The 56,288-nt window shown below is 71.8% G+C and carries 50 protein-coding genes and 1 pseudogene (2 of these 51 running past the window's edge); 29 read left to right on the top strand and 22 right to left on the bottom strand.

Annotated elements, in window-relative coordinates:
- On the top strand, window positions 1–1,551 hold the 3' portion of the coding sequence (locus tag ACFC51_RS15385; RefSeq protein WP_376529027.1) for a bifunctional polysaccharide deacetylase/glycosyltransferase family 2 protein. Its footprint begins 717 nt before the window's first position; only the last 1,551 of its 2,268 coding nucleotides appear in the window; the start codon falls outside the window, past its left edge; its stop codon occupies window positions 1,549–1,551.
- Entirely contained in the window at window positions 1,551–2,624 is a 1,074-nt protein-coding gene (locus ACFC51_RS15380; RefSeq protein WP_376529025.1) for an acyltransferase, read from the top strand. The genes ACFC51_RS15385 and ACFC51_RS15380 overlap by 1 nt, the downstream gene beginning before the upstream one ends.
- 125 nt (window positions 2,625–2,749) lie before the next feature.
- On the opposite strand, the gene ACFC51_RS15375 is transcribed toward ACFC51_RS15380, so the two are convergent.
- Window positions 2,750–5,218 carry an MFS transporter gene (locus tag ACFC51_RS15375; RefSeq protein ID WP_376529024.1) on the bottom strand — a complete coding sequence of 823 codons (2,469 nt, stop codon included), beginning with the start codon at window positions 5,216–5,218 and terminating at the stop codon, window positions 2,750–2,752.
- A gap of 200 nt (window positions 5,219–5,418) precedes the next feature.
- Window positions 5,419–5,862, bottom strand: a complete 444-nt coding sequence (locus tag ACFC51_RS15370) for an SRPBCC family protein (RefSeq protein WP_376529022.1) — start codon at window positions 5,860–5,862, stop codon at window positions 5,419–5,421.
- 147 nt (window positions 5,863–6,009) lie between these two features.
- Here ACFC51_RS15370 and ACFC51_RS15365 point away from each other — a divergent pair, with 147 nt between their 5' ends.
- The 3 genes from ACFC51_RS15365 (at window position 6,010) to ACFC51_RS15355 (ending at window position 9,353) form a co-directional block, all read left to right on the top strand.
- Window positions 6,010–7,041 (top strand): Rv2578c family radical SAM protein, encoded by a 1,032-nt coding sequence (locus tag ACFC51_RS15365; RefSeq protein ID WP_376529019.1) that lies wholly within the window; start codon window positions 6,010–6,012, stop codon window positions 7,039–7,041.
- 127 nt (window positions 7,042–7,168) lie between these two features.
- Window positions 7,169–8,743 carry an alpha/beta hydrolase gene (locus ACFC51_RS15360; protein ID WP_376529017.1) on the top strand — a complete coding sequence of 525 codons (1,575 nt, stop codon included), beginning with the start codon at window positions 7,169–7,171 and terminating at the stop codon, window positions 8,741–8,743.
- Window positions 8,744–8,780: 37 nt separating this feature from the next.
- A complete protein-coding gene (locus ACFC51_RS15355; protein ID WP_376370274.1) occupies window positions 8,781–9,353 on the top strand; it encodes a GNAT family N-acetyltransferase in 573 nt (190 codons plus the stop codon).
- Here ACFC51_RS15355 and ACFC51_RS15350 read toward each other — a convergent pair.
- On the bottom strand, window positions 9,331–9,903 hold the full coding sequence (locus ACFC51_RS15350) for an adenylosuccinate lyase (RefSeq protein WP_376370276.1): 573 nt from the start codon (window positions 9,901–9,903) through the stop codon (window positions 9,331–9,333). The two genes, ACFC51_RS15355 and ACFC51_RS15350, sit on opposite strands and share 23 nt — an antisense overlap.
- A 347-nt stretch (window positions 9,904–10,250) precedes the next feature.
- On the opposite strand from ACFC51_RS15350, the gene ACFC51_RS15345 reads away from it, so the two are divergent.
- Together ACFC51_RS15345 and ACFC51_RS15340 are read left to right on the top strand one after the other, a co-directional pair.
- Window positions 10,251–12,032 carry a 3-hydroxyacyl-CoA dehydrogenase family protein gene (locus ACFC51_RS15345; protein ID WP_376529015.1) on the top strand — a complete coding sequence of 594 codons (1,782 nt, stop codon included), beginning with the start codon at window positions 10,251–10,253 and terminating at the stop codon, window positions 12,030–12,032.
- A 139-nt stretch (window positions 12,033–12,171) separates the two neighbouring features.
- A complete protein-coding gene (locus tag ACFC51_RS15340; protein ID WP_376370280.1) occupies window positions 12,172–12,987 on the top strand; it encodes a TetR family transcriptional regulator in 816 nt (271 codons plus the stop codon).
- Window positions 12,988–13,005: 18 nt separating this feature from the next.
- On the opposite strand, the gene ACFC51_RS15335 is transcribed toward ACFC51_RS15340, so the two are convergent.
- The gene (locus tag ACFC51_RS15335; protein ID WP_376370281.1) at window positions 13,006–13,758 is read right to left on the bottom strand and encodes a restriction endonuclease; all 753 of its coding nucleotides are present in this window, start codon (window positions 13,756–13,758) and stop codon (window positions 13,006–13,008) included.
- A 127-nt stretch (window positions 13,759–13,885) separates the two neighbouring features.
- Here ACFC51_RS15335 and ACFC51_RS15330 point away from each other — a divergent pair, with 127 nt between their 5' ends.
- From ACFC51_RS15330 to ACFC51_RS15290, 9 genes are all read left to right on the top strand, one after another.
- Window positions 13,886–14,671 carry a GNAT family N-acetyltransferase gene (locus ACFC51_RS15330; protein ID WP_376529012.1) on the top strand — a complete coding sequence of 262 codons (786 nt, stop codon included), beginning with the start codon at window positions 13,886–13,888 and terminating at the stop codon, window positions 14,669–14,671.
- Window positions 14,672–15,037: 366 nt separating this feature from the next.
- A complete protein-coding gene (gene ccrA, locus ACFC51_RS15325; protein ID WP_376370285.1) occupies window positions 15,038–16,375 on the top strand; it encodes a crotonyl-CoA carboxylase/reductase in 1,338 nt (445 codons plus the stop codon).
- Between the two features lie 8 nt (window positions 16,376–16,383).
- Window positions 16,384–18,396 carry a protein meaA gene (locus ACFC51_RS15320; RefSeq protein WP_376529010.1) on the top strand — a complete coding sequence of 671 codons (2,013 nt, stop codon included), beginning with the start codon at window positions 16,384–16,386 and terminating at the stop codon, window positions 18,394–18,396.
- Entirely contained in the window at window positions 18,393–19,358 is a 966-nt protein-coding gene (locus ACFC51_RS15315) for a CoA ester lyase (RefSeq protein WP_073748756.1), read from the top strand. Before ACFC51_RS15320 ends, ACFC51_RS15315 begins: the two co-directional genes overlap by 4 nt.
- Before the next feature lies 1 nt (window position 19,359).
- Window positions 19,360–19,887, top strand: coding sequence for a MaoC family dehydratase (locus tag ACFC51_RS15310; protein ID WP_376370289.1), 528 nt, complete (start codon window positions 19,360–19,362; stop codon window positions 19,885–19,887).
- A gap of 2 nt (window positions 19,888–19,889) precedes the next feature.
- Window positions 19,890–21,095: an acyl-CoA dehydrogenase family protein gene (locus tag ACFC51_RS15305; protein WP_376370291.1), complete on the top strand. Its 1,206-nt coding sequence runs from the start codon at window positions 19,890–19,892 to the stop codon at window positions 21,093–21,095.
- A gap of 182 nt (window positions 21,096–21,277) precedes the next feature.
- The gene (locus ACFC51_RS15300) at window positions 21,278–21,925 is read left to right on the top strand and encodes a phosphatidylserine decarboxylase (protein ID WP_376370293.1); all 648 of its coding nucleotides are present in this window, start codon (window positions 21,278–21,280) and stop codon (window positions 21,923–21,925) included.
- Window positions 21,926–21,947: 22 nt separating this feature from the next.
- Complete coding sequence (gene pssA, locus ACFC51_RS15295) at window positions 21,948–22,766, top strand: CDP-diacylglycerol--serine O-phosphatidyltransferase (protein WP_014049394.1); 819 nt, start codon at window positions 21,948–21,950, stop codon at window positions 22,764–22,766.
- 215 nt (window positions 22,767–22,981) lie between these two features.
- The gene (locus ACFC51_RS15290; RefSeq protein WP_376370295.1) at window positions 22,982–25,120 is read left to right on the top strand and encodes a PP2C family protein-serine/threonine phosphatase; all 2,139 of its coding nucleotides are present in this window, start codon (window positions 22,982–22,984) and stop codon (window positions 25,118–25,120) included.
- A 114-nt stretch (window positions 25,121–25,234) separates the two neighbouring features.
- Here ACFC51_RS15290 and ACFC51_RS15285 read toward each other — a convergent pair whose 3' ends face one another.
- Window positions 25,235–26,605 carry a glycoside hydrolase family 5 protein gene (locus ACFC51_RS15285; RefSeq protein WP_376529007.1) on the bottom strand — a complete coding sequence of 457 codons (1,371 nt, stop codon included), beginning with the start codon at window positions 26,603–26,605 and terminating at the stop codon, window positions 25,235–25,237.
- Window positions 26,606–26,888: 283 nt separating this feature from the next.
- Here ACFC51_RS15285 and ACFC51_RS15280 point away from each other — a divergent pair, with 283 nt between their 5' ends.
- A complete protein-coding gene (locus ACFC51_RS15280) occupies window positions 26,889–29,255 on the top strand; it encodes a discoidin domain-containing protein (protein WP_376529005.1) in 2,367 nt (788 codons plus the stop codon).
- A 58-nt stretch (window positions 29,256–29,313) separates the two neighbouring features.
- Here ACFC51_RS15280 and ACFC51_RS15275 read toward each other — a convergent pair whose 3' ends face one another.
- The 5 genes from ACFC51_RS15275 to ACFC51_RS15255 are packed head-to-tail and all read right to left on the bottom strand — an operon-like array spanning window position 29,314 to window position 34,147.
- Window positions 29,314–30,573 carry an ABC transporter substrate-binding protein gene (locus ACFC51_RS15275; RefSeq protein ID WP_376529003.1) on the bottom strand — a complete coding sequence of 420 codons (1,260 nt, stop codon included), beginning with the start codon at window positions 30,571–30,573 and terminating at the stop codon, window positions 29,314–29,316.
- Window positions 30,570–31,697 (bottom strand): branched-chain amino acid ABC transporter permease, encoded by a 1,128-nt coding sequence (locus ACFC51_RS15270; RefSeq protein WP_376370303.1) that lies wholly within the window; start codon window positions 31,695–31,697, stop codon window positions 30,570–30,572. Before ACFC51_RS15270 ends, ACFC51_RS15275 begins: the two co-directional genes overlap by 4 nt.
- Window positions 31,690–32,580 carry a branched-chain amino acid ABC transporter permease gene (locus tag ACFC51_RS15265; RefSeq protein ID WP_376529000.1) on the bottom strand — a complete coding sequence of 297 codons (891 nt, stop codon included), beginning with the start codon at window positions 32,578–32,580 and terminating at the stop codon, window positions 31,690–31,692. Before ACFC51_RS15265 ends, ACFC51_RS15270 begins: the two co-directional genes overlap by 8 nt.
- Complete coding sequence (locus tag ACFC51_RS15260; protein ID WP_376528998.1) at window positions 32,577–33,362, bottom strand: ABC transporter ATP-binding protein; 786 nt, start codon at window positions 33,360–33,362, stop codon at window positions 32,577–32,579. The genes ACFC51_RS15265 and ACFC51_RS15260 overlap by 4 nt, the downstream gene beginning before the upstream one ends.
- Complete coding sequence (locus ACFC51_RS15255; RefSeq protein ID WP_376370308.1) at window positions 33,350–34,147, bottom strand: ABC transporter ATP-binding protein; 798 nt, start codon at window positions 34,145–34,147, stop codon at window positions 33,350–33,352. The genes ACFC51_RS15260 and ACFC51_RS15255 overlap by 13 nt, the downstream gene beginning before the upstream one ends.
- A gap of 183 nt (window positions 34,148–34,330) precedes the next feature.
- On the opposite strand from ACFC51_RS15255, the gene ACFC51_RS15250 reads away from it, so the two are divergent.
- Window positions 34,331–35,086 (top strand): PucR family transcriptional regulator, encoded by a 756-nt coding sequence (locus ACFC51_RS15250; RefSeq protein ID WP_376370310.1) that lies wholly within the window; start codon window positions 34,331–34,333, stop codon window positions 35,084–35,086.
- Window positions 35,087–35,139: 53 nt separating this feature from the next.
- Here the strand turns inward: ACFC51_RS15250 and ACFC51_RS15245 are convergent, their stop codons facing one another.
- A complete protein-coding gene (locus ACFC51_RS15245; protein WP_376528996.1) occupies window positions 35,140–36,255 on the bottom strand; it encodes a glycerate kinase in 1,116 nt (371 codons plus the stop codon).
- A gap of 131 nt (window positions 36,256–36,386) precedes the next feature.
- Between ACFC51_RS15245 and ACFC51_RS15240 the strand changes: the two genes are divergently transcribed.
- Window positions 36,387–36,881, top strand: coding sequence for an NUDIX domain-containing protein (locus tag ACFC51_RS15240; protein WP_376370314.1), 495 nt, complete (start codon window positions 36,387–36,389; stop codon window positions 36,879–36,881).
- A 4-nt stretch (window positions 36,882–36,885) separates the two neighbouring features.
- On the opposite strand, the gene ACFC51_RS15235 is transcribed toward ACFC51_RS15240, so the two are convergent.
- On the bottom strand, window positions 36,886–37,086 hold the full coding sequence (locus tag ACFC51_RS15235) for a type II toxin-antitoxin system VapB family antitoxin (RefSeq protein WP_376370316.1): 201 nt from the start codon (window positions 37,084–37,086) through the stop codon (window positions 36,886–36,888).
- A 70-nt stretch (window positions 37,087–37,156) separates the two neighbouring features.
- On the opposite strand from ACFC51_RS15235, the gene ACFC51_RS15230 reads away from it, so the two are divergent.
- Window positions 37,157–37,885 (top strand): NAD-dependent deacetylase, encoded by a 729-nt coding sequence (locus ACFC51_RS15230; RefSeq protein ID WP_376370318.1) that lies wholly within the window; start codon window positions 37,157–37,159, stop codon window positions 37,883–37,885.
- A 16-nt stretch (window positions 37,886–37,901) separates the two neighbouring features.
- On the opposite strand, the gene ACFC51_RS15225 is transcribed toward ACFC51_RS15230, so the two are convergent.
- The gene (locus ACFC51_RS15225; protein ID WP_376370319.1) at window positions 37,902–38,792 is read right to left on the bottom strand and encodes a family 16 glycosylhydrolase; all 891 of its coding nucleotides are present in this window, start codon (window positions 38,790–38,792) and stop codon (window positions 37,902–37,904) included.
- Window positions 38,789–39,199, bottom strand: coding sequence for a (2Fe-2S) ferredoxin domain-containing protein (locus ACFC51_RS15220; protein ID WP_376528995.1), 411 nt, complete (start codon window positions 39,197–39,199; stop codon window positions 38,789–38,791). Before ACFC51_RS15220 ends, ACFC51_RS15225 begins: the two co-directional genes overlap by 4 nt.
- A gap of 317 nt (window positions 39,200–39,516) precedes the next feature.
- Here ACFC51_RS15220 and ACFC51_RS15215 point away from each other — a divergent pair, with 317 nt between their 5' ends.
- On the top strand, window positions 39,517–40,101 hold the full coding sequence (locus ACFC51_RS15215) for a TMEM165/GDT1 family protein (RefSeq protein ID WP_376370323.1): 585 nt from the start codon (window positions 39,517–39,519) through the stop codon (window positions 40,099–40,101).
- Between the two features lie 53 nt (window positions 40,102–40,154).
- Here the strand turns inward: ACFC51_RS15215 and ACFC51_RS15210 are convergent, their stop codons facing one another.
- Together ACFC51_RS15210 and ACFC51_RS15205 are read right to left on the bottom strand one after the other, a co-directional pair.
- Complete coding sequence (locus ACFC51_RS15210; RefSeq protein WP_376528992.1) at window positions 40,155–40,673, bottom strand: methylated-DNA--[protein]-cysteine S-methyltransferase; 519 nt, start codon at window positions 40,671–40,673, stop codon at window positions 40,155–40,157.
- Window positions 40,674–40,693: 20 nt separating this feature from the next.
- On the bottom strand, window positions 40,694–42,169 hold the full coding sequence (locus ACFC51_RS15205; protein WP_376370327.1) for an AlkA N-terminal domain-containing protein: 1,476 nt from the start codon (window positions 42,167–42,169) through the stop codon (window positions 40,694–40,696).
- Between the two features lie 474 nt (window positions 42,170–42,643).
- On the opposite strand from ACFC51_RS15205, the gene ACFC51_RS15200 reads away from it, so the two are divergent.
- Window positions 42,644–43,876, top strand: a complete 1,233-nt coding sequence (locus ACFC51_RS15200; RefSeq protein ID WP_376528989.1) for a right-handed parallel beta-helix repeat-containing protein — start codon at window positions 42,644–42,646, stop codon at window positions 43,874–43,876.
- Window positions 43,877–44,012: 136 nt separating this feature from the next.
- On the opposite strand, the gene ACFC51_RS15195 is transcribed toward ACFC51_RS15200, so the two are convergent.
- A complete protein-coding gene (locus ACFC51_RS15195) occupies window positions 44,013–44,576 on the bottom strand; it encodes a hypothetical protein (RefSeq protein ID WP_376378434.1) in 564 nt (187 codons plus the stop codon).
- A 438-nt stretch (window positions 44,577–45,014) separates the two neighbouring features.
- Here ACFC51_RS15195 and ACFC51_RS15190 point away from each other — a divergent pair, with 438 nt between their 5' ends.
- Both ACFC51_RS15190 and ACFC51_RS15185 read left to right on the top strand, forming a co-directional pair.
- On the top strand, window positions 45,015–46,337 hold the full coding sequence (locus ACFC51_RS15190; protein WP_376378432.1) for an ammonium transporter: 1,323 nt from the start codon (window positions 45,015–45,017) through the stop codon (window positions 46,335–46,337).
- Window positions 46,334–46,672: a P-II family nitrogen regulator gene (locus tag ACFC51_RS15185; protein WP_360360710.1), complete on the top strand. Its 339-nt coding sequence runs from the start codon at window positions 46,334–46,336 to the stop codon at window positions 46,670–46,672. The genes ACFC51_RS15190 and ACFC51_RS15185 overlap by 4 nt, the downstream gene beginning before the upstream one ends.
- 120 nt (window positions 46,673–46,792) lie before the next feature.
- Here ACFC51_RS15185 and ACFC51_RS15180 read toward each other — a convergent pair whose 3' ends face one another.
- Both ACFC51_RS15180 and ACFC51_RS15175 read right to left on the bottom strand, forming a co-directional pair.
- Window positions 46,793–48,166 carry an FAD-dependent oxidoreductase gene (locus tag ACFC51_RS15180; protein WP_376528987.1) on the bottom strand — a complete coding sequence of 458 codons (1,374 nt, stop codon included), beginning with the start codon at window positions 48,164–48,166 and terminating at the stop codon, window positions 46,793–46,795.
- 146 nt (window positions 48,167–48,312) lie between these two features.
- Entirely contained in the window at window positions 48,313–48,825 is a 513-nt protein-coding gene (locus tag ACFC51_RS15175; protein ID WP_376378427.1) for a cupin domain-containing protein, read from the bottom strand.
- A gap of 152 nt (window positions 48,826–48,977) precedes the next feature.
- Here ACFC51_RS15175 and ACFC51_RS15170 point away from each other — a divergent pair, with 152 nt between their 5' ends.
- The 3 genes and pseudogenes from ACFC51_RS15170 to ACFC51_RS15160 form a co-directional block, all read left to right on the top strand.
- Window positions 48,978–49,412 (top strand): RrF2 family transcriptional regulator, encoded by a 435-nt coding sequence (locus ACFC51_RS15170; RefSeq protein WP_376378424.1) that lies wholly within the window; start codon window positions 48,978–48,980, stop codon window positions 49,410–49,412.
- Entirely contained in the window at window positions 49,409–49,732 is a 324-nt protein-coding gene (locus tag ACFC51_RS15165; protein ID WP_376529242.1) for a hypothetical protein, read from the top strand. The genes ACFC51_RS15170 and ACFC51_RS15165 overlap by 4 nt, the downstream gene beginning before the upstream one ends.
- A pseudogene (locus ACFC51_RS15160) lies at window positions 49,675–50,030 on the top strand (NAD(P)H-dependent oxidoreductase); the annotation flags it as partial. The gene ACFC51_RS15165 and the pseudogene ACFC51_RS15160, both read left to right, overlap by 58 nt.
- A 13-nt stretch (window positions 50,031–50,043) precedes the next feature.
- Here ACFC51_RS15160 and ACFC51_RS15155 read toward each other — a convergent pair.
- Window positions 50,044–51,459 (bottom strand): phytoene desaturase family protein, encoded by a 1,416-nt coding sequence (locus tag ACFC51_RS15155; protein ID WP_376528984.1) that lies wholly within the window; start codon window positions 51,457–51,459, stop codon window positions 50,044–50,046.
- Between the two features lie 86 nt (window positions 51,460–51,545).
- Between ACFC51_RS15155 and ACFC51_RS15150 the strand changes: the two genes are divergently transcribed.
- Together ACFC51_RS15150 and ACFC51_RS15145 are read left to right on the top strand one after the other, a co-directional pair.
- Entirely contained in the window at window positions 51,546–52,403 is an 858-nt protein-coding gene (locus ACFC51_RS15150) for a nucleotidyltransferase domain-containing protein (RefSeq protein ID WP_376528981.1), read from the top strand.
- 114 nt (window positions 52,404–52,517) lie between these two features.
- Window positions 52,518–53,792, top strand: a complete 1,275-nt coding sequence (locus ACFC51_RS15145; protein ID WP_376528978.1) for an LAETG motif-containing sortase-dependent surface protein — start codon at window positions 52,518–52,520, stop codon at window positions 53,790–53,792.
- 69 nt (window positions 53,793–53,861) lie between these two features.
- Here ACFC51_RS15145 and ACFC51_RS15140 read toward each other — a convergent pair whose 3' ends face one another.
- On the bottom strand, window positions 53,862–54,713 hold the full coding sequence (locus ACFC51_RS15140; protein WP_376378412.1) for an inositol monophosphatase family protein: 852 nt from the start codon (window positions 54,711–54,713) through the stop codon (window positions 53,862–53,864).
- A 45-nt stretch (window positions 54,714–54,758) separates the two neighbouring features.
- Window positions 54,759–56,288: the 3' portion of a gamma-glutamyltransferase family protein gene (locus ACFC51_RS15135; protein ID WP_376378409.1), read on the bottom strand. The gene runs 336 nt beyond the window's last position; 1,530 of the gene's 1,866 nt are visible here — the last part of the coding sequence; its start codon lies off the right edge, out of view; it ends in the stop codon at window positions 54,759–54,761.

Raw genomic sequence — 56,288 nt, 5'->3', positions numbered from 1 at the left:
TGGGCGACGCCGAAGGACGGCGACGGTGCCTCGGTGCTCTTCCACGACGCGGGCGGCGACCGCTCCGAGACGCTGGCCGCGCTGCCGCAGTACATCGCGAAGATGAAGGCGAAGGGCTACACCTTCACCACGGTGAGCGGCGCGCAGCAGCAGGCCGGCGCCGGGACGGACGGCTCCCGGGCGGGCGGGACCGCGGCGGACGCCACCGTGCAGCCCGGCCCCGCACAGGCCGGCGCCCCTGAGGGCAACAGCGAGCAGGCGGCCCACCGCCGGGCGGGAACCGCCGACGTCTGGGAGGGCCGCGCCCTGCTCGCGGCGGTGGCCGTCGCGGAGTGGAGCGTGCCGGGTCTGGCCGCCGTACTCGCCGTGGTGGGGGTGGCGGTCCTGGCCCGCTTCGGCATGATGCTCCTGCTCGCCCGGCGCCACCACGGGCAGCGCAACCGGCGCAGATTCACCTGGGGGCCGGAGGTGACCCGTCCGGTCAGCGTGATCGTCCCTGTGTACAACGAGAAGGAGTGCATCGCCGGCACGCTCAACTCCCTGGCCGCGAGCACCCATCCGATCGAGATCCTGGTCGTCGACGACGGCTCGGCGGACGGCACCGCGGAGATCGCCGAGGCGCTGGGGCTGCCCGATGTCCGGGTGATCCGGCAGGAGAACGCCGGCAAGTCGGCGGCCCTCAACAACGGGGTGCGGCAGGCACGTCACGACATCGTCGTGATGATGGACGGCGACACCGTCTTCGAGCCGGACGCGGTCCACCAGCTCGTCCAGCCGTTCGCCGATCCCGGCATCGGCGCCGTCGCGGGGAACGCCAAGGTCGGCAACCGGTCCACGATGATCGGCGCCTGGCAGCACATCGAGTACGTGATGGGCTTCAACCTCGACCGCAGGATGTACGACCTCCTGCGCTGCATGCCCACCATCCCCGGCGCCATCGGGGCCTTCCGCCGCCGGGCGGTCCTGGAAGTCGGCGGGATGAGCGAGGACACCCTGGCCGAGGACACCGACATCACCATCGCGCTCCACCGCGCGGGGTGGCGGGTCGTCTACGCCGAACACGCCCGCGCCTGGACCGAGGCACCGGCCTCGCTCGGGCAGTTGTGGCGTCAGCGCTACCGCTGGAGCTACGGCACGATGCAGGCGCTCTGGAAGCACCGGCGGTCCGTCACCGACCGTGGTCCGTCAGGGCGGTTCGGCCGGGTCGGCATGCCGCTGGTCGTCCTCTTCCAGATCGTCACACCGGTCTTCGCGCCGCTCATCGACGTCTTCACCGTCTACGCGATGGTCTTCGTGGACTTCCGCGCGTCGCTGCTCGCCTGGCTGGCGGTCCTGGCCGTGCAGCTGTTCTGCGCGGCGTACGCCTTCCGGCTCGACCGGGAGAAGTACAGGTATCTGCTGATGCTGCCCCTGCAGCAGCTGGCCTACCGGCAGTTGATGTACCTCGTGCTGATCCACTCCTGCGTCACGGCGGCCACCGGCGGCCGGCTGCGCTGGCAGAAGCTGAAGCGCACCGGCGAGGTGGGCACGCCCCACGTGGGGGCGTCGTAGTGGCGGGCGCGCACCGCAGGACGGCGCCCGCACCGTCGTCCGCGGTGACCGCGGCCACCGGACGCGACCGGTCCTTCGACGTGCTGCGAGCCGTGGCGCTCGTCCGGGTGGTGGCCTACCACACCTTCGAGTGGCCCTGGCTGGGCTACGTCTTCCCGTCCATGGGCGTGATGTTCGCGCTCGCCGGCTCGCTCATGGCCCGCTCGCTGGAGCGGCCGGCCGCCGGGGTGCTCCGCAGCAGGCTGCGGCGGCTCCTCATCCCCGTGTGGCTGTTCGGCCTCGTGCTCGGGGCCGCGATGGTCCTGCACGGCTGGGTGCCCGGGCCGGACGTCCTGCTGTGGGTGCTGCCGGTCGGTGACCCGCCGGGCGACGCGTGGGGGGAGCAGGCATGGGCGGTGCTCTGGTATCTGCGCGCCTACCTGTGGTTCGTCCTGCTCTCGCCCCTGCTGCTGCGAGCCTTTCGGCTCGCTCCCCTCCCCGTACTCGCCGTGTCGCTCGTCCCCGTCGTCGTGCTGGAGACGGTCTCCGGCGTGCCGGACGGCCTGCTGGGGAGCGCCGTCAGCGACGCCTCGGTGTTCCTGTTCTGCTGGCTGCTGGGATTCGCGCACCGCGACGGGGTGCTGGACCGGCTGCGCGGCTCGGGAGCGATGACCGTCGCGGTGCCGCTGATGGCGGCCGGTGCCTGGTGGGCGGCGGGCCACCCGGTGGACGGTTCGTCCGACCTCGACGACATCCCGCTCGCCCAGGCGCTGTGGTCGGCAGGGTTCGTGCTGCTCCTCCTGCGTTTCCGGCCGCGCTTCGACGGACTCGTACGCCATCCGGTGGCGGACCGGGCCGTCACGGTGTTCAACGCCCGTGCGGTCACGGTCTATCTCTGGCACGAAGTGGCCCTGATGGCCGCGGTGCCGCTGATCGACCTGATGTGGGAGGTACCGGCACTGGAGCGCCGTCTGCCGCTGGACAGCCTGTGGTGGCAGTTCGGTGTGGCGTGGGTGCTGATAGCGGTGGCCGTGCTGTCCGTGGGCTGGGTCGAGGACGTGGCGGCGCGACGGAGACCCCGACTGCTGCCGTGAAGCCCGTCGGGGTGTCCGGGAGTTGTCGAACGCCCGAGTCCGGTGAGGCGTACGGGAGCTGCCCTGCACCCGAATCCGGTGGGGCGTACGGGAGCTGCCGTACGCCCCACCGGTCCTGGCGTCCCTCAGTCCTCGTGCCCCAGCTGGAGGTCGCGCTCGGTCCGCCCCCCGCCGGGGAGCTGGAGCACGGTGGCGACCGGCGGGTAGCCGGCGGCGATGACGGTGTACTCGCCGGTCGACAGGTCCACGAACCGGAACGCCCCGTCCGGGCCCGTCGTGAGGGTGCCGACCACGTTGCCCGCCGCGTCCAGGAGCGTCACCCTGGCGTCCTCGACGGCCCGCCCGCCGGGGGCGCGGACGATGCCGCGCAGCACGGCCCCGCCTGCCAGCTCGATGTCCTGCCGGGTCTCGCGGGCCGCCTGCACACTCACCGGGAGCGCCGCGGGACGGAAGGCCTGGGCGCTGGCCGCCAGGGTGTACTCCCCGGCCACCAGCTCGCTGATCACATAGGCGCCTTCGCGCCCTGTGCGGGTGGTCGCGACGACCTCGCCACGCACGTCGGTGAGGGTGACCGCCGCGTCCCGGACGGGGGCGCCGTCCGGTGTGAGGACCGCCCCGGCGAGCCGTCCCGCCCCGCCCAGGACCACGTCGAGCTCCACCGGCCTCTCTCCGACCGTGACGCTGACGGCCTGCGGCTGGTGCCCGCCCGCGGCGGCGATCAGCACATAGGCGCCGGCGGCGGGTGCGCTCAGCGCGTACCGCCCGTCGTCACCGCTCGCACCGCGTCCGACCTGCCGCCCCTGGCCGTCGATGAGCGTGAGGGCGGCCCTTCCCACGGTCGTGCCGTCGGGGTGCTGGACACATCCCCGCACGGGCACACCGGAGAGGGGGCCGGGCTCCGGCGGACCCGGGACGGTACGGGCGGCCGGGATCGTGGACTGCGTCGTGGACGGATCGGCAGCCGTGGGGGAGGTGGGGTGGGACACCAGCGGTTTCTCCTTGAGGAAGAAGGTGAGGAACAGGCCGAGCAGAAGCACCGGCACGAGGTAGAGGAAGATCCGCGGCATCGCGTCGGCGTACGCCTGGATGTAGGCGTCGCGCAGCGCCGGTTCCAGGGTGTGGACCAGCTGGGGCGTGATCGACTCCGCGTCGGGCAGGTCCGCCCCGGAGGGGAGGCGCACACCGAGCGCGTCGGAGAGCCGTCCCGCGAACAGCGTGCCGAAGATCGCGGCACCGACGCTGCCGCCGATCTGCCGGAAGTAGTTGTGGGCGCTGGTGGCCGTGCCGAGGTCGGAGGGGCGTACGGAGTTCTGCACGGCCAGCACCAGGATGGACATGACGAGGCCGATCCCGATGCCCAGGACGGCCTGCCAGAGGCCGTACTCCAGCGCGGAGGTGCCGGTGTCCAGGAGCGAGAGGAGCCACATGCCGACGACGGAGACGGCCGCCCCGAGGATCGGATAGACGCGGTAGCGGCCGGTGCGCGAGACGAGCTGCCCGGAGACGACGGAGGCGATGACGATGCCGCCCATCATGGGCAGCATCAGCAGCCCGGACTCGGTGGCGGACACGCCCTCGACCATCTGGAGATAGGTCGGCAGGTAGCTGGCGGCTCCGAAGAGGGCGACCCCGACGACCGCGCCCACCAGCGAGGTGACGTTGAAGACCGAGTCGCGGAAGAGCCTGAGCGGGATGACCGGTTCGGCTGCCCGGTGCTCGACGACGAGGAAGAGCAGGGCCGTTCCTGCGGCGCCCGTGGCGAGTCCGACGATGGTCCGCGAGCCCCACGCGTACTCCGTCCCGCCCCAGCTGGTGAGCAGCACGAGGCAGGTCGACGCGACGGCCAGCAGCAGCGCGCCCAGGACGTCGAGGCGGGGGCGTACGGCCGGCTTGGGCAGTTTCAGCACGAGCGCGATGACGGCGAGGGTGACGACGCCGAACGGCACGTTGATGTAGAAGCACCAGCGCCAGGAGGCGTGGTCGGTGAAGAAGCCGCCGAGGAGCGGGCCCGCGACGGAGGCGAGGCCGAAGACCGCCCCGATGAGCCCCATGTAGCGGCCACGTTCCCGGGACGGGACGATGTCGGCGATGATCGCCTGCACACCGATCATGAGTCCGCCGCCGCCGATGCCCTGGACGGCCCGGAAGGCGATGAGTTCGTCCATGGTGCGCGACCAGCCGGCGAGGGCGGAACCGATGACGAAGACGACGATCGCGAACTGGAAGACGCCCTTGCGGCCGAAGAGGTCGCCGAGCTTCCCGTAGATCGGCAGACCGATCGTCGAGGCGAGGAGGTAGGCGGTGACCGCCCAGGACATCTTGTCCAGGCCGTGGAGCTCGCCGACGATCTTCGGCAGCGCCGTGGCCACGATCATCTGGTCGAGGGCCGCGAGCAGCAGGGTGAGCATCAGCCCGAGGAAGACCAGCCGGACCCTGCGGGGGCTGATGCCGTCGGGCGGCGGGGGCGCTCCGGCGTCGGACGGCGGAGCCGGTGGTCGGGGCTCGACGGCGGTGCCGGGCTCCGCCCAGGTCCCGGGCGGCCCGTACTCCGCGCCTCCCGGCCCGTCCTCCACCAGAGTGATCCCACCCACCACGTGACGCTCCCCTCGTCGCAGCTGCGCCGCCCATTTCTCGCATCAGGTGGCAAGGCAGGGCAAACGCGACCGGGCGCGCGCACGGCGCACTCAGAGGGCTTATGCGCCGGTGGGAGGCACTTCGGCGCACAACCGGCCGCCCCGGAAAACCACCCGTTCCGGTGAGGCCGGCCGTGACGCCAACAGCGGGAGGAGCAGGGCTACTTCTCGACCTCGGTGGCGAGGTTCTGCAGCAGCTCGTCGTAGATCCGGCCGAGGCCCTTGGGCGCGAAGGTCTTCTCGAAGAACCCGCCGATGCCGCCCGCGCCCTTCCAGACGGTGGTGACGACGGCCTTCGACCGGCCCTCGCCGGCCGGGGTGACGGTCCAGGTGGTGACCATCGTGGAGTTGCGGTCCTTCTCGACCAGCTGCCCGTCGGTGGGCTCCGTGACCTCGAGCAGGCAGTCGCGGACGCGCTTGCTCGTGGCCTGGAGCTTCCAGTGGACGAGGGTCCCTTCGCCGTCCCCGCCCTCGAGCACCTCGTACTCGCTGAAGTGCCCGGTCAGCACCTTGCCCCGGACCTCCTTGTAGTCGGCCAGCGCATCGAACACCGTCTCTGCGTCCGCCGCGATGATCCGCTCTGTCGTGGCCTCGACCTGCGCCATGCCTGCTCCTCCAGCACTCGATGTTCGGGGTGCTGCTGACCCAACCACCTCGGGCACGGCCCCTCAAAATCGGGTCCGGCGTTCCGTCGCGCACGATCAAGGGAACGTATGTTCTATTCTCGGCGCAGTACTACCGAGGAGGCGTCCATGCGCTGGGACAATCTGGCAGAGAACACCGCAAATGCGGGTGACGGAGCGCTCTTCGCCGCGGACGCGGTGACGACGCGCACCTTCGACACACCGGAATTCCGGGGCATCACCTTCCACGAGATCCGGGCCCGCTCGATCGTGAACAGGGTGCCCGGCGCCTCGCGCATGCCGTTCGAATGGACCGTGAACCCGTACCGGGGCTGCACCCATGCCTGCGTGTACTGCTTCGCCCGCAGGACCCACAGCTATCTGGACCTGGACACCGGCCTCGGGTTCGACTCCCAGATCGTCGTCAAGGTCAACGCCGCCGAACTGCTCGGCCGCCACCTGGCCTCCCGCCAGTGGCAGGGCCAGCACATCGCGATGGGCACGAACGTCGACTGCTACCAGCGCGCCGAGGGCCGCTACCGGCTGATGCCCGGCATCATCGCCGCCCTGCGCGACCACGCGAACCCGTTCTCCATCCTCACCAAGGGCACCCTCATCCTCCGCGACCTCGATCTGCTGCGGCAGGCCGCAGAGGTCACCGAGGTCGGTGTCTCCGTCTCCGTCGGCTTCACCGATCCCGAGCTGTGGCGCACGGTCGAACCGGGCACCCCCTCCCCCGAACGCCGCCTCGGCGTCGTCCGGGCCATGGCGGACAACGGGATCGGCTGCGGGGTGCTGATGGCCCCCGTCATCCCCTTCCTCGGCGACCACCCCGACCAGCTGCGCGCCACGGTCCGCGCGATCGCCGACGCCGGAGCGACGTCGGTGACCCCGCTCGTCCTCCATCTGCGGCCGGGCGCCCGTGAGTGGTTCATGCGGTGGCTCGCACACCACCACCCGCACCTGGTGCACCGGTACGAGGAGATGTACGCGGACGGTGCGTACGCGCCGACCTGGTATCAGCGGGGCATCACCCGCCGGGTGCACGAGCTGGCGGCCGAGTTCGGCATCGGCCCGGCCGACCGGGGCGGCGCCCGGCGCACCGTACGCGAGACGCCCGAGGTCCCCGACCCGGGCCCCACCCAGCTGAGCCTGCTCTGACCGCCTCCGTTGCCCGGCCCGAACGGGTCAACTCTCGGCCTCGCGTGTCCTTCCGCTCCCGGATCCGGGAAGCATGCGGCGGGAGCTGTGCCCCCCACAGCCGCGTTGCCCCACCACGGGAGGCCCCATGACGAAACGTGCAGGAATTCTGGTCGCCGTCGGCGCCACGGTCGCGGGTCTGGTGACCGCCGCGCCCTCCACCGCTTCCGCACCCTCCACCACCCCCGCCGCCGCGCCGCTCAAGTGGACCGGCTGCGGGACGAAGTCCTACCCGACGCTGCAGTGCGCAACGGTCACCGCGCCGCTCGACCATGACAACCCGTCGGGCAGGCCGGTCACCCTCGCCCTGTCCCGGGTCCCGCACACGGCGAAGACCTCGCAGGGCCCCCTGCTGGTCAATCCGGGCGGCCCCGGCGGCAGCGGGCTCTCCATGGCGGGTTTCGTGGCGGCCTCGCTGCCGAAGAAGCTCGCCGCCCAGTACGACGTGATCGGGTTCGACCCGCGCGGAGTCGGGAAGAGCAGGCCCGCGCTGAACTGCCTGCCGAAGTACTTCGAGCCGGTGCGCCCCGACACCGTGCCGGACTCCTACGAGGCGGAGAGGACCGCGCGCAACCGGGCCGCCTCCTTCGCCGCCGCGTGCGGCGAGAAGCACGGCGACCTGCTGCCGTACATGGACACCGTCAGCGCCGCGAAGGACCTCGACGTCATCCGCCGGGCCCTCGGCGCGAAGCAGATCAACTACTTCGGATACTCGTACGGGACCTACCTGGGCGCGGTCTACGCCAAGCTGTTCCCGCAGCACGTGCGCCGCCTGGTACTCGATTCCGTCGTCGACCCCGACGGCGTCTGGTACGAGGACAACCTCGCCCAGGACCACGCGTTCGACGCCCGTCACAAGGCCTTCGCCGCGTGGGTCGCGAAGAACGACGCCACGTACGAACTGGGCACCGACCCGGCGCAGGTGGAAGCCGCGTGGTACGGGATGCGCGAGGCGGTGAAGAAGCACCCCGCGGCCGGCAAGGTCGGGCCGGGCGAGCTCGAGGACACCTTCATGCCGGGCGGCTACTACGACGGCTACTGGCCGCGCCTCGCCGAGACCTTCGCGGCGTACGTGAACGACGACGACGAGGACGCGCTCGCCACCGCCTACGAGGACTTCGCCGCCGTGGACAGGAGCGGGGAGAACGGGTACTCCGTCTACACGGCCGTCCAGTGCCGTGACGCCGGCTGGCCCCGCACCTGGAGCACCTGGCGCAACGACACCTGGGAGGCGCACGCGAAGGCGCCGTTCATGACGTGGAACAACACCTGGTACAACGCACCGTGCGCCACGTGGCCGGTGGAACCCCTGGAACCGGTGCGGGTCACCAACGACGCCATCCCGCCCGCTCTCGTCTTCCAGGCCACCGACGACGCGGCCACCCCGTACGAGGGCGGCGTCACCATGAGCCGCGGGCTCAAGGGCTCCGGCCTCGTCGTGGAGGAGGGCGGCGGCAACCACGGCATCACGCTGAGCGGCAACAACTGCCTGGACAAGCACCTGGTGCGCTACCTGACGGACGGCACGCTCCCGGCCGCCGCCGGCAGCGGGGCGGACGCGGTCTGCGCCGCCCTGCCGGAGCCGAAGGCGACCACGGCCACCAAGGAGGGCACGAACACGAAGGGCAAGACGCTGCACGGGCTGCTCGGCTTCCGCGGCTGAGAAACCGCGATGCCTCCCGCCGGGGGCGTACGCCAGGATGGACCGCGTGACGACACGCCCCACCCCTGCGTACGCCCCCGGCCTGCGTATACGCGCCATGACACTCGACGACTGCGCCGCCGTGGCGGACATCCGGGTGCGCGGCTGGCAGGCGGCGTACGCAGGGATGGTCCCCCAGGAGTACCTGGACGCGATGGACGTCGCCGAGGACACCGGACGCCGGCGCGCGTACCTCAGCGCCGGCGGACCTGCCGTGAACCTGGTCGCCGAGACACCGGACACCACGCTGACCGGCTGGGCCTGCTACGGCCCCTGCCGGGACGAGGGCGCGCTCCCCGGGAGCGCGGAGCTGTACGCGCTCTACGCACACCCCGACCGGATCGGCACCGGAGTGGGGCGCTCTCTGCTCACGGAAGTGGTCTCGCGCGCCTCGGCGGAGGGATTCGGCGGGATGGCGCTCCGGGTACTGAGGGAGAACGAACGCGCCCGCCGCTTCTACGAACAGGCGGGCTTCCGGCCGGACGGCACGGCGGAGGCGTTCGAGGCCGCCGGAACCCTGGTGCCCGAGGTCAGATACATCCGCCCCCTCACCCCGCCGGCAGCCGCCTGAGCGCCTCCGCCGCCGCCGTGCCCAGGCGCGGGTGCGGCAGGGCCGCCTCCAGGACGGGACGTGCCCGGCCGTCTCCCAGGGTGCCCAGCCCTTCGACGCAGGCGAGCGCGACGTGCCAGTGCGGCTCGCCGGGGACCAGCAGCCGGTGCAGCGTGCTGACCAGGGCGGGTACGGACTCGGGGGCGCGCAGGGCCGCGAGCAGCCGCACCGGGTGCAGGGCATAGGCCGTCCGCAGGCTGTTCGTGGCGAGCGCGGCCGCGGCCTTGGGCGTCCGGGGGTCGCCGAGGAGCCGCAGGGCGTGGGCGGCCGAGACGCAGCGCTCGGGGTCACGGTGGTTGAGGAGGAGCACCAGCGCCTCGAAGGCCCGGCGGTCCCCCCGGCAGCCGAGCCGGAACGCCGCGATCTCGCGGGCCCACAGGGGGCGTTCGCGTGCGACGAGCACCTCGGCAAGTTCTTCGTCGTCCTCGGTGGCGACGAGCCGGCGGAAGACCTCCGGCTCACCCGCCTCGCTCCCGAGCCGGTCCGTCAGCGAGCGGAACTCCTCATCCATGACGGTGAGTTTATCCGTGCGCACGCACCGTGTTCGCCGAACTGTGTGCCAGCGCACAGACCGTCAGGGCTGGCGCGCTCGTTACTCGCCGGTTAATCTCAAGTGAGCGGGACACACTCCCCGCCGGCTCCGGTGGCCTGGTGACGCAGCCACCCGGAGTGCTTGTCGGTTCGGCAGTTGCGGACGCGGCCCGGGACAGGGCCCGTCACCTTTCTCCCCGGTGTGCCGTGCGCACCCGGGACCGTGCACCACGACACGCAGTTCCCGCGCGCTGAGCGCCGGCCGGGTTCTCGGCCACGCGCGCCGTCGTGCTCCTCTTCAGTCGTCACTCACCCTGGAGTCCCGTGATGGACACCCCGCTCACCACCATTGCCGTCGTCGGTCTCGGCACGATGGGAACCGGCATCGCCGAGGTCCTGGCCCGGGCCGGCCGTGAGGTCATCGGCATCGACGTCAGCGAAGCCGCCGCCCGTCAGGCCGTCGCCTCCCTTGAGGCCGCCACCGCGCGTTCCGTGCGCCGCGAGCGCATCACGGAGCAGGAGCGGCGCGACATCCTCGCCCGGTTCCGCACGTTCACCGATCTCCAGGCCGTCGCGGACGCGGAGCTGGTCATCGAGGTCGTGCCGGAGACCTACGAGATCAAGCAGCAGGTCTTCCGCGAGCTGGACGCGGTCGTCTCCCCCGGCGCGATCCTGGCGACGGGCACGAACGCCCTGTCCGTGACCCGGCTGGCCGCCGAGTCGCAGCACCCCGAGCGGGTCCTCGGTCTGCACTTCTTCAACCCGGCGCCCGCGATGAAGCTCGTCGAGGTGGTCTCCTCCGTGCTGACCGCCCCGCCGGCCGTGGAGAGCGTGACCCGGCTGGCCCGTGAGCTGGGCAAGGAGCCGGTCGCGGTCGGTGACCGTCCGGGGTTCGTCGCGGACGGTCTGCTGTTCGGCTACCTCAACCAGGCCGCCGCGATGTACGAGGCGAACTATGCCTCCCGCGAGGACATCGACGCCGCCATGAAGCTGGGCTGCGGCCTGCCGATGGGCCCCCTGGCCCTGCTCGACCTGATCGGCATCGACACGGCGCGCACGGTCCTGGAGGCCATGTACGCGGCGTCCCACGACCGGCTGCACGCCCCGGCCCCGGTGCTCGGGCAGCTCAGCGAGGCGGGGCTGACCGGCCGCAAGGCGGGCCGCGGCTTCTACACCTACGACGCCCCCGGCGGCCAGGACGTGGTGCCGGACGCCCTGACGCCCGCGGAGAGCGCGGGCGCGGCGACCGGACGCGAGGTCTCCTCGGTCGGTGTGGCCGGTTCCGGGACGATGGCCTCGGGTATCGCGGAGGTCTTCGCGAAGGCCGGTTACGCCGTGGTCCTCGCCGCACGCAGCCAGGAGAAGGCCGACACGGCCAAGGCCCGGATCGCCACGTCCCTGGGCCGTTCGGTCTCCAAGGGGCGCCTCACGGAGGAGGCCCGGGACGAGACGCTCGCCAGGATCACTCCGGCCGGCACGCTGGACTCCTTCGCCGACGTCGACCTGGCGGTCGAGGCGGTCGCCGAGGACCTGGAGATCAAGCGGGAGCTCTTCGCGACGCTGGACAAGGTCTGCAAGCCGGGCGCGGTGCTCGCGACCACCACCTCGTCCCTCCCGGTCGTGGCGGTCGCACGGGTGACCTCGCGCCCCGAGGACGTCGTCGGGATGCACTTCTTCAACCCGGCGCCCGCCATGAAGCTGGTCGAGGTGGTCCGCACGGTGCTGACCGCCGACGACGTGCACGCCACGGTCCGCGAGGTCTGCCTCAAGGTGCGCAAGCACCCGGTGGACTGCGGCGACCGGGCCGGATTCATCGTGAACGCGCTGCTGTTCCCCTACCTCAACAACGCGATCAAGATGGTCGAGGAGCACTACGCGACGCTCGACGACATCGACGCGGCCATGAAGCTCGGCGGCGGTTACCCGATGGGGCCGTTCGAGCTCCTGGACGTTGTCGGCCTGGACGTCTCACTGGCCATCGAGAAGGTCCTCCACAGCGAGTTCCGCGACCCGGGCCTCGCCCCGGCGCCGCTGCTCGAACACCTGGTGGCCGCAGGCTGCCTCGGCCGCAAGACGGGGCGCGGCTTCCGCGAATATGCCCGCCGCTGAGGTGCCCGCGGCAGGCGACGCCACGTCGCCCGCCGCCGGGCCCCCCGGGCGGGGGGCCCGGTGGGGCGGGCTGCTCGGACCCTCGGGTGACCTGCCCCCACAGGCGCACTCCCCTGCACCGATGGGTTACGTTCACCTCATGTCCCAACCCGCCAAGTCCCCTCGTTCCTCCGCCGCGACGGACGCCCCGGAGAGTGCCGCGAGCACCCGGGCCGCCGCCCAACGGCTCAAAATGCGCCGCGAACTGGCCGCGGCGGCGATGGAACTCTTCGCCACGAAGGGGTACGAGGCGACGACGGTCGACGAGATCGCCGGGGCCGCCGGGGTCGCCCGGCGCACGTTCTTCCGCCACTTCCGCTCCAAGGAAGAGGCCATCTTCCCGGACCACGACGACACCCTCGTCAGGGCCGAGGCCGTCCTCAACGCCGCCCCCGCGCACGAGCACCCGCTCGACACCGTGTGCCGCGGCATCAAGGAGGTCATGAAGATGTACGCGGCGAAGCCCGCAGTCTCCGTGGCGCGCTACAAGCTGACCCGTGAGGTGCCCACGCTCCGCGAGGCGGAGATCGCCTCGGTGGCCCGCTACGAGCGGCTTTTCACGCGCTATCTGCTGGGCCACTTCGACGAGCGCGACCACCACGTCGGCAACGACGACCCGCTGCTGGCCGAGGTGGCAGCGTCCGCGGTGGTGACCGCGCACAACCATGTGCTGCGGCGCTGGCTGCGGGCCGACGGCCAGGGCGACGTGGAGACCCAGCTCGACCACGCCTTCGCGATCGTGCGGGAGACCTTCGGCACGGGGATCGGGGCGGGCAGGACCGTGGGCGGCGACGCCGGGAGGGCGCCCGCCGCCACGGCGTCCAAGGAGGGCGAGGTGCTGGTCGCGGTGGCCCGTACGGACGCACCGCTCGACGAGGTCATGCGCACGATCCAGCAGGCCCTCAAGGAGACCTGAGCCCGGACCGGTCCGCTCTCATCCCTCGACGGGCTGCACCTCCGCGCCCGCGTACCAGGGCGGTGGTGCGGAGCCCTCGCTCCACGCCGTGAGTTCGTCGAGACCGACGCAGAGGATGCCGCACCGGTCGGCGTACTCGAGGGCCGGGTCGGTGAACTCCCCGGTGGTGACGACGAGGGCCACCTCGGCCCCGTGGACGGCGTAGCAGGTGCCGCCGAAGCGCTGGAGGTCCTGGGAGCCGACCTTGTTGTCGCTCGTGTACCTCTTGCACTGCACGACCAGGCGGCGCCCGTCCGGGGTCGTGGCCACCACGTCCGCGCCGAGGTCGCCGGCGCCCCCGACGACCTCGGCGTCCGCGCAGCCGTCGCGCCGGCAGAGAGCGGCCACGGCCTCCTCGAATTCGTACGGGTCCATGGCCGCGTAGTCGACGGGCCGCGGCGGCTCGGGGTCAGGGACGGCGGCCGGCTGCGGGAGCTCCTCCAGAGCGGCGTCCACGACCTCGTACGCCGCCTCGACGGCCGCCTCGGCCGCCCGGGCCGCCGCCCTGCGGCTACGGCGCGCACGCAGGAGCACCACGACGGCGGCCACCAGCCCGACGGCCGAGACGGCGGCGACCGCCGGATGCCGTCCGGCGCTCTCCAGTGCCGTGCGGACCATGAGTCCCACGCCGCAGACCAGGACCGCGACGAGCGCGAACCCGAACGCCGTCCGCCGCACGTCGAACGCGGGCCTGCGGCCCTGCCCGGCGCCTCTGCGCGTCTGTATGCCCATCGTGTACCCACCCCTGTCCCTGTGACCAAGTCAAGATCACTTCCGTCTGCCCCGTCCGGCCGGGTCGACGCACCTGCGGCGGGAAACCCGGTGGTCGGGGCGGTGGCGCCCGTGCTCGGATGCGCGCATGGAATCTGACGAGATGCTGGCCCTCTTCGACCACGAGATGCGCGAACACGCCCGCCCCGAAGGTCCCGGCGTACGGGTCGAGCGCGCATCCGGCGTCGTCCGCCAGGTCGGCTCCGCCGACGACTGGAACGGGGTCGTCTGGACGGCTCCGGACCTCGATGCCGTACGGGCCGAAGCGGTGATCGCGGAGCAGGTGGAGCACTACACCGCCCTCGGGCACGAGGAGTTCGAGTGGAAGCTGTACTCCCACGACCGGCCCGCCGACCTGGGCGGGAGGCTCCTGGCGGCGGGTTTCGCGGCGGAACCGCCGGAAACCCTGTTCGTCGCGCCGGCCGCCGGCCTGGCCTCCGCCGCGGAACTCCCGGCCGGCACGGAGCTCCGTACCGTGTCCGACGCGGCGGGAGTGGAGCTGATGGTCCGGGCGCACGAGCTGGCCTTCGGCACCGACGGTTCACGGCTGCGCCACCAGGCCCTGGCCCGCCTGGCCGACGACACCTTCCACGCGGTCGTGGTCCTCGCGGACGGCGAGCCCGTGAGCTCGGCCCGGACGGAACTCCACCCCGGCACCGGCTTCGCGAGCCTCTGGGGCGGCGGCACGGCGCCCGGGTGGCGCGGCAGGGGCATCTACCGGGCGCTGATCGCCCACCGCGCCCGCTTCGCCGCCGAGCGCGGCTACCGCTTCCTCCAGGTCGACGCGACGGATCAGTCCGCCCCGATCCTGCGGCGGCTCGGCTTCACGGCGCTGAGCACGACGACGCCGTACGTGTACCGCACCGCGCCGTAGCCGTCACAAAAGAGGGGCCAACGCGACATACCGCCCATGATGTTGCTCATGCGTGCCTACGAGATGACAACTGAGAGAAATTGTTGGCACTGGGTGCCTTGCCACCTGTCACGGAGTGCCATACGTTGAAGGCGTCCGGGCGGCCGGCGTGCAGAGATCTCTCGTACGCCGGCTGTCCCCGCAGACCACGTGTCAGCGCGCCCGGGCGCCTGCGTCACAGGCACACCTTTCTGCTCCACCGAGCAGGCACACAGCACCGCCCGCCGAACCGACGGCACACCTCCACACCGCACCGCTCCCCTGACCACAGGGGTCCTCCGAGCGTTTCCCCCGACGCCGGAGACCCGATCTGCCGGAGGCATCACCGTGAAGGAAATCCTGGACGCGATCCAGTCGCAGGACAGCACCGCCGCGGACTTCGCGGCCCTGTCCGTCCCCGAGTCGTATCGCGCGGTGACCGTGCACAAGGACGAGGCGGAGATGTTCGCCGGAGTCGCCAGCCGCGACAAGGACCCGCGCAAGTCCCTCCACGTGGAGGACGTGCCGGTGCCCGAGCTCGGACCGGGCGAGGCCCTGGTCGCGGTCATGGCCAGCTCGGTGAACTACAACTCCGTCTGGACCTCGATCTTCGAGCCGGTCTCGACCTTCGGCTTCCTGGAGCGCTACGGGAAGCTCAGCGACCTCAGCAAGCGCCACGACCTGCCGTACCACGTCATCGGATCCGACCTGGCGGGCGTCGTCCTGCGCACCGGGCCGGGCGTCAACGCCTGGAACCCGGGCGACGAGGTCGTCGCGCACTGCCTCTCGGTCGAGCTGGAGTCCTCCGACGGCCACAACGACACGATGCTCGACCCGGAGCAGCGCATCTGGGGCTTCGAGACCAACTTCGGCGGCCTGGCCGAGATCGCGCTCGTCAAGTCCAACCAGCTGATGCCCAAGCCGAAGCACCTCAGCTGGGAGGAGGCCGCATCGCCGGGCCTGGTCAACTCCACCGCGTACCGCCAGCTCGTCTCGCGCAACGGCGCGGGCATGAAGCAGGGCGACAACGTCCTGATCTGGGGCGCGAGCGGCGGACTCGGCTCCTACGCGACGCAGTTCGCGCTGGCCGGCGGCGCCAACCCGATCTGTGTCGTCTCCAGCCCGGAGAAGGCCGAGATCTGCCGGGCGATGGGCGCCGAGGCGGTCATCGACCGCAACGCGGAAGGCTACAAGTTCTGGAAGGACGAGCGCACCCAGGACCCGAAGGAGTGGAAGCGCTTCGGCAAGCGCATCCGCGAGTTCACCGGCGGCGAGGACATCGACATCGTCTTCGAGCACCCGGGCCGCGAGACCTTCGGCGCCTCGGTCTACGTCACCCGCAAGGGCGGCACCATCACGACCTGCGCCTCCACCTCGGGCTACATGCACGAGTACGACAACCGCTACCTGTGGATGTCCCTCAAGCGGATCATCGGCTCCCACTTCGCCAACTACCGCGAGGCGTGGGAGGCCAACCGCCTGATCGCCAAGGGGAAGATCCACCCGACGCTCTCCAAGGTCTACTCCCTGGAGGACACCGGCCAGGCCGCGTACGACGTGCACCGCAACCTCCACCAGGGCAAGGTCGGCGTGCTCGCGCTGGCGCCCCGCGAGGGCCTGGGTGTGCGGGACACGGAGCTCCGCGAGCAGCACATCGACGCCATCAACCGCTTCCGCAACGTCTGAGGTCCACCATGACCGAACGTCAGAAGGACCGTCCGTGGCTCATGCGGACGTACGCCGGCCACTCGACGGCCGAGGCGTCCAACGAGCTGTACCGGCGCAACCTCGCCAAGGGCCAGACGGGTCTGTCGGTCGCCTTCGATCTGCCCACGCAGACCGGGTACGACCCCGACCACGTCCTCGCCCGCGGCGAGGTGGGCCGGGTCGGCGTGCCGGTCTCGCACCTCGGTGACATGCGGCGGCTGTTCCAGGACATCCCCCTGGAGCAGATGAACACCTCGATGACGATCAACGCCACCGCGATGTGGCTGCTGGCGCTCTACCAGGTGGTCGCCGAGGAGCAGGGGGCGGACCCCGACAGGCTCCAGGGCACGACACAGAACGACATCGTGAAGGAGTACCTGTCGCGGGGGACGCACGTCTTCCCGCCTGGCCCCTCGCTGCGGCTGACGACCGACATGATCACGTACACGGTCAACCGCATCCCGAAGTGGAACCCGATCAACATCTGCAGCTACCACCTGCAGGAGGCGGGGGCCACTCCGGTCCAGGAGATCGCGTACGCCATGTCGACGGCCATCGCGGTGCTCGACGCCGTGCGCGACTCGGGGCAGGTGCCCGAGGAGCGGTTCGGGGACGTCGTCGCACGCATCTCCTTCTTCGTGAACGCGGGGGTCCGCTTCATCGAGGAGATGTGCAAGATGCGCGCCTTCGGCCGCATCTGGGACCAGGTCACTCGGGAGCGGTACGGCATCGCGAACCCGAAGCAGCGCCGCTTCCGCTACGGCGTACAGGTCAACTCGCTGGGGCTGACGGAGGCGCAGCCGGAGAACAACGTCCAGCGCATCGTCCTGGAGATGCTGGCCGTCACGCTCTCCAAGGACGCGCGCGCCCGGGCCGTGCAGCTGCCCGCCTGGAACGAGGCGCTTGGCCTGCCGCGTCCCTGGGACCAGCAGTGGTCGCTCCGCATCCAGCAGGTGCTCGCGCACGAGAGCGACCTGCTGGAGTACGAGGACATCTTCGCCGGTTCGCACGTGATCGAGGCCAAGGTCGAGGAGCTGGTCACCGAGTCCCTGGCGGAGATCGACCGCATCCAGCAGATGGGCGGCGCGATGGCCGCCGTCGAGTCGGGATACCTCAAGTCGGAGCTCGTCTCCTCGCACGCCGCGCGGCGGGCGAGGATCGAGGCCGGCGAGGAGAAGATCGTCGGCGTCAACATCTACGGGACGACGGAGCCCAACCCGCTGACCGCCGACCTGGACGCGGCGATCATGACGGTGGACCCCGAGAACGAGGCACGGGTCGTCGCCGCGCTGCACGAGTGGCGCGACAACCGCGACGAGGCCCGCGCCACCGAGGCGCTGACGGCCCTGAAGAAGGCCGCGGCCGGCACCGCGAACATGATGGAGGCGACCGTCGAGTGCGCCCGGGCGGGCGTCACCACCGGTGAGTGGGCCTGGGCCCTGCGCGACGTCTTCGGTGAGTTCCGGGCACCGACGGGCGTCTCCTCCGCCCCGGTGGCGGTCACCGCCGAGCCCGGCACCCCGCTCGCCGTGGTCCGCGAGAAGGTGGCCCGCACCGCCGGGGACCTGGGCGTGGGACGGCTGCGGCTGCTGGTCGGCAAGCCCGGCCTCGACGGGCACTCCAACGGCGCCGAACAGATCGCCGTACGGGCCAGGGACGCCGGCTTCGAGGTGGTCTACCAGGGCATCCGGCTGACGCCCGAGCAGATCACGGACGCCGCGCTCGCCGAGGACGTGCACTGCGTCGGCCTGTCCATCCTGTCCGGCTCGCACGCCGAGCTGGTGCCGGACGTGCTGAACCGGCTGCGTGACGCCGGTGCGCCGGACATCCCGGTGATCGCCGGCGGCATCATCCCGGGGGCCGACGCACGCGCCCTCATCGCGGCCGGCGTCGCCGCCGTCTTCACCCCGAAGGACTTCGGCATCACCGAGATCATCGGCCGTATCGTCGACGAGATCCGGAAAGCGAACAAGCTCGACCCTCTGGAGGTCCCCGCATGACCACGCCCGTGAACCGGCTGCGCCCCCGCCGCTCGTGTCTGGCGGTGCCCGGCTCGAACCCGCGGTTCCTGGAGAAGGCCCAGGGCCTCCCCGCCGACCAGGTGTTCCTGGACCTGGAGGACGCCTGCGCCCCGCTTGCCAAGGAGGGCGCGAGGCACCACATCGTCGACGCGCTCAACAACGGCGACTGGACGGGCAAGACCCGGGTCGTGCGGGTGAACGACTGGACGACGCACTGGACCTACCGCGACGTCATCACGGTCGTCGAGGGCGCCGGCCCGAACCTCGACTGCATCATGCTGCCGAAGGTCCAGGACGCCCAGCAGGTCGTCGCGCTGGACCTGCTGCTGACCCAGATCGAGAAGACGATGGGCTTCGAGGTGGGCCGCATCGGCATCGAGGCGCAGATCGAGAACGCCAAGGGCCTGGTGAACATCGACGACATCGCCGCCGCCTCGCCCCGCCTGGAGACCCTGATCTTCGGCCCGGCCGACTTCATGGCCTCGATCAACATGAAGACCCTGGTCGTCGGCCAGCAGCCGCCCGGTTACCCGGCGGACGCGTACCACTACATCCTGATGCGCATCCTGATGGCGGCCCGCACGCACGACCTCCAGGCGATCGACGGCCCGTTCCTCCAGATCCGCGACGTGGACGCCTACCGCGAGGTCGCCGGGCGGGCCGCGGCGCTGGGCTTCGACGGCAAGTGGGTGCTGCACCCGGGCCAGGTCGACGCGGCGAACGAGGTCTTCTCCCCCTCGCAGGAGGACTACGACCACGCCGAGCTCATCCTCGACGCCTACGACTGGTGCACCTCCGAGGAGGGCGGCAAGAAGGGCTCGGCCATGCTCGGCGACGAGATGATCGACGAGGCCAGCCGCAAGATGGCCCTGGTCATCGCGGGCAAGGGCCGCGCGGCCGGCATGCAGCGCACCTCCAAGTTCGAAGCCCCGGAGGCCTGACATGCAGTTCGGACGCACCTATGAGGAGTTCGAGGTCGGTGCTGTTTACAAGCACTGGCCGGGAAAGACGGTCACGGAGTACGACGACCACCTGTTCTGCCTGCTGACCATGAATCATCACCCGCTGCACATGGACAGCAACTACGCCGAGAAGACGACGGATTTCGGGAAGAACGTCGTCGTGGGCAATTACATCTACTCGCTCCTTCTCGGCATGTCGGTGCCGGACGTCTCCGGAAAGGCGATCGCCAATCTGGAGGTGGAGTCGCTGAAGCACGTGGCGCCGACCTTCCACGGCGACACGATCTACGGCGAGACGACCGTGCTCGACAAGACGCCGTCGAGGTCCAAGAGCGACCGCGGCATCGTCCACGTGGAGACGAAGGGCTACAAGCAGGACGGCACGCTGGTCTGCGTGTTCCGCCGCAAGGTGATGGTGCCCACCGGGACGTACATCAAGGAGCGTGGCGGAGAGCAGCCCGGCCGCCCGGAGATCGTGTCACCGTCGAGCAAGAACGTGGAGAAGTAGCCATGAGCCGACTCGCGCAGACCGCCGGTCTGACGGACGTCCAGCAGGAAATCCTCTCCACGGTCCGTGATTTCGTCGACAAGGAGATCATTCCTGTCGCGACCCAGCTGGAGCACCGGGACGAGTATCCGACGGAGATCGTCGAAGGACTCAAGGAGCTCGGCCTGTTCGGGCTGATGATCCCGGAGGAGTACGGCGGCCTGGGCGAGTCGCTCCTCACGTACGCGCTGTGCGTCGAGGAGATCGCCCGGGGCTGGATGAGCGTGTCGGGCATCATCAACACGCACTTCATCGTGGCCTACATGCTCAAGCAGCACGGCACGCAGGAGCAGAAGGACACGTTCCTGCCCCGGATGGCGCTGGGCGAGGTGCGGGGCGCGTTCTCGATGTCCGAGCCGGCGCTGGGTTCCGACGTCTCGGCGATCACGTCCAAGGGCGTGAAGGAGGGTGACGAGTACGTCCTCGACGGCCAGAAGATGTGGCTGACGAACGGCGGCACGTCGACGCTCGTCGCCGTCCTGTGCAGGAGTGACGAAGGCCACCCCGAGGGGACCGCCCCGCACAAGTCGATGACGACGTTCCTGGTCGAGAAGGAGGCGGGCTTCGGAGAGGTCCGCCCCGGTCTCACGATCCCGGGGAAGATCGACAAGATGGGCTACAAGGGCGTCGACACGACCGAGCTCATCATGGACGGACTACGCATTCCGGCCAATCGTGTGCTGGGTGGCACCACCGGCCGAGGTTTTTACCAAATGATGGACGGTGTCGAGGTGGGGCGGGTGAATGTCGCCGCGCGTGGCTGCGGTGTCGCGCAGCGTGCGTTCGAGCTCGGTGTTTCCTACGCCCAGCAGCGCCAGACCTTCGGAAAGCAGATCGCACAGCACCAGGCGATCCAGTTCAAACTGGCTGAAATGGCCACCAAGGTCGAAGCGGCGCATGCGATGATGGTGAACGCAGCTCGCAAAAAGGACTCCGGGGAGCGGAACGACCTGGAGGCAGGGATGGCGAAGTACCTCGCCTCCGAGTACTGCAAGGAAGTCGTCGAGGACGCCTTCCGTATCCACGGCGGCTACGGCTTCTCCAAGGAGTACGAGATCGAGCGCCTCTACCGTGAGGCACCGATGCTGCTGATCGGTGAAGGTACCGCCGAGATCCAGAAAATGATCATCGGTCGCCGGCTGCTCGAGGAGTACCGGCTCCAGGGCTGAAATGTCCCTTACGGGGTGATTTGGTGGCGAAGAACATCACACCGGGTCACCCCTGTCCGGAGCCTTTCAGCTGTCCGACTCGGCTGCTGGCTTGCCCAGTTGCCGCTCGCACCCGATAGCATCGCCGGAAAGCCGCCGTCCCCCCGTTGCCAGCGCGGCATCATCCGCTACGAAGGTCATCCATGCCCGACAGCCAAATCCCTGCATCGCGCGGAGGGGTCCGCCTCGCCCGCGGAGCATCGCCGTGGCTCCTCCCGACCGTCGCCACCGCGGCACTCAGCCTCGCCCGGGCCCGCAAGTCCGGACGCTGGGCCGCCGTGGCCGTGCCCACCACCGCGCTCGCGGCGGGCATGCTCTGGTTCTTCCGCGACCCCGAGCGCGAGATCACCCAGGGTCGCGTCATCTCGCCGGCCGACGGAGTGGTGCAGAGCATCATGCCGTGGAAGGACGGGCGCACTCGCGTCGCGATCTTCATGAGCCCGCTGAACGTGCACGTGAACCGGGCGCCCCTGTCCGGCACGGTGACCTCGGTCGAGCACATTCCGGGCGGGTTCGTCCCGGCGTTCAACAAGGAGAGCGAGAACAACGAGCGCGTTGTCTGGCACTTCGACACCGAGCTCGGCGACATCGAGATGGTGCAGATCGCGGGAGCGGTCGCCCGTCGCATCGTCCCCTACATCCCGCAGGGCACGAAGGTGGAGCAGGGCGAACGCATCGGTCTGATCCGCTTCGGCTCGCGCGTGGACATCTACCTTCCGGAAGGTGTCGACGTCGCGGTCGAGGTCGGCCAGGCCACGACCGCGGGGGTGACTCGAATTGACCGTGATTGATCCCGATACCCAGGCGAGCTGGGTGCCCGAGGCGGAGGAGCAGGACGACGCCGAGGACATGCCGCTCTCGATGCGGCTGTCGATAGCGGACACGCTCACGCTCGGTAACGCCACGTGCGGTTTCATGGCGGTATACTTCACCACCACGGGGATCCTCATCCCGCACCTCACGGGCAGCGACGAGTCGGGCATGGCCAGGCACTCCGCGGCGACCGCGGTGATCCTGATGCTCATGGCCGCCGTGTTCGACCTCTTCGACGGCCTCGTGGCGCGCAAGCTGCGTTCGTCGCCGATGGGGGCGGAGCTGGACAACCTCTCCGACCTCATCAGCTTCGGCCTCGCCCCGGCGTACTTCGTCCTGGTGTACGGGATGGTCGCGGACGACGCCCACCAGCGGGTGTCGGCGCTCGCGGCCATCGTGGTGCTGCTGGCGGTGGTGCTCAGGCTTGCGCGGTTCTCGTGTGTGACCTTGAAGGACGGCATGTTCCAGGGCATGCCGAGCCCCTTCGGAGCGCTGACGGTCGTTTCGATCGTGCTCCTGGAGCTGCCCTTCGTGCCGACGCTGCTCGCGATCATCGGAGTGGCGTGGCTGATGGTCAGCCGGGTCGAGTACCCGAAGCCGCGGGGAGTCCTCGCGGTGGCGATGCTCAGCTGGATCGTGGCCGCGATGGGGCTCCTCGCCGCGTGGGCGTTCGACGCCCCCGGCGGCCAGCTGCTCCTTCAGACCGGCTGCGCCCTGCAGGTCGTCCTGGGGGCGGTGATCCCGCTCTTCGCCACGGCACGGCGGGTGAACACCTTCCGCGACAACCGGCGCGAGGCACGGGCGGCACAGCTCCCGTAACCAGGCTCGGACAGAGTGCGACGAGGGCCCGGACGCTCCCCAGCGTCCGGGCCCTCGCGCGTGCGCGGACAGCGTGTGCGGGCCGCCCTCGCGCGTGCGGCGACAGGGGCCCCGGTGCGCCTCCGCGGCAAGCACCTGGCCTCCCGGGCCGCCCCTGGCCCGCTCACGGCCTGCAGAGGGTGCGCTGCCGCCCGTCGCGGGGGACGCTGGAGAGCGTGCACGACCATGCGGAGGAGTCCGTCACCGTCACGGGGTCGGGCACGGAGCTGCTGGACAGCGCCGTGGCCCACGTCGTACGGGAGACCGGCGCGTCCGTGGCGATGCTGTACCTCCAGTCGGAACACGACGGCACGCTCCACCTGGCCGTCCTCATCGGGGTCCCGGCCCAGCTGGCCGCCCCCTGGACCCGGGTGCCGCTTTCGGCTCCGATCCCGGTGGCGGACGCCGTACGGCTGCGCTGCCTGATCTGGCTCGGCAGCCAGGAGGAACTGGCCCGCCGGTACCCGCGCCCCGCGCTCGTCCTGCCGTACCAGTTCGCCATGGGCGCCGCCCCCATCCGGACGGGCACCACCGACCGGGGTGGCCTCGTGCTGCTGTGGCCGGGCTCCCACTCCTCACAGCTGTCCGCCGCGGAGCGTGCCGCCATGCTGGGCGGGTGCCACGGCATCGGGATGCTCCTGCAGCAGGCCGAGGGCAGCGGCTATCCGGTCCGGCCCGGGAGCCAGCCGCGCGTGCTGCTCCCGCCGGACCCGCCCCGGCCGGAACCGTCCGAGGCCGCCGCCGCCGCGGAATTCCTCCACCGGCTGCCCGGCGGAAGCTGCGCCCTGGCCCTCGACGGAAGGGTCACCTATCTCAACGAGGCCGCCGCGGATCTCCTGGGGGCCGGCGCCGGGGAGGTGCTGGGCACCCTGCCCTGGGTGTCGCTCCCCTGGCTGAACAACCCGGTCGTCGAGGACTACTACCGGGCCGCCGTCATCGGCCGCCAGCAGACGTCTTTCACCGTGCTGCGGCCACCGGACCGGTGGCTGGCCTTCCACCTGTTCCCGAGCGCCACCGGGATCAGCGTCCGGATCCTGCCCACCCCGCGGCCCGGCCCCGCGAATGCGCCGCCGCCCCGGCTCCCGCCGACCTCGGACGTGCCCAGCCGGGCCACCGCGCTCTACCACCTGATGCATCTGGCGGCGACGCTCACGGAGGCCGTCGGCACCCAGGACGTGATCGGCCTGGCGGGCGACCAGCTGATGCCGGCCTTCCGCATCCAGACGCTCGTCGTCATGACGTCCACGGAGGGGCGGCTGAGGGTCGAGGGCCGCCGGGGCACCCACCCCGCGCTCATGGACCGCTTCGACGGCGCCCCGCTGACGTCGGCGACCCCCGCCGCACACGTGCTGACGACGGGCATCCCGGACTTCTACCCCACCTTCACCGAGCTGGAGCGGGCCTATCCCTCGGCGGGCCTGCGCAAGGCGGTCTCCGCCTGTGCCTTCCTCCCGCTGATCGTCTCCGGGCACCCGGTGGGCTCGCTGGTCCTCGCCTACGACCAGCCGCACCCCTTCGACCCCGAGGAACGCGCCCTGCTGACATCGATCGCGGGGCTGCTCGCCCAGGCCCTGGACCGTGCCCGGCTCTACGACACCAAGGACCGGCTCGCGCGCAGCCTCCAGGCCCATCTGCTGCCCCAGACGCTCCCCCGCGTCGACGGCCTGGACGTCGCGGCCCGCTACCTCCCGTCGACCCGGGGCATGGGCATCGGCGGGGACTTCTACGACCTCATCCGGCTCGACGCGACCACCGCCGCCGCGGCCATCGGAGACGTGCAGGGCCACAACGAGAACGCCGCCGCGCTCATGGGACAGGTCCGCACCGCCGTGCACGCCTCCGCGGGAGCACCGCCGGACGAGGTCCTGGCCCGTACCAACCGGCTGCTCACCGATCTCGACCCCGGGCTCTTCACCAGCTGCCTCTACATCCACCTCGACCTCGCCGGGCACAGCGCGCGCATGGCCACCGCCGGCCATCCCCCGCCGCTGCTGCGGCAGCCGGACGGGCAGACCGAGGTCCTCGATCTGCCGCCCGGTCTCCTCCTCGGCATCGATCCCGCCTCGCGCTACCCGACGACCGATGTGCCGCTCCCTCCCGGTGCTGCGCTCGCGCTGTTCACCGACGGGCTGGTGGAGGCACCGGGGGTGGCGTTCGACGACGCGGCCGCGGAGCTGGCCGCACACTTCGCCCTCGCCCTCGACCAGGACATGGAGTCCGTCGCCGACACGCTCGTGCGGTACGCGAAACGGGCCACGCCGGGCACCGACGACATCGCCCTGCTCCTCATCAACGCCCTGCGGCCGGACTCCTGACGGTGTCCGGCGCCCTTCCGGGTGCGGAGAGGTGGAGAGCCCTGGGGTGCCGAGGCGGTGGGGTTTCATCGGCACCCCAGGGCGTTCGGGGGTGATGCGGCGGGCGTGCCGGGATCAGCCGCCGTAGAGGTCGGCCAGGCTGATGCCGGTGGTGCTCGCGGGGCCGCCGAGCCTCACCTCGTGGTCGAGGCTCACGAACTTCCCGCCCGACTGCCAGAGCGCGGGCTTGAGCATCGCGTACTTGGCCTCGTCCCAGGTCGCCCAGTCGTAGCCCAGCAGGCCTCCGGTGTCACCGGAGTTCGGGTTGAGGCACCAGAAGGTCTGGTGGATGCCGTTCTCCACGATCAGATCCCGCAGGGCCGTCATCCACTTCTGGTTGGGCCCGTTGTCGAGGTGCCCTCCCCACTCACCGATGAGCAGCGGTGCGGTGCCGTTCTTGTGGAGGTAGAGCCAGTTGGGGTCCCAGACGTCGCGCTCCAGCGTGGTGCGGTTCCACTCGCCCTGGAACCAGGGCTGCTGGTAGACCAGCGGTCCGTAGTCGTGCGGCGAGTAGACCAGCTGGTCCTGCTGGGCACCCAGGTCGACCGGGTGGTCCTTCGCCCCGCGCAGGTTCCCGCCCCACCACATGCCGTGGTAGTCGGCGGCCGAGGTGGAGGACCAGTTCGCACCGTTCTTGGGGTAGATCTCGATGCCTTCGCACAGGACGAGGACCTGCGGGTTGATCGCGAGGATCCGCTTGCCCGCGGTCTCGCAGGTGTACTTGAAGTTGTCCTGGTCCGTGGAGCCGTCCCACTTGGCGCGAGGGCTTTCGGACTGCTTGCCGTGCGGCTCGTTCTTGACGTCCATCGCCACGAGCGTGTCGTTGGCCTTGTAGCGCGCGGTCACCCACTCCCAGGCGCTGTAGAACTGCTCGGGGGTGATCGAGCCCTTCCACCAGACCGGGTACACGTGGCCGGAGTTGTCGGCCTCCGCGCTGTGCACGTCCAGCATGACCTTGATGCCGTACTTCTCCGCCACGGCGAGGAAGGCGTCGAAGACCCCCAGGGTCGTCTTGCCCGCCAGTTCGGGGTTGGCCCAGGTGTTGACCGCGCTGGAGGGCGCCGCCTGCCCGTTCTTCCACTCGAGCAGGAGCTGGGTGGAGATCGGCACGCGGACGATGTTGATGCCGCGCTCCGCCATCTGCCGGGTGACCGTGTCCAGGTTGGCGGACCAGAGCCCGTGGAAGACCCGTTCGGAGGCGTTGAAGCCGAACCAGTTGACACCGGTGAGCCAGACGCGGTGGCCCTGCGCGTCGACGATCCGGTTGCCCTCGGTGTGCAGCCAGTCGGTGCCGGCGGCGGCGGTCGTCGCCGCAGCCCGCCCGCCCGCCGCGGCAGCCGGTGCTTCCCGTGCGGCGACCGGGCCGGACAGTGTCATCAGCAGAGCGGTCGCGGTGACTGCGGCGGCGAGCACCCTGCCCAGTCGTCTTCTCGTCCGTGGCTTCATCCGTTGTCGCCTTTCATGGGGGTGAGGCGGGCCATAGGAATGGGAGCGCTCCCACTTCGTTGCTCACATGAAGCCAGGGCCACGGAACGGCTGTCAATGGACATGACAACGTTCACTTCTTGAAAACGTATGCCCCTCCAGGCCGCTCGCTATTCCCGCAGTTGAGTCATTTATTTGAGCGATGAAGACGAAATCTTGCGCAGCACCGTGGACTTCTTTACTGGCGTGCTCCTAGCCTGTGGGGCGTCCGAAGTGCCCCTCGAGCCGCAAGGACGACTCACACGTGACCCCACCACTGTCTCGACCACGCCTTCTCAGACGCTCCCTGTCCGCATCCCTCTCCCTCGCACTCGTCGCGGCGGGCACCGCCGCGACGTTCGTGCTGGCCGGCGCTCCCCCCGCCCAGGCCGCCGCGGTCCCTGCGCCGTCACCCGTCGGCATAGCCGGGCGGGGCGCCACCGTCCCGTTCAAGGAACAGGAGGCCGAGTACGCCGCCACCAACGGCTCGCTGATCGGTCCGAACCGGCTGTACGGCTCCCTGCCCTCCGAGGCGTCGGGCCGCCAGGCGGTCACCCTCGACGCCGCCGGGGAGTACGTCGAGTTCACGCTCACCGCCCCCGCGAACGCGATGACCTTCCGCTACTCGCTGCCGGACAACGCGGCCGGGACGGGCCGGGACGCCTCGCTCGACCTGCGGGTCAACGGCAGCTCGCTCAAGAGCGTGCCGGTGACGTCGAAGTACGGCTGGTACTACGGGGGTTACCCCTTCAACAACAGCCCGGGCGACACCAACCCGCACCACTTCTACGACGAGACCCGGACGATGTTCGGGTCCACCCTGGCCGCGGGGACGAAGATCCGGCTCCAGGTGACCTCCACCGCGGCCTCGCCGTCGTTCACCATCGACCTGGCCGACTTCGAGCAGGTCGGCGCGCCGGTCGGCAAGCCGTCGGGCGCGCTGGACGTGGTGGGCGACTTCGGCGCCGACCCGACAGGGGCTGCGGACTCCACGGCGAAGATCCAGGCCGCGGTGGACGCGGGGCGCACCCAGGGCAAGGAGGTGTACATCCCGCAGGGCACCTTCAAGGTCCAGGACCACATCGTCGTCGACAAGGTCACCCTGCGCGGCGCCGGTCCCTGGTACAGCGTGCTGACCGGGCGTCACCCCACGGACCGCAGCAAGGCGGTCGGGGTCTACGGGAAGTACTCGGCGCAGGGCGGCAGCAGCAACGTCACCCTCAAGGACTTCGCCATCATGGGCGACATCCGCGAGCGGGTGGACAACGACCAGGTCAACGCCATCGGCGGGGCCATGTCCAACTCGGTCGTCGACAACGTCTGGATGCAGCACACCAAGTGCGGCGCCTGGATGGACGGCCCCATGGACAACTTCACCATCAAGAACAGCCGCATCCTGGACCAGACCGCCGACGGCGTGAACTTCCACTACGGCGTCACGAACTCCACGGTGACCAACACCTTCGTCCGCAACACCGGTGACGACGGACTGGCCATGTGGGCGGAGAACGTCCCGAACGTGAAGAACAAGTTCACGTTCAACACGGTGATCCTGCCGATCCTCGCCAACAACATCGTCACGTACGGCGGCAAGGACATCACCATCTCCGACAACGTCATGTCGGACACCATCACCAACGGCGGCGGGCTGCACATCGCCAACCGCTACCCGGGCGTCAACTCGGGCCAGGGGACGGCCGTCTCGGGTACGCACACCGCTGCTCGCAACACCCTGATCCGGACCGGGAACAACGACTTCAACTGGCAGTTCGGCGTCGGCGCGATCTGGTTCAGCGGACTCAACGAGCCGATCAACAACGCCACCGTCAACATCACCGACAGCGAGATCCTGGACAGCTCCTACGCCGCGATCCATCTGATCGAGGGCGCGAGCAACGGGCTGCACTTCGACAACATCAAGATCGACGGCGCGGGCACGTACGCCCTGCAGATCCAGGCCCCGGGCACGGCCTCGTTCAACAAGGTCGTCGCCACCCACATCGCCCAGTCCAACCCGATCCACAACTGTGTCGGGAGCGGCTTCCAGATCACCCAGGGCACCGGGAACTCGGGCTGGTACGCGAATCCGCCCGCCTGCACCGGTGTCTGGCCTGCCCCGGTGTGGACCAACGGCGGGGTCCCGGGAGGCGGTGGCCCCACCGACCCGACCGACCCGACGGACCCGACCGACCCGACCGATCCGCCCGAGGAGACGGGCAACCTCGCCCAGGGGCGTCCGGTGACCGAGACGAGCCACGCCGACGTGTACGGCGCCGGCAACGCGGTCGACGGCAACGCCAACAGCTACTGGGAGAGCCGCAACAACGCCTTCCCGCAGTCCGTCACCGTGGACCTCGGTGCCGCCAAGGCGGTCAAGCGGCTGGTGCTCAAACTGCCGCCTGCCGCGGCCTGGGCGACCCGTACCCAGACGATCGGCGTCACGGGCAGCACCGACAACGCGGCGTACAGCACGCTGAAGTCGTCCGCCGGGTACACCTTCAACCCGTCGAGCGGCAACACGGCGACGGTGACGCTGACGGGGACGCCGGTCCGCTACCTGCGGCTGACGTTCACCGCGAACACCGGCTGGCCGGCGGGCCAGTTGTCCGAGCTGGAGGCCTACACCAGCTGACCGACCACACGACGACGGGCCCGGCCTGCACGGCCGGGCCCGTCCCTGTGCGGGGAGATCAGGGCTGGGGCGAGAAGGACTCCGCGGCCGGGGCCACCTCCGCCTGGCGGACCACCTTGAGGCCGCCGGGGCTCTTGGCGTCCGGCTTCATGATGACGGTCTCCTTGGTGGAGGGCGCCGCCGGGTCGGTGAAGTCGTGCGAGATCCCGAAGTCGCCGCCGAAGTCCTTGATGGTGAGAAGGGCCTTGTCGACGCCCTCACGGGTGAGGTCCTTCGACTCGCAGGCCTTCTTCAGCGCCTCGCCGAAGACGGACGCCGCGTTGTACCCGGCGATGACGCCGTTGTCGAGACCGTCCTTGGGGTACTGGGCCGCGTAGGCCTTGGCGAGCTTCGACGGGCCGGCGGCCGAGTCGCCGATGGGCAGCGTGGAGGACCCGATGTAGTAGTCCTTCTGCAGGGCCGGGCCCGCCTGGGTGGCCAGGAGCTGCGGGGCGTACGCCGAGTTGTTGCCCACCACCGGGACGTCGAACCCGGTGGCCGCGGCCACACCGACCAGCGAGGCGGCCTGGCGCGGTCCGGCGCTGATGACGATCGCCTTCACCCCGGCCTGCTTGAGCGCGGAGACCTGGGCGGTCATGTCGTTGTCGGTCGGCTTGATCTTCTGCTCGACGACGGTCAGGCCCGCCTCCTTCGCCGCGTGCTCCGAGCCGGCCAGGGCGTTCTCGCCGTAGTCGCCCTCGAAGTAGACGTGACCGATCTTGTCGCCCTCGGCGATGCGCTTCTCGTCCAGCAGGAAGTCGATCAGGTTGATCGTCTCGACGTCGTAGGTGGCGCCGATGACGCGGACGTACTTGGACCCGACGAGGTTCGCCGACCATGCCTGCGGCAGGACGATGCCCTTGTCCTGTCCGTCGATGCGCGACTCGACCGCGGCGACGAACGGGGAACCGATGAACTGGGTGAAGCCCAGCACGTTCGGTTCCAGCTCGGTATAGGCGCCGATCGCCTTCTGGGGGTCGTACGCGTGGTCACGGACGGTGAGTTCGATCTGCCGGTCGCAGATGCCGCCGGCCGCGTTGGTCTCCTTCACCCAGAGCTGCTGGGCCTGGGTGACGCTCTTGCCGAGCGAGGCGTACACCCCGGTCATGTCGGTGAGGGCCCCGAGGGTGATCTTCGAGTCGGTGACCCCCTCCCCGGCCTTCACGCCGTTCTTGTCGGCGGCACCGTCGTCCGACGGCTTCGCCTTCCCGCTGCATCCCGCGAGGGTGAGGGTGAGGGTGAGAGCCGCGACGACGGCTCCTGCAACACGTGGCTTCATTTCTTCTTCTCCCCTGGATTCTTCAGACGCGCAATGCCGCCGGGCAGGAACAGGACGACCGCGACGACCGCGGCGCCGTACAGATAGCGGGACGCCTCGCCCGGTGCGATGCCGCCCGTACCAGGGGCGGACACCAGGGGGAGGGAGTCGCTGTAGTGGGTGAGCACCTGAGGGAGCAGCGACACGAACGCGGCGCCGATGACGGCTCCCGCGACGCTGCCCAGCCCGCCGATGACGATCATGGCGAGGTATTCGAGGGACAGGATCATGCCGAAGTACTCCGGCACGGTCCGCTGGAAGACCAGCGCGAGCAGGACGCCCGCGAGGCCCGCGTACATGGAGGACAGGACGAAGACGCCGGCCCGGTACCTGGCGACCGGCACCCCCATCACACCTGCGGCGATCCGGTGGTCCCGGATGGCGTTCAGCGCGCGGCCGGGACGGCCGCGCAGCACCCCGCGGGCGAAGAGCCCGCCGGCCAGGAGGGCGGCGAGCGCCAGGTACCAGAGCTTCTCGGACGACTGGAAGGGCACCGCCGCGACGACCACCTCGGCGTCGTCGAAGGTGAACCCGAACAGCGAGAGCGGCGGGACCGGCCGTCCGTTGAAGCCGCCGGTGAGCGAGCCGGCGTTGAAGAGCACGTGCTGGCCGATGAAGATCAGCGCGAGCGTGGCGATCCCGAGGTAGGCCCCGCTGAGCCGGCCCGCGATGGGGCTGAAGAGCCCGCCGGCGGCCCCTGCCAGGAGCACGGCGAGGATCGCCGCGAGCCAGGTGGGAAGGCCGAGGCCGGTGAGGGTGTGCCCGTTCTCCGTGCTGCTCCCGCCCGCCAGGATGCAGTAGCCGTACGCGCCCACCGCGAGGAAGAAGGCGTGCCCCATGGAGAGCTGCCCGGTGGAGCCGGTGAGCAGGTTGAGCCCGATGGCGCCGATCGCGGCAGCCATCGCGAACAGTCCGGCCTGGAGCCAGAACCGGTCCAGGTAGAACGGGAACAGGAGCAGCAGGACCGAGCCGGCCAGCCAGAGGTAGGGAGCGGGACGGCGCAGCCGGCCGGCGAGGGGCGTTCCGGTGACGGGCGGGGCCCCCGCGGGGGCGGGCGCGGTGACGTCCTTGGTGGCTTCAGACACGGGACAGCTCCTTCGTACCGAAGAGTCCCGCCGGCCGGACGAGCAGGACGACCACCATCACCAGGTACGGCGCGAGGTCACCGATGCCGCGTCCGAGGAAGGACAGGTCGCTCTGGTAGCCGGTGGCGAGCGATTCGGTGACACCGACCAGCAGTCCGCCGACGAGCGCCCCGGTCGTCGAGTCGAGGCCGCCGAGGATCGCGGCGGGGAACGCCTTGAGCGCCGCGAGCGAGGTGGCCCGTTCGAGGCCGGGGGTCGGGAACACCGTGAGGAAGAGCGCGGCGACCGCGGCGAGGGCTCCCGCGACCGCCCAGGCGGAGAGCGAGACCCGCCCGAGCCGGATGCCCATCAGGGCGGCGGTCTGCGGGTTCTCGGCCGCCGCCCGCATCGACACGCCCCACGAGGTGAAGCGGAAGGCGAGCAGGAACACGGTGATCAGCAGCCCCGCGACGAGGAAGGCCGCGATGCGGGTCTCGGCGAGGGTGACGCCGCCGATCGTGACGACCTCGTCGCCCCACGGGTCGCCCAGGGCCATGACGTCCGTCCCCATGCGCCGGGTGAGTTCGGTGGTGAGGAGGATGTCGACCCCGATGGTGACGATGGCCAGGACGCTCTGGTCGCTCCCCCGGTAGCGGCGCATCACGAAGAACTCGACCGCCGAGCCGACGACGGCCGCTCCGGCGATCCCGACGCCGAGCGCCGGCCAGAAGCCGATGTCGTCGTGGAGCACGGCGGTGACGTACCCGCCGGCGAGCAGCAGGGAGGCGTGGGCGAAGTTGACGACCTCGGTCGCCTTGAAGATGACGACGAAGCCGAGGGCGATCAGTGCGTAGACCGAGCCGATGGACAGTCCGCCGAGGAGGAGTTCGATGAAGGTGGTCATTCCTGTGCCCCCAGGTAGGCCTGCACGACGGCCGGGTCGTTCTGCACCTCGGCGGGTGTGCCCCCCGCGATCCTGCGTCCGAAGTCGAGTACGGTCACGGCGTCCGCGAGCCGCATCACCACCCCCATGTCGTGTTCGACCATGACGATCGAGATGCCGAGGCTGTCGCGCACGCCGGCGACGACGGCCGCGGTGCGGCGGCGCTCGTCGGCGGTCATCCCCGCGACGGGTTCGTCCAGGAGCAGGATCTCGGGCTCCATGCACAGGGCGCGGCCGAGCTCGACGAGCTTCTGCTTGCCGTACGGGAGGGCACCTGCGGGGAAGTCGAGTTCCTTCTCCAGGCCGATGAACCCGGCGATCTCCCGCACGCGTTCGAGGTGCAGCCGCGCCTCACGGGTGGCGGAGGGCAACCTGAGCCCGGCGGCCACGAATCCGGCGCGGGTGAGCCGGTGGCGGCCGAGCATCAGGCTCTCGGCGACGGTGGCGTGCGGTGGCAGGGCCAGGTTCTGGAAGGTGCGGGCCACGCCGAGGTCGGCGATCCGGTGCGGGGCGAGGCCGGTGAGTTCGGTGTCGCCGAGGTGCACGCTGCCCGAGGTGGCGCGGTAGACGCCGGAGAGCACGTTGAAGGTGGTGGACTTGCCCGCGCCGTTGGGTCCGATGACCGCGTGCACGCTCCCCGGTTCGACGGTGAAGGACACCGCGTCGAGGGCGGTGAGTCCGGCGAAGCGTACGGTCACGTCGCGCACGGCGAGGGGTGCCGGGGTGGCCGTCACGCCGACCACCTGCTCAGGGTGCGGGTGGTGCCTTCCGCCTGTGCGGCGTCCTCGGCGGCCGTCTCGTCGACGACGCCGAGGTAGCGGCGGCGTACCTCGTCGGAGGCGGCGAGCTCGTCGGCCGGGCCGTCGAGGGCGACCTCGCCGACGTCCAGGACGTACGCCGTGGAGGCGAGCCGCAGCGCGATGGCCGCGTTCTGCTCGACGAGCATGACGGAGGTGCCGCCCGCGTTGATCTCCTGGATCGTCTCGGCGATCTTCGCTGCCATCAGGGGCGCGAGGCCGAGGGACGGCTCGTCGAGCAGCAGCAGGCGGGGCCCGGCCATCAGGGCGCGGCCCATCGCCAGCATCTGCTGTTCGCCCCCGGACAGCAGTCCGGCGCGCTGGTGTGCGCGCTGGGAGAGCACCGGGAACAGTTCGTGTACGCGCCGGAGTGCGTCGGCTGCGGCCTTGCGCCCGCCGCGCGCCCCGAGGGCACCCGCCCGCAGATTGTCCGCCACCGTCATCCGGGCGAACACCTGTCGCCCTTCCGGCACCTGGATCACTCCCGCCGCCACCACCTGGGCGGGGCGGAGCCCGTCCAGGGGGCGGCCGTCGAAGCGGATGGTGCCCGTGCCCGTCCCGCGGTGGAAGCCGAGGGTCCGCGACACGGCCCGCAGCAGCGTGGTCTTACCGGCGCCGTTGCCACCGAGTACAGCGGTGATCGCGCCGGCCGGCACGTCGACGGAGACGTCGCGCAGTGCCCGTACCGGGCCGTAGCCCACGGACAGTTCGCGGATCTCGAGCGTTGCCATGCGTCCTCCTCCTTCCGACTGGTCGTCGTGGTGCCACAGACCAGCAGCGGGCGCGGCGCGCGTCCACGGCCCGGGGCGCACTCGCTGCGGGTGACCAGTCTTCGAGGGCCCCCGTTGTGCGCGCGCACAGAGGGAGGTGATGGCCTGTCGTCCCCGGCGCGGCCGGTGGCATCCTCACCAGCCATGAGCGGCTCGGCTCCGGAACGGAGCGAAGACATGCGGCGGCGCGGCGACGAGCGGGGCCGTGCACTGCTCGACGCCCTGCTGGAGGACCGGTCGGAGCCCGGCCTCGCGGCGCACGCGGCGCGAGGTCTGGGCCTTCCGGAGCAGGGCCGCTACGCGGTGGCGGTGCTGCGGCCGGGCGGGGGCGCGCCGGCGGGCGTGGCCATGGAGGCCGAGGGCCTGCGGTTCCTCCGGCGGAGACGGGCGGACCGGGAGGTCGTCGTCGTCGCCCTGGGTGACCGGGATCCGGCGGTGCTCACCGGGCTGCTGGCGCGGTGGTGCCCGGGCCCCGGAGGGATCGGCCCGGTGGCGGACGGTCTGGCCGGGCTGGGGGCCGCGCGCCGGCTGGCGGAGGTGGCTCTGCTGACGTGTGCGCCGGGCACGACGGAGATCGTGCGGCTGGAGGAGCGGCTGCCCACGGCGCTCGTGGTGAGCCAGCCGGAGCTGTCGGCACGGCTGGTCACGGGAGTCCTCGGCCCGCTGCTGGCCCTGGACCCGGCGGACCGGGCGCTGCTGGTGCGCACGCTGGAGGCGTGGCTGGAGTGCGGGGGCTCGGCGGGGAGGGCCGCGGGGAGGCTGTACTGCCACCGCAACACGGTGCTCAACCGGCTGCGCCGGCTGGAGCGGCTGACCTCGCGGTCGCTGTCACGGCCGCGGGAACTGGTCGAGATGATGCTGGCGCTGGACGCGTGGAGGCTGACGGCACCGCAGCCATGACGGGATGCCGGTCGTGAGGGGGAACCCGCCGGGCTCCCCCTCACGGTGGTGCGTCAGGACAGGAAGTCGCGGGCGATCGCCTCGGCCGCGCGTTCCAGCAGGGGCCCGGCCTGCGCCATGCAGACGGCGGGGTCCGGCTCCAGGTCCGTCAGGGCGTAGGCACGGCGGATGCCGGCCCTGCCCAGCGCCTCCGGCGGCAGGGCGAGGCGTCCGCACACGGCGACGGCCTCCACGCCCGCGGTGCGCGCCGCGGCGGCGACCCCTGCGGGGGCCTTGCCGTGCAGGGTCTGCTCGTCGAGCGAGCCCTCCCCGGTGACGACGAGCGTGGCGCGGGCCAGCGCGGGGGCGAAACCCAGGACGTCGAGCATGACCTCGATCCCGGGCCGGAAGCGGGCGCCCAGCGCGACCAGCGCGCCGTAGCCGATGCCTCCGGCGGCGCCCGCTCCGGGCAGCTCGGCGGTCTCGGGCCCCAGCACGGACGCGTAGTGGGCGAGCGCCGCGTCGAGGACGGCGATGTCGTCCTCGGTGGCCCCCTTCTGCCGCCCGTAGACCTCCGGGGCGCCCTTCGGGCCGGTCAGGGGGTTGTCCACGTCGCTGGCGAGGATCAGGTCGATGTCGGCGAGCCGGGGGTCGAGCCCCGACAGGTCGGCCTCGGCGAGCTCAGCGAGCGCGGCGCCGCCGGGAGCGACGGGCTTGCCGTCGCCGTCCAGGAAGCGCGCTCCGAGCGCGGCCAGCATGCCCGCGCCCCCGTCGGTCGTCGCGCTTCCGCCGACGCCGAACACGATCGTCCGGGCGCCCGCGTCGAGTGCGGCCGCCAGCAGCTCCCCGGAGCCGTACGTGGTCGCCGTCAGCGGGGCGAACTCCCCCGCGGGCAGGTGCTGGAGGCCCGAGGCCTCGGCCATCTCGACCACGGCGGTGGTGTCACGCACCGCGTACGCCGCGTTCACCGGCGTCCCGAGCGGGCCGGTCACCCGCGCCTCGCGGCGCTCGAATCCGGCGGCCACCGCCGCCGCGACCGTGCCGTCGCCGCCGTCCGCGACGGGCAGGGTCTCGACCCTCAGCCCGGGGACGACGCGCCGGAGTCCGGCCGTCACACGCTCGGCGACCTCCACGGCCGTCAGCGAGCCCTTGAACTTGTCCGCCGCCACGAGCACGTGGGGGGTCTCCATCACTGCTCCGTCCGTCACCTTGTATCCCTTTGCTTTCGAACAGGCAGTCGCGCCGCCCCGACCCTATCCGGACCACCCCTGATCTGCCCATGGCTGTCCGAAACCACGTCCGCGCCGCCTACGCTGCCCCCGTGACCACCTCTGACTACGCCACGTACATCGCAGGCCTTCCCCGTGTGCTGGCCGGGGCCGCCACCCTGATCAGGGACGGGCGTGGCCGGGTCCTGCTCGTCGAGCCGAACTACCGGGAGGGCTGGGCGCTTCCCGGCGGCACCGTCGAGTCGGGCGACGGTGAGAGCCCCCGGCAGGGCGCCCGCCGCGAGACGCTGGAGGAGATCGGCCTCGACCTCGCGCCGGGCCGGCTGCTCGCGGTGGACTGGGTGCGCGGCGAGGACCGCCCGCCCCTGGTCGCCTGGCTCTACGACGGGGGTGTGCTGGCCCAGGAGCGGTTCGACGCGATCCGGCTCCAGGAGGAGGAGCTCCTTTCCTGGCGGCTGGTGGACCGCGCCGACCTCGGCGCCCATCTGCCGGATCGCCTCCGGCGGCGTGTCTCGGCGGCGCTGGAGGTGCTGGACTCCGGCGCGGGTGCGGCCGAGCTGGAGGACGGCGTCAGGGTCCCGGCCTGAGGGGTCAGCCCTGGGGGTCCTGCGGCCTGGCCTCGGCCTCCCGCCGCGCGTCGTCCTGCGCGGCGGCCCGTGCCTCGGTGCGGTGGCCGCGCGCGATGTAGTCGCGCACGACGAGTTCGACGGCGTCCTGCGGGTTCCCGACCCCCGCGAGCACCATGACCTCCACGACGAGTTCCGCGTCCAGACTGACGTTCACTGTGGCCATGGCGTGGACCCTAGGGGGTGCCCGCGGAAATGTCATCGCGGCGGGACCGGGCCGTCCGTAGGCTCGGGCCATGACTCTCGTCGCGATCCTCAGCGGCGCCGGCATCTCCACGGACTCCGGCATCCCCGACTACCGCGGGCCCCAGGGCCTCTGGCGGAAGGACCCGGAGGCGGAGAAGCTCGTCACCTACGACTTCTACATGGCCGATCCGGAGATCCGCCGCCGGTCCTGGCTGATGCGCCGCGACGCGGCGGCAAGGGGCGCCGAGCCGAACGCCGCCCATCGCGCGGTGGCCGCGCTCGAACGGTCCGGTGTCCCGGTCCGGGTCCTCACGCAGAACATCGACGGGCTGCACCAGCGGGCGGGGCTCTCCGCCCGCAAGGTGGTGGAGCTGCACGGCACCGCACACGAGGTGGTCTGCACCCGGTGCCACGCCCGGTCGGCGATGGCGGACGCGCTGGCCCGCCTCGACGCGGGCGAGACGGACCCGCCGTGCACGGTCTGCGGCGGGATCCTGAAGCCGGCGACGGTGATGTTCGGCGAGCGCCTGGATCCGCAGGTGCTCGCCGACGCCATGGCCATCACCAAGGCGTGCCAGGTGTTCGTCGCCGTGGGTACGACGCTCCAGGTGCAGCCCGCCGCCTCGCTGGCGGGGATCGCGGTGGAGCACGGCGCACGGCTCGTCGTCGTGAACGCCGAGCCGACGCCCTACGACGAACTGGCCGAGGAGACCGTCCGCGAACCCATCGGGACGGCGCTGCCCGCGCTGCTGGAGCGGCTCGCCACGGACCGGGGATGAAGTGCCTTGCCGCGCGTCACGCGTGGCCGGTGCCGTAGAAACGCACGTGGTCGACGGTCATCGACGCGGGGGACGGCGTCGAGGTGTCGGGAGACCCGGGCCAGTCGCCCCCGACGGCGACGTTGAGCACCAGGTGCATGTCCTGTTCGAAGACCCAGTCACGCGGTGACGGCAGCTCCGCCGGGGTCAGCGTGAAGTAGGGCTCCCCGTCGACGGACCAGGTGATGCGGCGCGGTCGCTTGTCGACCGCGTAGGTGTGGAACCCTTCCGACGCGTCGGCCGCGAGGGGGGCGGAGCCGCCGATCCCGTTCTCGTTGAAGTAGGTCGGCCCGTGCGCGGTTCCGTACACCGTGCGCGGTTCCCCGCCGACCACCTCGCAGATGTCGATCTCCCCCTGTCCGGGCCACTCGACGCCGTTGTCGCCCAGCATCCAGATCGCCGGCAGCAGCCCGGTGCCGGTGGGCAGCTTCGCGCGGACCTCCACGCGTCCGTGCGTGAGCGCGACCTTGCCCTCCGTGGTCAGGCGGGCCGACGTCCAGGGGCAGAACTCCTGCGTGTGGCAGGGCAGATCGGACCCGGCGGGGGCGGGCCTGGCCGAGATCACGAGGTGGCCGGCGCCGTCGAGGGCGGAGTTGGCCGGCTCGTCCGTGTAGTACTGCAGCTCGTTGTTGCCCCAGCCCTCGGCGTCCCGGTTCCCGGTCTCGGTCGTCCACGACCCTTCCGGGGGCCGGGTGCCCGCGGACCCGTCGAACTCGGCCTGCCAGAACGGCTCGTCCCCGGCCGCGGAAGGAGCGGCGGATCCGGGAGCGGACCCGCATCCGCCCAGCAGTGCGCCGAGCGCGAGCACGAGTGCCACGCGGGTCCAGCGGTACGCGGCCGGGCTCGCACCGCGTGCCCGGCCCTTCACGCCCCTTCGCCGTCCAGGCCGGCCCGGATCCGGCGCGAGGGGCTGAAGGCGTACAGGTCCAGGATCTCCGGCGGGTCCGCGAGACCGGGCCCGCCGTCCGCCGCCCACGTGGCGATGTCGGCGACGGCGTGCGGGTCGTTGACCAGGCCGAGCCAGACGGGGCGGCCGCCCGCGCGGCGGCCCTCGGCGGAGGGCTGCACGACGATGACGTTGCCGTGGTCGCAGGCGTCCAGGCACTCCACCGCGCGGACGGCCGCGGCTCCGTCGAGGGACCGCCGCAGCTGAGCGAGCTGCCCGGCGTGGTCGACTCCGGGGATCTTCGGGGTGCCGCAGCAGCAGCCCCGGCAGACGCTGACCGTGGGCCGGGAGGGCCCGGCCGCGGCGGCCTTGCGAGGTCGGCGGCTCATGCGGGTGCACTCCCGGGGACGGCGCGGATGATCACCGTAGGACTGTACCGAGCCGCCGGCCGGCAGGGCGGGTGGGGTAGTGTTGACGGCTGCGAAGGGGAGTAGCCCCGCAAACCGGTCGTCGACACACTGGAGCCTTCGGGTTCCCGGTGGCCGGGCTCGTAGATCCTTACGGGTGGGCGAGACCTTCGGTCAGGTATGACACGCCCGCGTCCTGCGGGCGCTGCCGTCATGCCGGGCCGAGTGGTCCTCCGAAAAAGCCCCTGTGGCACTTCGCGGAAGACCCGGGGCCCGGCTCTCACAGAAAGCCACCCGGAATGCATCTCGACCCCCTGGCGATCCTCACCGCCTTCGGGCTGATCTTCCTCGCGGAGCTCCCCGACAAGACGATGTTCGCCTCACTGGCCATGGGCACGCGCATGCGCCCGCTCTACGTCTGGTTCGGTACGTCGTCCGCGTTCATCGTGCACGTCGCCATCGCGGTCGGGGCGGGCGGGCTGATCGGCCTGCTGCCCGACTGGATCGTCAAGCTGGTCTCCGCCGTCCTCTTCGCGTTCGGCGCGTTCATGCTGCTGCGCAGTGGCGGCGGTGACGACGACGAGGACGAGGAGATCAAGACCGTCACCGGCTTCTGGCCGGTCTACTCGACCGCGTTCATGGCGGTCTTCATCAGTGAGTGGGGCGACCTGACCCAGATCACCACCGCGAACCTCGCCGCGAGCAACGGTGCCTGGTCGACGGCGATCGGTTCGGCCATCGCCCTGATGTCGGTCTCCGCGCTGGCCCTCCTGGCCGGACGGTTCATCGCGAAGCGGGTGCCGCTGAAGACGGTGCAGCGCATCGGCGGTCTCTGCATGCTGGGTCTCGCGATCTGGTCGGTCGTCGAGATCTTCGCGGGCTGAGCCGACGCCGCGACGCGTGACGGGGCCGGCCGCCCGGCCCCGTCCGTCCCCGCTCAGAACAGGGCGGGCACCTCGTCCTGCGCAGCCCCCTCGAAGGCCAGGAGGCGCTGCTTGCGGTCGAGCCCGCCGCCGTACCCGGTCAGGCTCCCCGAGGCTCCGACGACCCGGTGGCAGGGAACGATGATCCCCACCGGGTTCTTCCCGTTGGCCAGGCCCACCGCGCGGGAGGCGCCGGGCTTCCCGAGGCGGTCGGCCAGTTCGCCGTAGGAGCAGGTCTCGCCGTACGGGATCCGTACGAGCTCGGCCCAGACGGACCGCTGGAAGGGGGTGCCCTCCAGGCGCAGCGGCAGGTCGAACTCCGTCAGCGCGCCCCCGAAGTAGGCGTCGAGCTGCCGGGCGGCCTCCCGGAAGGGCCCCGGGTCGGGTACGCCGAAGGTCTCCTCCGGCGGGCGGTGCCGTTGCCCGGTCATGTACAGACCGGACAGCACTCCGTCCGTCGCGACCAGGGTGAGGTCCCCGTACGGGCTGTCGATGACCGTGTACTGCCTGGTCACCGTGGATGCGGTGGTCATGGTTTCTCGTCCTCACGCCCTCAGGCGGGCAGGTGGTTGATGGGGTGGTCGTCGACGGTCCACAGGTACTGCACGGCGTACGCGCGCCAGGGGCGCCAGCGGACGGCTCGTGCGGTGAGGGCCGCGGGGGTCGCCCGGAGGCCGAGCTGCTCGGCCGCCCTGCGGATCCCCAGGTCGGTGGGGAGGAAGGCGTCCGGGTCCCCGAGGGCCCGCATGGCGATGACCTCGACCGTCCAGGGGCCGAAGCCGGGCAGCGCCGCCAGCTCCGCACGGCTCCTCTCCCAGTCGGCCCCCTCCCCCAGGTGCAGGGATCCGTCGGCGAGCGCGCTCACGAGCCCGGTGAGCGTGGCGCGGCGGCTGCGCGGCAGGGCGAGCTTCTCGGGGTCGAGTCCTGCCAGCGCCGCGGAGGTGGGGAAGAGATGGGTCAGTCCGCCCTCGGGGTCCTCGACCGGCACCCCGTGGGCGCGGACGAGGCGGGCCGCGTGGGTGCGGGCGGCAGCCGTGGAGACCTGCTGGCCGAGCACCGCGCGTACGGCGAACTCCGCCGCGTCGACCGTCCGCGGGACCCGCCGTCCCGGCGCCGCGTCGACCAGCGGGGCGAGCAGCGGATCCGCGCGCAGCTCCCCGTCCACGGCCACCGGGTCGGCGTCCAGGTCGAGGAGTCTGCGGCAGCGGCTGATCGCCTGGGTGAGGTCGCGGGGGTCGGTGAGCGAGAGGCGGCAGTCGATGTGGCCGGACCGCGGGGACAGCGCCACGATGCCGTGGCCGTGCGGGAGGTCGAGCGTCCGGCGGTAGGCCCCTTCACGCCATTCCTCGACGCCCGGAACGGCGGTCGCGGCCAGATGGCCGAAGAGGTTGCCGGGGGTGAGCGGGGCACGGTAGGGCAGGCGCAGGGCGATGACCCCGGGGGCGGCGCCCGGCGCCCGGGCACCGTGTGCCGCCCGGGCGCGCAGCTCGCCGGGGGCAAGCGCGAAGACCTCCCGCACGGTGTCGTTGAACGTGCGTACGGACGAGAATCCGGCCGCGAACGCGACCTCGGCCATCGGGAGTCCGGTCGTCTCGATGAGCACCCGGGCGGTCTGCGCCCGCTGGGACCGGGCCAGGGCGAGCGGCCCCGCGCCGAGCTCGGCGAGCAGCTGGCGCTCGATCTGGCGCGCGGAGTACCCGAGCCGGGACGCCAGCCCGGTCACGCCCTCCCGGTCGACGACCCCGTCCTGGATGAGGCGCATGGCCCGGGCGACGGAGTCGGCGCGGGAGTTCCATTCCGGGGAGCCCGGGCTGGTGTCGGGGCGGCACCGCTTGCAGGCGCGGAACCCGGCCTGCTGACAGGCGGCGGCACTGGGGTAGAAGGTCATGTTCCGGGCCTTCGGCGGCACGACCGGACAGCTGGGCCGGCAGTAGATGCGGGTGGTCAGGACCGCCGTGAAGAACCATCCGTCGAAGCGGGCGTCCTTCGACCGTACGGCTCGCACGCAGCGTTCGGTGTCGGTGTGCATGCTCCAAGGATCGGGCACCGGGGGTCCGGAAAGCTGGCGGAAATCCGACATCGACCTGACAGGGATCCCGCAGGGATCCGGCTCCCGCCGGGCCCCCGGGCCCGCACCCGGTCCCGCTGCGCGGCCTCCTGCACGGCCGGCTTCCGGGCCTGCCTCAGGAGGCGTGGAGTAGCTGCCCCCACCCTTACATCGTTCAGATCAGTGAACGTTCATCACGTACAGAACTATTGATGCGCTCACGACACAAGCCTACGGTCCAGAGAAAGCGCTTACCCCTCCTACCCCGTGGGGCACCTGCCGTACCGCCCGTTCACACCCTCGAACGGACGGCACCGGCGCGCCCGACGCGTCGCCCGACGTCAGGAAGGCCGGGCGACCCCGGATCCGCCGCTCAGTCACACCACCCTGACCCCCATCGGCCGGACACACCGCTCAGGCCCCCCACTGGTCACTCCCCCCATCTGGAGACGAACCATGCAGAAGAAGAAGCCCGTCATCGCGTGCGTCGGCCTGCTGGCCGGCTCACTCGTCGCACTGTCCGGCACCATGGCGCAGGCGACGCCTGCCCCCGGAGCGGCGGCCGTCGGGAGGAGCGCGGCCGGCGCCCCCGCAGCGGTGGCCGCCGACGCCCTGTACGTGGCACCGGACGGCAGCGCCGACGCGGCCGGAACCGAGGCCGACCCGACGACGCTGACCTCGGCGATCGGCCGTGTCACCTCCGGCGGGACGATCTACCTCCGCGGCGGGACGTACGCGTACTCCGAGACGGTCACCGTCCCGCCGGGCAACGACGGCTCCGCGAGCGCCCGCACCACGCTGGCGGCCTACCCCGGTGAGACCCCCGTCCTGAACTTCTCGGCCATGGCCGAGGACCCGGCCAACCGCGGGCTCGCCGTGAACGGCGCCTACTGGCACGTCGACGGCATCGTGGTCGAGCACGCCGGCGACAACGGCATCTTCGTGGGCGGCAGCAACAACGTGATCGAACACGTCGTGACGCGCTTCAACCACGACTCGGGCCTGCAGATCTCGCGGATCGCGTCCGACACCCCCGACGACGAATGGCCCGCGAACAACCTCGTCCTCAGCTCGGAGTCGCACGACAACGCCGACTCCGACGGCGAGGACGCCGACGGCTTCGCCTCGAAGCTCACGTCCGGCCCCGGCAACGTCTTCCGCTACACGGTCTCCCACAACAACATCGACGACGGCTGGGACCTCTACACCAAGACGGACACGGGCCCCATCGGCCCGGTCACCATCGAGGACTCCCTCTCGTACGGCAACGGCACGCTCTCGGACGGGACCGTGAACGAGGACGGCGACCGCAACGGGTTCAAGCTGGGCGGCGACGACATCGAGGTGGACCACATCGTCCGGCGGAACATCGCCTACGACAACGGCCACCACGGATTCACCTACAACAGCAACCCCGGATCGATGACCGTGTCGGACAACGTCGGCATCGACAACGCCGAGCGCAACTTCTCGTTCGACAAGGGCACTTCGGTCTTCAGGAACAACATCTCCTGCCGCAAGGACGACGGTTCCAACGACAAGACCGTGGGTGACGCGGACGGCTCCAACCAGTTCTGGACCGGATCCAACGGCTCGGGCTGCTCCGCGTACACCGGCGCCATGGACTGGTCCTTCGCCTCCGACGGCCACCTCGTCGTGACCTTCGGCGGCAAGGAGGTGACGCCGTAGCGCGCAGGAGCGGTCCGGCGACGATCGCGACACCCTAAGTCCCCTGACGGACGAGGGAATCGCAGCCGGACCGGACGCGCGTCTGCCTGCCCGGGGCCGGCGGACCCTGCGGGTCCGCCGGCCCCGGGCAGGCAGGTCACCAGGTCTCGTAGTGGTCGGCGAGGCCCTCGGTGGCCCTCGTCCAGAAGTGGGAACCGTCGAGGTCGTCCGGGAGCGCCTCGACGAAGGCGTAGAACTCTTCGAGAGCCGGCTTCAGGACCGCCTCACGCCCGTCGCCGTCCTCGATGTCGTCCAAGGGCTCCAGCTCCCTGACGACGGCCGCGAGCAGGGAGACGGCGGCGCCGGCGTGGCCCTGGGTGGTGAACTCATGGGCGGAGGCCATGCCGGAGGCGTTGTCCCAGCCATTGGGGTCGTAGACCGCGATCTCGCCGGTCGGCATCTCCATCAGGTGGTATTCGCCCCCGTAGACGCCGATGCAGCAGCAGGACTCCGGTATCTCGTCGCCCTCGTCGTAGTAGCCGCTGAAGATCTCGGCGGGCTCGGCGACCCAGCCGGCCTTGGCCTCGAACCCGGCCTGGTCGATGTCGACGTCGGGGAACAGAGTCCCCGACAGGCCCGTGCAGGCCTCCACCCAGTCGAGGGAGGGGGTTCTCAGCCGGGCGACGACGGCATCGGGGTCGCTCAGGATCACGAGGGGCACGGACGTCTCCCGTTCACGGCGGGACCGGCTCCCCGCACGTGCGTGATCGTATCGCCGGGCCGAGCACCTTTCCACACCTCATATCCGGCGGATCCAGGCGTGGTTGACGTGCCGGACACAGCGGATCCAGGCGTGGTTGAGATGCCGGACACAGCGGCCCCGCCCCGTCACCTGCTGGGTGACACCGCCACCCGCAGCCGCCGGAACCAACGCGGTCGTGCCAGGTCACCCGCACCCGCCCGTACGAATCGACGTCCGCCTTCACCGGACGGAGATCGACGTGACGGGTCCGGAAAGCCGGAACGCCATGCGGGTGTGAGGTTTCGGTCACCTTCGCGCAATGAAACATGCCGGAAACGCGACGGCGCCCTCCGCGAAACGCACGCCCGCGACCCTCTTCGGGCCGGACCCCACGCCGCCCCGAGGAGGGACCCTCTCTTGACCCCCGTGACCCTGGCCTCGGCACGCCTCGACACAGGCGACACCGCCTGGCTCCTCGCCGCCACCGCTCTCGTCCTGCTGATGACGCCGGGGCTCGCCTTGTTCTACGGCGGCATGGTCCGCACGAAGAGCGTCCTCAACATGCTGATGATGAGCTTCGTGTCGATCGCGCTGGTCACCGTCGTCTGGCTGGTCGCGGGGTACTCCCTCGCCTTCGGCGACGACACGTTCGCCGGGCTCATCGGCGGGCTCGGCCACGCGGGCATGGTCGGCATCGGACCCGACGACCTCACCGGCAGCGTCCCCACCCTGCTGTTCACCACCTTCCAGCTCACCTTCGCGATCCTCACCGCGGCACTGGTCAGCGGGGCGATCGCGGACCGCATGAAGTTCGCGGCCTGGCTGGTCTTCGTGCCGGTGTGGACCCTGCTCGTATACGTTCCCGTCGCCCACTGGGTGTGGGGACCCGGCGGGTGGATAGCCGACTCGCTCGGCGCACTGGACTTCGCCGGGGGCCTCGTCGTGGAGATCACCTGCGGGGCGTCGGGGCTCGCACTCGCCCTGGTGATCGGCCCGCGCCTCGGCTTCAAGAAGGACGCGATGCGGCCGCACAACCTGCCGATGGTGGTGCTGGGAGCGGGTCTGCTCTGGTTCGGCTGGCTCGGTTTCAACGGCGGCTCGGCGCTCGGCGCCAACGGCCTGGCAGCCGCCTCGGTCCTCAACACCCTCGTCGCCGGATGCACCGGTCTGCTCGGCTGGCTCTTCGTCGAGCAGAAGCGGGACGGCCACCCGACCACCTTCGGGGCGGCGTCCGGCGCCGTCGCCGGCCTGGTGGCGATCACCCCGGCGTGCGGGACGGTCGGTGTCCTCGGCGCGGCCGTCGTCGGACTCGTGGCCGGTGTCGTCTGCTCGTACGCCGTCGCCTGGAAGTTCCGGTTCGACTACGACGACTCCCTGGACGTCGTCGGCGTGCACTTCGTGGGAGGCGTCGTCGGCACGCTGCTCGTCGGGCTGTTCGCGACGGCCGCGATGACCGGTGGCGCGGAGGGCCTCCTCTACGGCGGTGGACCCGGCCAGCTCGTCCGCCAGGCCGTCGCGGTGCTCGCCGTGGCCGCGTACACCTTCCTGGTGACCTACGGGATCGGCAAGGCGATCGACCGGCTGATGGGGGTGCGCGCCTCCGAGGAGGAGGAACTCACGGGCCTGGACCAGACGGTGCACGCGGAGAGCGCCTACGATCACGGCGGCCTCGGTCACGCAGCCGCGCAGTCCCCGGGCCACTCCGCACTTCATTTCCAGGACAGGAGCACCGCCCCATGAAGCTCATCACCGCAGTCGTGAAGCCGCACCGCCTCGACGAGGTGAAGACCGCCCTCCAGGACCTCGGGGTGAACGGGATGACGGTCACGGAGGCCAGCGGATACGGGCGGCAGCACGGGCACACCGAGGTCTACCGGGGCGCCGAGTACCGGGTGGACCTGGTGCCGAAGATCCGTATAGAGGTCCTCGTCGAGGACGCCGACGCGGAGCCGGTCCTCGACGCCGTCGTCCGGGCCGCCCGGACCGGCAAGATCGGCGACGGCAAGGTGTGGGCGGTCCCCGTCGAGACGGCCGTGCGGGTCCGCACGGGCGAGCGGGGTCCCGAGGCGCTCTGACGTCGGGGGCGGCCCGGGCGGCGCTCGGGGTCCGGGCTCCGGGCTCCGGGCTCCGGGCTCCGGGCTCCGGGCTCCGGGCTCCGGGCTCCGGGCTCCGGGCTCCGGGCTCCGGGCGGATGATCAGGCCCGGACGGCCGCGTCCCACTGCGCGCGGGTGGGGCCGTCGTACCTCGGCGCGAAGCCCGGGTGCGCGGCCGGCCAGGCGGTGAGATGCCGGTCCACCTCGTCGGTGCCGTAGGCCTCGTGGGCGGGTCGCAGGAGATGGCGCACCTGGGCCCGCGCCCGCATGACGACGGGGTCGTCGTGGGCGCAGGCGGCGAGAGCGGCGGCCCGGGGGTCCGGGGCCGCGCGACTCGCGGCCAGGCGTTGTCCGTCGGCCCGGTCGGCCGCCACCTGCGCGTCGAACCACGGCCGCAGGGCCTTCTCCGTCCAGGCGTGGTAGCCGAGGGGGTCCGCGGCGATCCCGTCGGCGCGGGCGGCGAGGTGCTGGGCGGCACGCAGGCCGAGCGCCACCCCCTGACCGAGGGTGGGGTTGGTGTGGACGAGGCTGTCCCCCGCACCGACCAGGCCTCTGACAACGGGTCCTTCGGCGTCGGCCCAGGCGGTCCAGCAGTTGTCCAGCCCGGCCATCGCCAGGACCCCGGACCGGGGTTCGGGGTCCAGGCCGAGCCATGCGGCGGTGGCCGGGAAGCGGCGGGCGGCGGCCTCGAACACGGCCGGGTCGGTGAGCGCGCCGCGGGTCGGGTCCCCCGTGGAGACCACGAGGTTCACCGCGAAGGTGTGGTTGTCCGACGGGAAGATGCCGGCGAGCGCGAACGGCGCGGCCGAACCGGGCCTCACCCGCCCCGGCTCCCGCGGGCCGTCCGGGCCCGGGCGGTACCAGCGGCACAGATACGCGAGGCCGGTGCGGTGGCGCTCGGCCACAGGCGTACGGCAGCCGGCGGCAGCGAGCCAGGCGGGCACCTCCGAGCGGCGGCCGGACGCGTCGACGACGAGGTCCGCCGGATGCGTCCGGCCGTCCGCCCGCACCCCGGTGACCCGGGCGGGGCGGCCCTCCTCGACGGCCAGGCCCCGTACACGGCATGCCCGGCGCACCTCGACGGAGCGCTCCCGCCGCAGGGCGGCGGCCAGCGCGGCCTCCAGCACGATGCGGCGGGAGCGCAGGGTCACCAGGTCCTCGTCGCCGGTCCGGTACGGCGGACGCGCATCGAACCAGTCGAGCTCGTGGTACTCCCGGGCTCCCCGCGCCAGTACGTCCGCGTGGACGTCGGGTGTCTCGGCGCGCAGCACGGTGCGTACGGGGGCGAGGAGTGCGTGGGGCTGGACGGCCTGTGGCGTCCGGGGTCGGGGCCAGTGGAAGCAATCCCGGTCCAGGTCCTCGGCGGCCTGGCGCCGGTCCTGCTCGTACAGCGTGACCGGATGGCCCCGTCTGCCGAGCATGAGGGCCACTGCCAGCCCGCTGATGCCTCCGCCGATCACCGCGACCCGCGCCACCGAGTGCCCCCTCGCGTCGTGTTGCGCAAGGAGCGTACTGCCCGGTGCTCCGCTCGGGTCGCGCGGTGCGCGGGCGGAACGGGCGAGGGGCGCGTACGGAACGGGCGGGCGGGGGCGCCCCGGCCGGGAGCCGGTTCGCCGGCCGGTCAGGCCGTCGCGTCGCCCGGCTCCAGGGCGTACAGACGCGGCAGGTTGACGACGATCGCCTCCTGGGTGCTGCGGGCGATCACGACCACGGCCTCCTCGGTGGGGTCCGGGTTCTCCTCGCGGTGCGGCACGAACGGCGGGACGAAGATGTAGTCGCCCGGGGCGGTGCGCAGCCGGACCTCCTCCGGCTCCTCGCCCGAGTCGTCGATGAACACGAACTCCGGGTGCCCGCTGACCACATGGATCGCCGTCTCGGACTCACCGTGGTGGTGGTCCGAGGAGGCGGTGGCGGGGGCCACGTGGGTCTGGCCCATCCACAGCTTCTCGGAACCCACGGTCCTGCCGCTGACGGCACCGAATCTGCGCATGCCGCCGGTCTGCGCCGTGTCGCCGTCCAGCGCGTCCGCGCGGATGTGGTGCAGACGGGTGCGCAGGGGCGCCGCAGGGCGGCCCGGGGCTTCGTGGAGATGAGGGTGGAACCCTTCACCGGGCTTCGTCGACGGCTCGCTCATGGCGAGGACGTTAGGGCGGCGACGAAAAGGATGTCAAGAGGTGTCCTTTCCCCTTCACCTGCGGCAATGTTCCCGCGATGCAAGGACCGGCGCGGAGGCGGAACAGCCGGCGAACCGTCGCCCGCGGCTCGCCGCCGGGGCATGATGTGGGCATGCATATCTCCGCGAAGGCGGACTACGCCACGCGTGCCCTCCTGGAGCTCGCGAGTGATCCCGGCCGTCCGCTCTCCTGCGAAGCCATCGCCTCCTCGCAGGGGATTCCGTTCAGATTCCTGAAGTCCGTCGTGGGCGAACTGCGCAAGGCAGGTCTGGTGCGCAGCCGGCGCGGCTGCGAGGGCGGTTACCGGCTCGGCAGGCCCGCCGGGGAGATCGCCCTGCTGGACGTCGTGCGCGCGGTGGACGGCGAACTGATCACCCTGCGGGGCGAGTCGCTGTCCGGGCTCGACTACCCCGGTCCCGCCGCGGGCCTCCCCGGCGTGTGGAGGCGGGTCGAGTCGGACGCCGCCGCGGTCCTGGGCGGGCTGACGCTGGCCGCCCTGCTGCCCGCCGGCCCGCGTGAAGAGCCCTCCGCGATCGGTGCGGCGTGAGCGGCGGACCCGGTGCGCCGCCGCTGGACGTGGTGGAGTACACCGACCCGATGTGCCCCTGGGCCTGGGGCTCGGAGCCGGCCTTCCACACGCTGCGGACCGCCCTGGCGGGCCGGGCCCGCCGGCGACGGGCCTACGCGGTCCTCTTCGACGAGGAAGAGGACGACCTGGCGCCCGATCCGGCGGCGGAGACCGCCTGCTACGCCGGATACGTGGAGAGGATCACCGCTCACACCCACGCACCCCGGGCCGCCCGGAGGGGGCGGACGGGATCGTCATCGGCACGCCCGTCCACAAGGCCGCCCGCTCGGGACTGCTGAAGACGCTTCTGGACCTGTTGCCGCAGTTCGCGCCGGCCGGGACGACCGTGCTGCCGCCGGCCACCGGGGCAGCACGGCCCATGTGCCGGCGATCGACTACGCGCTGCGCCCGGTGCTGAGCTCCATGGGCGCGGCGCACATCGTCCCCGGCTGGTTCACGCCCGAGAAGGAGCTCACCGCCGACGAGGACGGCACGCTGTCCGTCGCCCCCGGCACGGCCGAGGCGCTCGCCCAGGTCACCGACGCCGTCTCCCGCGCGCTCGGCGGGCGTACGGCGGTGCCGGCCACCGCGGTGTGACGCCCCGGCCCGCTCACTCCGCCCTCAGGCGCCGCCACACCGCCTTCGCCGCGTGGTGTCCCGACATGCCGTGCACGCCCGGGCCGGGCGGTGTGGCCGACGAGCAGAGGAAGACGGCGGGGTGCGCGGTGGCGTACGGCACGCGTGCGAGCTTGGGCCGGAGCACCGTCTGCAGTCCGGCGAACGCCCCGGTCGCGATGTCACCGCCGACGTAGTTGGCGTTGCGGGCGGCGATCCGGGGCGGCCCCGCGACCGCGCGCGCCAGGACGAGATCGCGGAACCCGGGGGCGAATCGCTCCAGTTGGCGCTCGATGACCTCGGTGGCGTCCCCCTCCCAGCCGGCCGGGACGTGCCCGTACACCCAGAAGACGTGGCGGCCCTCGGGGGCGCGGCCCGGGTCGACGACGGTGGGCTGCGCGGTGATCAGGAAGGGGACACCCGGGTCACGGCCCGCGACCGCGGCGCGCAGGGACGCGTCGATCTCGGCGGCGGTGGGCCCGACATGGACCGTGCCGGCCCGCCGGGCCTCCTGTGCCGTCCAGGGAACCGGACCGGACAGTGCGTAGTCGATCTTGAAGCAGGAGGGGCCGTAGCGGTAGCGGTCGTAGGCGCCGCCGAGACCGGCGATCCGCGCGAGCGCGGTCGGCGAGGTGTCGAAGACGTACGCGCGGGCGGGCGGGAGTTCGTCGAGGCGCTTGACCTCGATGCCTGTGCGGATCACTCCTCCCTGCTCGCGCAGGAAGGAGGCCAGGGCGTCCGAGATCGCCTGCGAGCCGCCGCGCGGCACCGGCCAGCCGTACTCGTGCGCCGCGAGCGCGAAGAGCAGGGCGATCCCTCCGGTGGCGAAGCCGCTCGCCGGGGCGATGGCGTGACCGGCGAGTCCGGCGATCAGCGCGCGTGCCTTCTCGCCTCGGAACCGCCGGGAGAGCAGGGTGGCGGGCTGCACCGCGTCGAGCCCGAAGCGCGCCCAGCGGTACGGATCGCGGGGCAGGCCGTCCCACGGGGTGCGCAGGAAGTCGGCGGCGAGCGTGTCCCAGTGTCCGGTGAAGGGGGCGACCAGCCTGCGGTAGGCACCCGCGTCCTTCGGGCCCAGCGACATGGCGCTCTCCCCGACGGACCGGGTGAGCACGGCCGCGGAACCGTCCGGGAAGGGGTGGGCGAGTGACAACGGCGCCTGGAGCCATTCAAGGCCGTGCCGGGCGAGCGGCATCGCCTGGAAGGCCGGGGATCCGATGCCCAGCGGGTGCACGGCGGAACACGGGTCGTGTCGGAAGCCCGGGAGGGTCAGCTCCTCGGTGCGGGCACCGCCCCCGACGGTTCCCCCTGCCTCGAACACCTCTACGGCGAAGCCGCGGCGGGCCAGCTCGGCCGCGGCCGTCAGCCCGTTGGGGCCCGCCCCCACGACGACGGCATCCAGCATCGATGGCACCTTCGGACTCCTTCGTCAGCCGATGGCCAGGGCACCCAGGATATTCACGCGCACCGACAACGGACCTCCGGGTAACCTCGCGCCCGATGAACACCGCATGCGCGCCCTCACCGGCCGTCGCCGCGATGGCCTCCCGGCTCACCCGGGTGCCCGGCGTCGAGGCCGTGGTCCTCGGCGGAAGCCGGGCGCGCGGCACCCACCGCCCCGACTCCGACTGGGACCTGGGCCTCTACTACCGCGGCACCCCGGACCTGGCGGCCCTCACCGCGCTGGCCTCCGAGGCCCAGGGGACGCCGGTCGAGGTCGCGGGGCCCGGAGGATGGGGGCCCTGGGTGAACGGCGGTGCGTGGCTGACGGTGGACGGCGTCGCCGTCGACTGGATCCTGCGCGATCTGGACCGGGTGGAGTCCGTGTGGTCGGACTGCCGGGCGGGCCGCTTCGAGGTGGGGATCCAGCCCGGTCACCCTCTGGGCTTCTGGTCCTCCTGCTACGTGGGAGAGGTCGCCCTGGCCCGGGTGATCGAGGACCCGCGCGGTGAGCTGACGTCCCTTCAGCAGGCGGTGCGCACCTACCCCGAGCCGCTGCGCCGTGCCCTGACGGGCGCGGCGTGGGAGGCGGAGTTCTCCGTGGCCTCGGCCCGCAAGTCGGCCCCCGCCGGGGACACGCTCCATGTCGCCCTCTGCCTGTCGAAGGCCTTCGGGGTCCTCGCCCAGGCCCTGCACGCCCACCACCGCGCCTGGTGCCTCAACGAGAAGGGCGCGCTCGCCTCCGCCGCGGCTCTGCCCGGCACCCCCGTGGACTTCGCGGACCGGGTGTCGGCGGCCCTGCGGGGCCTGGACGCGGCCGCGGTGGAGACGGCGGCGGGGGTCGTACGTGACGTCCGGGCGGTGCTGGAGGGCGACTCGCCGGCCATGGGCGGGAGCGACGTACACCCGGACGGGTGAACCGTCGAAGTGCGTGGTGGGTGCAACCGTTCGACGGCCGGGAGCGTCTGATCTTCAGGTAAGTGATGTGCCGGAGACGGCATTCACACCGCACGCCACGACGAGGGAACTTCTATGACTCACACTCTTCCCGGCCGCCGTCCTTCGCGCGCCGCGGTCGGTGTACTCGCCGCCGCCACGCTGACCGGGCTCGCCTCCCTGCCCGCCGTCGCAGTGGCGGCGGAGCCGGACCTCGGGATCGGGAAGCTGGCGCCGATCACGGGTGCGCAGCCGGGCAGCGGCGTCGACGTGCCGTTCTCGGTGCTGAACCAGGGCACCGAGGAGGTCGGCAAGGTGTGGGTGACCTACACCGTCACCTCGGGCCTGGCCGCGGCGGACTCCTACGGGAACTGCATGTACTCGACCGAGTCGTCCGCCGACGAGGAACCGGAGAAGGCCGTCGCGGTGTGTGCCGTCGAGCAGCCGCTGAAGCCCGGTGTCCTCTACGTGCCGGAGCAGCCGATCGGCCTGAAGGCGCAGGACAGCGCGCTGTACGACAAGATCCGGGTGAGCGTCGACCCGACGGAGCCGGGATCGTCCGACAACGGGGGGTCCGACCCGGTGCCCGGCACGGGCGCCCCGCTGAAGCTGGTCGAGAAGGGGGAGGCGACCGACGCGGACCGGGCGAGCCACGGCGAGGCGTCCTCCTCCGCGGACGTCACCGCCGTCAACACCGCCGACTTCGCGGTGACCGGCGCCCGGCTCGAGGGCAAAGTGGGCGACAAGGTCACCGCGTCGGTGAAGTTCGTCAACGACGGCCCGGCCTGGGTCTATCGCGAGCTGGGCCAGGGGGCAGCCACCGTCGACGTCCGGATACCGCCGGGCACGTCGGTCGTGAAGGCGCACGACTTCTGCAGCCCGGTCTCCAAGACGCACTACACCTGCGGGACCTCGCAGTCGTGGGTGAACCCGGGTCGCGGCGAGACGTACCCGTTCGTCCTGCGGATCGACAAGGCCGTCGAGGGCGCGACCGGGAAGGTCTCCTTCGCCGGGGCGGCCAGGCCGTTCGACAAGAACGCCGCCAACGACACCGCCGACATCGTCGTCGACGCCGGTGCCGGCACGACGGGTGGCTCCACGTCCGGCGGCTCCACGTCCGGCGGCTCCTCGACCGAGGGATCCTCGACGGGCGGTTCCACGTCCGGTGGTTCCACATCCGGTACGTCCGGTGGTTCCTCGTCCGGCGGTTCCACGTCGGGCGGCTCCGTCCCGCAGACGGCGACGGGCGGCAACCTCGCGGCGACCGGTTCCAGCTCCTCGCTCCCCCTGGTGGGGGCGTCGGCGGCGGCGCTGGTCGCGGGCGGCGGGATCTTCTACGCCGTCCGGAAGCGGGCGGCCACCGTCAGGTAGGGCACGTACGAAGTGAGTCGTGGCCGGTACGGAACACCCGTACCGGCCACAGCCGTTCGTGGGCCGTGGTCAGCCTTCGCCGCCCGCCCTCAGCGCCTGGAGGATCCTCCCGGCCGTGGCCTCGTCCCTCGCCGCGGTGAACGGCAGATCGTTTCCTCCGGTGATGCGGTACAGGACGCCGGAGAGCGTCGACTGGGCGCCGCCCGCCTCGGTGACCAGGAGGAGGCCCGCCGCGTGGTCCCACGCGAACTCCCAGTTGAAGGCGACGGCGTCGGAGGCACCGCACGCGACGGCCAGGTATTCCAGGCCCGCCGATCCGCACGCGCGGGCGTCGATGCCGTCGGTCCGCAGCCCGAGCAGGGCGCGCTTCTGGGCGTCGGAGGTGTAGTCGGGGTGCGACATGGCCACCTTGAGGACGGCGCCCGGCGCGGGCGAACCGCTGCGCACCGTCGTACCGTTGAGCGTGGCTCCCCGGCCGCGCACCGCGACGGCCATCTCGTCGAGGACGGGGGCGTACGTCCACGAGGCGTACACCTCGCCGTGCAGCGCCAGGGCCACCAGGGTGCAGAAGCCGGGTTCGCCGTGGACGAACTGCCGGGTGCCGTCGACCGGGTCGACGATCCACACGGGTGCGTCGCCGCCGAGGGCGTCGTAGACGGCGGGGTCGGCGTGGACGGCCTCCTCGCCGACGACCACGGAACCGGGCAGCAGCCGGGTCAGGGCGTCGGTGAGGTACTCCTCGGCCAGCCGGTCCGCGGCGGTGACCAGGTCGTGCGGACCGCTCTTCTCGACGATCTCGTGGGCGGCCAGCTGCCGGTAGCGCGGCAGGATCTCGGCGGCGGCCGCCGCGCGCACCACGGCTTCCACCTCGGCCAGCTGTCCGGCTTCCCCGGCGGTCCCGTACACGAAGTCATCGATCATGACTCCAGCTAAGCACGGCCCGCCGGGGACGCTCCGGGCAGGAGGTCAGCGGCCGACGGCGTACCCCTGCATGCCGCGCGGATTGGCGGCGGCGGACAGGACGCCGGTCTCCGGGTCCCGGGCGACGGCGCACATCCGGCCTTCGGACCACGGGTCGCCGACGGTCACGTCATGGCCCCGGCGCCGCAGCTCCTCGACGACCTCCGGGTCCATGCCCTCCTCGACGGTGACGCTGCCGGGGCGCATCCCGCGCGGGAAGAAGGAGCCGGGGAAGCTGTCGTTGTGCCAGTTCGGGGCGTCGATGGCGCCCTGGAGGTCGAGGCCGCCGCGGACCCGGGCGCGCAGCGCCACGGCGAGGAAGAAGTGCAGCTGCCACTGGTCCTGCTGGTCGCCTCCGGGGGTGCCGAACGCCATCACGGGGACGCCGTCGCGCAGGGCGAGGGACGGGGTCAGGGTGGTGCGCGGGCGGCGGCCGGGGGTCAGGGTGTTCGGCAGGCCCTCGTCGAGCCAGGCCATCTGCAGGCGGGTGCCGAGCGGGAAGCCCAGCTCGGGCACGACCGGGTTGGACTGGAGCCAGCCGCCGCTCGGCGTGGCGGCGATCATGTTGCCCCAGCGGTCGACGATGTCGAGGTGGCAGGTGTCGCCGCGGGTCGAGCCGTCCTTGGCGACGGCCGGTTCGCCCACGCGGTCGGCGGTGACCGTCGGCTCGCCCGCGCCCTCCTTCGCGACCGTGGGCTCGCCGGCTCCGGCCACCGGGATGCCCATGGCGTCGAAGCCCGACTCGCCGGCGGCGACGGCATGGGCGTGCGCGCTGAGGACCGGGGTGCGACCCTCGGGGCTGCCGGGGCGCAGCTCCAGGGAGGCGGTGTCCTTGATCAAGGCGCGGCGCTCGTCGTTGTACGGCCCGGAGAGCAGCGTCTCCAGCGGCACGCCGGTGGCGTCGCCGTACCAGGCCTCACGGTCGGCCATGGCCAGCTTGCAGCCCTCGACGAGCAGATGGACGTAGTCGGCGGAGCCGTACGCCGGGAGCTCGGCCGGGAGGAGGGCGAGCTGCTGGAGGAAGGCGGGGCCCTGGCTCCAGCCGGCGGCCTTGGCGAGCGTCCAGCCGTTCCAGTCGTAGGTGGCGGGCGCCTCGTACGACGCGGACCAGTCCGCGAGGTCGGCGGCGGTGAGGGTGCCGGTGTGGCGGGTCCCGCTGGTGTCCATGGTGGGGACGGCGGCCTGGCGGACCAGTGCCTCGGCGATGAAACCGGTGCGCCATATCGCGCGGGCGGCGTCGATCTGCGCGGCACGGTCCTCGCCCCCCGCCTCCTCGGCCTCGGCCGTCAGGCGGCGCCAGGTCGCGGCGAGGGCCGGGTTGCGGAAGAGCTGGCCCGGTTCGGGCGACGCGCCGCCGGGGAGGTAGACCTCGGCGGAGGTCGGCCACTCGGTCTCGAAGAGCTCGCGGACGGTCTCCACGGTCTGTCCGACGCGCTCGACGGGGGCGTGGCCGTCCTCGGCGTAGCCGATCGCGTACCGCAGGACCTCCGCGAGGGTCTTCGTACCGTGGTCGCGGAGCAGCAGCATCCAGGCGTC

Source organism: Streptomyces sp. NPDC055962, assembly GCF_042270185.1.
Lineage (GTDB): Bacteria > Actinomycetota > Actinomycetes > Streptomycetales > Streptomycetaceae > Streptomyces.
The sequence above is the reverse complement of the archived record's forward strand: the minus strand, read 5'-3'. Positions and strand labels throughout refer to the sequence as shown.

What these genes read in the sequence shown, in the direction of transcription:
- ACFC51_RS15175 (WP_376378427.1), bottom strand. Translation starts at nt 48,825, where the DNA reads ATGAGCGAGCCGTCGACGAAGCCCGGTGAAGGGTTCCACCCTCATCTC.
- ACFC51_RS15330 (WP_376529012.1), top strand. Translation starts at nt 13,886, where the DNA reads ATGGAATCTGACGAGATGCTGGCCCTCTTCGACCACGAGATGCGCGAA.
- ACFC51_RS15140 (WP_376378412.1), bottom strand. Translation starts at nt 54,713, where the DNA reads ATGATCGATGACTTCGTGTACGGGACCGCCGGGGAAGCCGGACAGCTG.
- ACFC51_RS15150 (WP_376528981.1), top strand. Translation starts at nt 51,546, where the DNA reads ATGAACACCGCATGCGCGCCCTCACCGGCCGTCGCCGCGATGGCCTCC.
- ACFC51_RS15315 (WP_073748756.1), top strand. Translation starts at nt 18,393, where the DNA reads ATGACCACGCCCGTGAACCGGCTGCGCCCCCGCCGCTCGTGTCTGGCG.
- ACFC51_RS15245 (WP_376528996.1), bottom strand. Translation starts at nt 36,255, where the DNA reads ATGGAGACCCCCCACGTGCTCGTGGCGGCGGACAAGTTCAAGGGCTCG.
- ACFC51_RS15285 (WP_376529007.1), bottom strand. Translation starts at nt 26,605, where the DNA reads ATGAAGCCACGGACGAGAAGACGACTGGGCAGGGTGCTCGCCGCCGCA.
- ACFC51_RS15310 (WP_376370289.1), top strand. Translation starts at nt 19,360, where the DNA reads ATGCAGTTCGGACGCACCTATGAGGAGTTCGAGGTCGGTGCTGTTTAC.
- ACFC51_RS15215 (WP_376370323.1), top strand. Translation starts at nt 39,517, where the DNA reads ATGCATCTCGACCCCCTGGCGATCCTCACCGCCTTCGGGCTGATCTTC.
- ACFC51_RS15170 (WP_376378424.1), top strand. Translation starts at nt 48,978, where the DNA reads ATGCATATCTCCGCGAAGGCGGACTACGCCACGCGTGCCCTCCTGGAG.
- ACFC51_RS15300 (WP_376370293.1), top strand. Translation starts at nt 21,278, where the DNA reads ATGCCCGACAGCCAAATCCCTGCATCGCGCGGAGGGGTCCGCCTCGCC.
- ACFC51_RS15355 (WP_376370274.1), top strand. Translation starts at nt 8,781, where the DNA reads ATGGACCGCGTGACGACACGCCCCACCCCTGCGTACGCCCCCGGCCTG.
- ACFC51_RS15205 (WP_376370327.1), bottom strand. Translation starts at nt 42,169, where the DNA reads ATGCACACCGACACCGAACGCTGCGTGCGAGCCGTACGGTCGAAGGAC.
- ACFC51_RS15350 (WP_376370276.1), bottom strand. Translation starts at nt 9,903, where the DNA reads ATGGATGAGGAGTTCCGCTCGCTGACGGACCGGCTCGGGAGCGAGGCG.
- ACFC51_RS15340 (WP_376370280.1), top strand. Translation starts at nt 12,172, where the DNA reads ATGTCCCAACCCGCCAAGTCCCCTCGTTCCTCCGCCGCGACGGACGCC.
- ACFC51_RS15235 (WP_376370316.1), bottom strand. Translation starts at nt 37,086, where the DNA reads ATGGCCACAGTGAACGTCAGTCTGGACGCGGAACTCGTCGTGGAGGTC.
- ACFC51_RS15210 (WP_376528992.1), bottom strand. Translation starts at nt 40,673, where the DNA reads ATGACCACCGCATCCACGGTGACCAGGCAGTACACGGTCATCGACAGC.
- ACFC51_RS15320 (WP_376529010.1), top strand. Translation starts at nt 16,384, where the DNA reads ATGACCGAACGTCAGAAGGACCGTCCGTGGCTCATGCGGACGTACGCC.
- ACFC51_RS15250 (WP_376370310.1), top strand. Translation starts at nt 34,331, where the DNA reads ATGAGCGGCTCGGCTCCGGAACGGAGCGAAGACATGCGGCGGCGCGGC.
- ACFC51_RS15305 (WP_376370291.1), top strand. Translation starts at nt 19,890, where the DNA reads ATGAGCCGACTCGCGCAGACCGCCGGTCTGACGGACGTCCAGCAGGAA.
- ACFC51_RS15265 (WP_376529000.1), bottom strand. Translation starts at nt 32,580, where the DNA reads ATGACCACCTTCATCGAACTCCTCCTCGGCGGACTGTCCATCGGCTCG.
- ACFC51_RS15185 (WP_360360710.1), top strand. Translation starts at nt 46,334, where the DNA reads ATGAAGCTCATCACCGCAGTCGTGAAGCCGCACCGCCTCGACGAGGTG.
- ACFC51_RS15365 (WP_376529019.1), top strand. Translation starts at nt 6,010, where the DNA reads ATGCGCTGGGACAATCTGGCAGAGAACACCGCAAATGCGGGTGACGGA.
- ACFC51_RS15275 (WP_376529003.1), bottom strand. Translation starts at nt 30,573, where the DNA reads ATGAAGCCACGTGTTGCAGGAGCCGTCGTCGCGGCTCTCACCCTCACC.
- ACFC51_RS15220 (WP_376528995.1), bottom strand. Translation starts at nt 39,199, where the DNA reads ATGAGCCGCCGACCTCGCAAGGCCGCCGCGGCCGGGCCCTCCCGGCCC.
- ACFC51_RS15230 (WP_376370318.1), top strand. Translation starts at nt 37,157, where the DNA reads ATGACTCTCGTCGCGATCCTCAGCGGCGCCGGCATCTCCACGGACTCC.
- ACFC51_RS15200 (WP_376528989.1), top strand. Translation starts at nt 42,644, where the DNA reads ATGCAGAAGAAGAAGCCCGTCATCGCGTGCGTCGGCCTGCTGGCCGGC.
- ACFC51_RS15335 (WP_376370281.1), bottom strand. Translation starts at nt 13,758, where the DNA reads ATGGGCATACAGACGCGCAGAGGCGCCGGGCAGGGCCGCAGGCCCGCG.
- ACFC51_RS15360 (WP_376529017.1), top strand. Translation starts at nt 7,169, where the DNA reads ATGACGAAACGTGCAGGAATTCTGGTCGCCGTCGGCGCCACGGTCGCG.
- ACFC51_RS15145 (WP_376528978.1), top strand. Translation starts at nt 52,518, where the DNA reads ATGACTCACACTCTTCCCGGCCGCCGTCCTTCGCGCGCCGCGGTCGGT.
- ACFC51_RS15345 (WP_376529015.1), top strand. Translation starts at nt 10,251, where the DNA reads ATGGACACCCCGCTCACCACCATTGCCGTCGTCGGTCTCGGCACGATG.
- ACFC51_RS15370 (WP_376529022.1), bottom strand. Translation starts at nt 5,862, where the DNA reads ATGGCGCAGGTCGAGGCCACGACAGAGCGGATCATCGCGGCGGACGCA.
- ACFC51_RS15255 (WP_376370308.1), bottom strand. Translation starts at nt 34,147, where the DNA reads ATGGCAACGCTCGAGATCCGCGAACTGTCCGTGGGCTACGGCCCGGTA.